Source organism: Hansschlegelia plantiphila, from assembly GCF_027922265.1.
Lineage (GTDB): Bacteria > Pseudomonadota > Alphaproteobacteria > Rhizobiales > Methylopilaceae > Methylopila > Methylopila plantiphila.
Genome location: NZ_BSFI01000001.1, coordinates 57672 through 112742, shown reverse-complemented (window position 1 = coordinate 112742; position 55071 = coordinate 57672). Strand labels below are relative to the sequence as shown.

Below are 55071 nucleotides of genomic sequence, written 5' to 3'. Positions count from 1 at the left end.
CGGCCAAGGCGAATCCCAAGCTCGCCGGGATGGCCCTCGTCGGCAATTCGCGGCTCTCCGTCCAGCCCGTGACGGACGTGGAATGGGCCGAGGTCTGCCGCATGGCGGGCGTGACGGCGTGACGTTCAGCGCCCGAACGGGATGAGCCCCGATCCCGTAGCGTTCATCCGCGCCAACACGCAGGCGAAGCCGGTTCCCCACGCGCCGGAGATCGTGCTCCACGTCGCTGACGAGGCGGTGCCGCTCTGGTCGAAGACCGAAGAGGAGCTGGAGCGCGACGGCCTGCCGCCGCCGTTCTGGGCGTTCGCCTGGGTCGGCGGACAGGCGTTGGCGCGCTATCTGCTCGACCATCCGGAAACCGTGGCCGGCAGGCGGGTCCTCGATGTCGGCGCCGGCTCGGGCCTTGTTGCGATCGCGGCGATGAAGGCCGGCGCCGCGTCGGTCGTCGCGGCCGACCTCGATCCGTTCGCGCTCGCGGCGATCGGGCTCAACGCCGCGGCGAACGGAGTCTCGGTCGAGGTCTGCGGCGAGGACCGCATCGGCTCGGCGCTCGAAGCGATCGACGTCGTGCTGGTCGGCGACCTGTTCTACGAGCGCGACATCGCCGCCCGGCTGATCGCGTGGCTCGAGACGGCGGCGGCTTCAGGCGCCGAGGTGCTGATCGGCGACCCCGGCCGCAGCTATCTGCCCCGCGAGCGCCTCGCCGCGCTCGCCGAATACGCCGTGCCGGTGACGCGGGAGCTCGAGGATTCCGAGATCAAGCGGACCACGGTGTGGCGGCTCGCGCCGCCAGCCACGCTCTGAGGAGGGCGAGCGCCGCCTCGCCCACGACGCCACCGCCTATGCGCGCAAAGTTCAAAGCGGCGGCGCTTGAGGCGGCTCGGCGCGAGGGCATAGACTGCGTCAGCGGAAACCCGCCGCCGCACGAGCGGGAGACGCGATTACGCCCGGGAGCGCACGATGTCCGAGAAGCTGCACCCAGTCCCCGAGGAGTGGGCCAAGCGCGCCCATGTCGACGCCGCGAAATACAAGGCGGACTACGCCCGCTCGATCGCCGACCCCGACGGCTACTGGGGCGACATCGGCAAGCGTCTCGACTGGATCAAGCCGTATTCGAAGGTGAAGAACGTCTCGTTCGCGCCGAACGCTGTCTCGATCAAATGGTACGAGGACGGCACGCTCAACGTCTCGGCGAACTGCGTCGACCGGCATCTCGCCACGCGCGGCGACCAGACGGCGATCCTGTGGGAAGGCGACGACCCCAAGGACTCCAAGGCGATCAGCTACCGCGAACTCCATGAGCATGTCTGCCGCTTCGCGAACGCCATGAAGGACCGTGGCGTCCGGAAGGGCGACCGCGTCACCATCTACCTGCCGATGATCCCGGAGGCGGCCTACGCGATGCTCGCCTGCGCGCGGATCGGGGCGGTGCATTCGATCGTGTTCGGCGGATTTTCGCCGGACAGCCTCGCCGGCCGGATCGAAGGCTGTGAATCCAAATGCGTGATCACCGCCGACGAGGGCCTGCGCGGCGGCCGCAAGGTTCCGCTGAAAGCGAACGCGGACGCGGCGATCGACAAGGTTGGCGGCGTCGAGACCGTCTTCGTGGTGACCCGCACCGGCGCGAACGTGCCGATGAAGGAGGGCCGCGACGTCCGCTACGAAGAGGCCGTCGCCGCCGCTTCCGCGGACTGCGAGCCGGAGGAGATGAACGCCGAGGATCCGCTGTTCATCCTCTACACCTCAGGTTCGACGGGCAAGCCGAAGGGCGTGCTGCACACCACCGGCGGCTATCTGGTCTACGCGTCCTTCACCCACGAGATGATCTTCGACTACCACGAGGGCGACGTGTACTGGTGCACCGCCGACGTCGGCTGGGTGACCGGGCACTCGTACATTGTCTATGGCCCGCTCGCGAACGGCGCGATCACGCTGATGTTCGAGGGCGTGCCGAACTACCCGTCGTCCTCCCGCTTCTGGGAGGTGGTCGACAAGCACCAGGTCAACACGTTCTACACCGCCCCGACCGCGATCCGCGCCCTGATGGGCGGCGGCGAGGAGGCGGTGAAGAAGACCTCCCGCAACTCCCTTCGGCTGCTCGGATCGGTCGGCGAGCCGATCAACCCGGAGGCGTGGGAGTGGTACTACCGGGTCGTGGGCGACAGCCGTTGCCCGATCGTCGACACCTGGTGGCAGACGGAGACCGGCGGCATCCTCATCACCCCGCTGCCGGGCGCGACCGACCTCAAGGCGGGGTCGGCGACGACGCCGTTCTTCGGGATCAAGCCGGAGCTGGTCGACGCCGAAGGCAGGGTCGTCGAGGGCGCGGCCGAGGGCAATCTCGTGATCGCCCAGAGCTGGCCGGGCCAGATGCGAACCGTCTATGGCGACCACAAGCGCTTCGAGGAGACCTACTTCTCGACCTACCCGAACAAATACTTCACCGGCGACGGCTGCCGGCGCGACGAGGACGGCTATTACTGGATCACCGGCCGCGTCGACGACGTCATCAACGTCTCCGGCCACCGCATGGGCACGGCCGAGGTCGAGAGCTCGCTGGTCGCGCATGAGAAGGTGTCGGAGGCCGCCGTCGTCGGCTACCCGCACGACATCAAGGGACAGGGCATCTACGCCTACGTCACGCTGATGGCGGGCGTCGAAGGCACCGACGAACTCCGCAAGGAGCTGGTCGCCTGGGTGCGCAAGGACATCGGGCCGATCGCGGCGCCCGACCTCATCCAGTTCTCTCCGGGCCTGCCCAAGACCCGCTCCGGCAAGATCATGCGCCGCATCCTGCGCAAGATCGCCGAGGACGAGTTCGGCGCCCTTGGCGACACCTCGACGCTCGCCGACCCCGGCGTCGTCGACGACCTGATCGAGCACAGGCAGAACAAGGCGAAGGAGAAGGCGGCGTAGGGCGCGGCCTTCTCGCATTCCTTCCCGCGCTGAGGCGCGTGAAGGGGGTTTCAAAAGCCCGCTTCAGCACCAGCCGTCGCGTCGTCCGCCCGAGTAGCGGCGTCCGTGCCCGCCTGCGACGAGCGCGTCGGCGAGGTCGCCGGCGTCCGCCGTCGCGACGCGGGCGACGACGCGGCCGAAATACTTGTCGCCGCGCACCTCCGTCAGCGTCAGCCTGCGGCCCTCGACGAGCGCGCCCAGCGCGAGGGTCGCGGCTTCCGCAGCCGCCTTCTCGGCCGCGCAGCGTCCCCGCCGCTCCGGCGCGTCGACGCCGGCGAGGCGGATGCGGGTGACGATCTCCTGGCCGGGGAAGACCGAGACCCGGGCCTCGAACGTGTCGCCGTCGATCACTGAAAGCGCCGAAGCCGACAGTCCGCGTGCGGACAAGGCCGGGCGTTCGGCGACGATCGGTGAAGGACTCCGCCCTCCGGCCGTAGCGTGCGTGGCGAGAGCGCGGAGACAAAGCCCGACCGCCGCATCGCCAAATCGCCGCGCCCAACCCAGCCTGAAAGGTTCCGATCGGATCATGATCCCATGAATCCGCGCGATCAGGTGTTTGTAAAGGATTATTTTCCGATAAATCCGTCTTCAGTCCATTTCACCGTGATGTCCGTGGCGCCGGCAACCAAGCATTCATCGATCCCGTGCTTTTCATGAGCAGAGCATCCGGTCGGCGCTGTGTAGCGCTCGACGGTTCAAGTCGAGGGTGGTGATGATGACTGGCGGAGCAGGTTTCGGCGGCTGGGCCGCGGCTGTTCTCGGCTTGGCGCTGTCCGCCTCGCCGGCGGCGGCGCGGGAGGTCGTGAAGTTTGACGGCGACGCCTATCGGCCGGGCACGATCCTGATCCGGAACGGCGAACGGGCGCTCTACCTCGTGCGCGGCGACGGCGAGGCCTATCGCTACCGCGTCGCCGTCGGAAAGCCGGGCAAGCAGTGGCTTGGCGCGGCGTACATCAAGGGCAAGTATGTCGAGCCTGCATGGTCGCCGCCGGCCGAGGTGAAACGCGACAAGCCCTCGCTCCCCGACGTCATCCCCGGCGGCTCGCCGCGGAATCCGATGGGCCCTCGGGCGCTGCTGCTCGACCGCGACCAGTACGCGATCCACGGCACCAATCGCCCGAAGTCGATCGGGGCCTTCGCCTCCTATGGGTGCATCCGGATGAGGAACGCCGACATCATCGATCTCTACGAGCGCGTGAAGGTCGGCGACAAGATCATCGTCGTGCCGTGACCTGATCCTTTGCCGTCAGGAGACTTTCGATACCCCCAAACGCCCTACCAGCGAGCTGTTCCTGAACGCGACGACAGCATTGATCGCGTCAGGAACACTTTCCGCAGATGGGGCTAAGCGGGCGATCCTTGCGCGAAGGTCGCCGCGAGGCTATGTGAGCCGCGTCGGAAAAGGCAGACTTGGTTTGGTAAGCCCAAGTCCTTTCGGTGACGAAAGCTCTGGTCTTTGGCCTCGCGCACGAGATCCCCACGACGAACGGCGGGCGCCGTCCAAGCGCTCAATCGTTCGTCCGTGAGGTTTTCGGCTTGAGAAACGCTCCGGTCGAACATCGACAACGGAGCAGTTTATGCCGACCCCCGATACTGCCCTTCATGATGTCATCGTCGTAGGCGCCGGCCCCGTCGGCCTGTTCCTGGCTTGTGAGCTGCGGCTCGCGGGCTGTTCGGTGCTGGTGCTGGAAAAGGCGCAAGATCCGCGATCGCCGCTCAAGAGCCTGCCGTTTGGGCTGCGTGGCCTTTCTGCGCCCACCATCGAGAGCTTCGATCGTCGCGGCTTGCTGGACGATCTCCAGGCCCGCGCGCCCGACCGCGAGACGCCGGCGGCCGCGCACTGGATGCAGCCTGGTCGTCGCCCGGGCGGTCACTTCGCGGGCGTCCAGTTCTTCCACGACCAAATCGACAGCGCGCAGTGGCGATACCGCCTGCCCGGCCCGATCGGCGGCGTCGCGTCCGACATGGCGAGCATTGAGGCCGTCCTCGCGAACCGGCTGGAGGCGCTGGGAGTCGAGATCCAGCGCGGATACTCCGTCGAGACGCTCCAGGCGTCGGGGGATGGCGTCACCGTTCAAGCTGGGGACGAGACGGCGCGGTGTCGTTGGCTCGTCGGCTGCGACGGCGGACGCAGCGCCGTTCGAAAGGCGGCGGGCATCGGCTTCGCCGGCACCGATCCGGAGTTCACCGGCTATTCTGTTCAGGCGGAGCTCGCCGATCCGGCTGCGCTCAGGCCCGGTCGCCACCACACGGCCGCCGGCATGTACACCTTTGCGGCGCCCGGCACGATCGCGATGGTCGACTTCGACGGCGGCGCCTTCCACCGCACCGAGCCGACGCGCGACCATATCGAGTCGGTGTTGCGTAAGGTCTCGGGCGTCGACGTGTCGGTGACACGTCTTGTGGCCGCCGCCACATGGACCGACCGTGCTTATCAGGCGACTGACTATCGCAAGGGCCGCGTGCTGCTGGCGGGAGACGCGGCCCACGTCCATTCGCCGCTCGGCGGTCAAGGTCTGAATCTCGGCCTCGGTGACGCGATGAACCTTGGCTGGAAGCTCGCGGCCACGATCCGCGGCGACGCGCCGGCCGGCCTGCTCGACAGCTATATGAACGAACGGCGTCCGTTGGGCGCGCAGATCCTTGACTGGTCCCGCGCGCAGGTCGCGTTGATGCGCCCCAGCGCCAGTTCGCGCGCGCTGGCGGCCATCATCCGCGATCTCATCGAAACGCGCGACGGAGCGACCTATTTCGCCAAGCGCGTGTGGGGCGTCGATATTCGTTATGACCTGGGCGAAAGCCATCCGCTGGTCGGTCGCAGCGCGCCGAATTTCGAATTGAGCGACGGCGGGAGGGTCAACCAGCATCTGCGACGAGGCGCCGGCCTCCTGATCGATTCCGGCGCGGACCCGGCGCTCCGGGCGTTCGCGGCCCGCTGGGGCGACCGGATCAGCTATGTCGCGGCCGCCAAAACCGAGCCGCTTGGGGTGAAAGCCGCGCTGGTTCGACCTGACGGCGTGACCGCCTGGGCGTGCGACGAGGTGGATGATCTCACAGGCCTGGCGCAGATCGCGATGCGGTGGTTCGGACAGCCGAAGGATTTCGCGCAATCGCCTACGGCGCACTGACCCAGCTCTCCGCGGGCGGCGCCGCACGCCTCGCGGATTCGCGCCGAGAGCCGCGGTCTCATCGGCACGTCTCGAACGGCCCGAGGTCGAGATGGAGATGGTCGCGGTGGGCCGCGTTCCAGTCCGGCGACAGAACGCCCGCGAACAGCCCGCAGGCTCCGTCACGCGCCTAGCGAAGGAAGCGGCCGGCCGGGCCGGGATTGTTCCAGTCGCGACGGAGCGTCACCACGCGCCCGTCCGACAGCGTGAAGCCGGAGACGTCGATCGCGTTCGCCGTCGCGTGCTGCGAGCGCCTCCCGGCGCGGCCTGCGATGTCGCGGCAGGAATAGACCCCGAGATGACGCACGCTCTCGAGGTCCGAGCCCAGGTGACGGCGCGCGGCGGGAGCGACGACCTGGAGCTCCCAGGCTGCATAGGCGGCCGCGAGCGCGCAGCGCATGACCGGCGGCGATTGGAGATCGAGCGAGGACGCCGCCGGCGCCACCCCGTCCCGATAGCCGCAGCCGTTGACGATCGGCCGCTGAGGGGCGCGGATCAGCGAGACGTCCGAGCGCTCCAGCGTTCGGAAGCAGGCCTGCGTGTCGTTCGCGAGCAGGCGGATGCGCCATTGCGTCAGCACGCCGGGCGGCTCGCGCAGGTCGAGCGGGAAATAGCGGTCGATGTCGGAAAGGACGATTGCGGCTGACGCGCCGACGACGAGCGCGAGGCCGAGGAAGCCGCGCGCGATCAGTCTCGGCCAGACGGAGCGCCCGCACGTGCTCGGCGGTCCGGGCGCCTCAGAAATCGCTGGTCAGTCCCTTGCGCTCCCAGTCGCCGTAGCGGACCGGGTCCTTGCCCTTGCGGCCGTCGATCTCACGCGCGGCCGACAGTTCGGCCTCGGCGCGCTCGTAATCGGCGCGGCGGCGTTCGGCCTCGGCCAGCGCGCGCTTGGCGGCTTCGCTGATCGGCTTCTTCGGCTGATCGGCCATCGGAACGTCGTCTGGCATCGTGACCCGCAGCTGATGGAATCGTTACAGCGGCCGCCCGTGGCGGCGCAGGGCTCACGATCACATATAGGAGGTGCGCCGCTTCGGCGCAGCATCAACAAGGAGACACCGCTTCCATGAACTACGTCCGCACGGCCATCCTGCTCGCGGGGCTGACCGCGTTGTTCATGGGCGTCGGCTTTCTGATCGGCGGCAAGGGGGGAATGGCGATCGCCCTGGCTGTCGCCGTCGCGACGAACCTCTTCAGCTACTGGAACTCCGACAAGCTCGTGCTGAGGATGCACGGCGCCGAGCCCGTCGACGAGCGTTCGGCGCCGGAGTTCTACGCCATGGTGCGCGAACTCTCGCAGCGCGCGGGCCTTCCGATGCCGAAGCTCTATCTGATGCACGAGGACCAGCCGAACGCCTTCGCCACCGGCCGCAACCCGCAGAACGCGGCCGTCGCCGCCACCACCGGCCTGCTCAACACGCTCAGCCGCGACGAAGTGGCGGGCGTGATGGCTCACGAACTCGCGCATGTGAAGAATCACGATACGCTGACGATGACGATCACCGCCACGATCGCCGGCGCCATCTCGATGCTCGCCAATTTCGGGTTCTTCTTTTCGGGCAACCGTGACAACAACTCGCCCTTCGGAGCGGTCGGGACGATCGCTATGATGGTGCTCGCTCCGATCGCCGCCATGGTGGTCCAGATGGCGATCAGCCGTTCGCGCGAATACGAGGCGGACCGGTTGGGCGCTGAGATCAGCGGTCGGCCGGACCAACTTGCGTCGGCTCTGGCGAAGATCGCCGGCGGGGCTGCGCATATTCCCAATCAGGCTGCGGAACGAAGCCCCGCGACCGCGCATATGTTCATCATCAACCCGCTGTCTGGCGAGCGCATGGATAATCTCTTCTCGACCCACCCCGCGACTGAGAACCGGATCGCCGCTTTGATGCGGCTCGCCGGCGAGATGGGCGTCAATACGCGAGGGCCTGCGCCGGCGGCGTCCCGGCGGTCGGGACCGTGGGGCCGCTCGACCGGCGTCAGCGGGGGGCCGTGGGGCTGAGCCGGGCTCCGGGCGGACGCCCCTTCGCGACCCGTCGCCCGCAAGGGGGGATGTCGCGCGCGCTTCCGGAGCCGGCGGGTCTCGCGCCCCGGCGGGTGGCGGTGCGCATCGTCGATGGCGTGCTGTCGCGCACCCGCTCGCTCGACGCCTCGCTCGAGGCTGAGCATGACCCTTCGGGTTTCCGCGCGCTGCCGGAGCGCGACCGCGCGCTGGCGCGGGCGATCGCTGGCGTGACGCTGCGCCGCTTCGGGACGCTGAGAACCCTGATCGCGGCCCGGCTCGAAACCGGTCTGCCGAAAAAGGCGGGGCCGCTCGAGGCGATCCTCGCGACCGCCGTCGCGCAGGCGCTGTTCATGCAGATTCCGGCGCACACCGCGGTCGACCTTGCAGTCTCGGGCGCCCGCGCCGACCCTGACGCGCGACACTTCGCGGGCCTCGCCAACGCCACGCTCCGCGCGATCGTTTCGGCGGGCGCCCCCGATCCGACGCCCGGGGTCGACCTGCCGCCGTGGCTTTATGAGCGCTGGACCCGCGCCTACGGCTCCGAGGGAGCGGCGCGGATCGCCGAGAGCCTCGGCGCCGAAGCCGCGCTCGACCTCACGGTGAAGTCAGACCCTTCGGGCTGGGCGGAGCGTCTCGGCGGGATTGCGCTGCCGACGGGCGGGGTGCGCCTCGCCTCGCACGGGCTGGTGCCCGCCCTCGACGGCTTCTCCGAGGGCGAATGGTGGGTGCAGGACGCCGCGGCCGGCATTCCCGCCCGGCTGTTCGGCGATCTCGAAGGCAAGACGGCGATCGACCTCTGCGCGGCCCCGGGCGGCAAGACCGCGCAACTCGCCGCGGCGGGCGCCGAGGTCGTCGCGGTCGATAAGTCGGCCGAACGGCTGAGCCGCCTGTCGCAGAATCTGTCCCGGCTTCGGCTGTCGGCCGCGCCGCGGGTCGGCGACGCGGCGAGCCTCGCGATCGAGCCCGCAGACGCGGTTCTGCTCGACGCGCCCTGCAGCGCGACGGGCACGATCCGGCGCCACCCCGACGTCGCCTGGATGAAGCGCGAGAGCGACGTCACGAGCCTGTCGAGGCTGCAGGCGCAGCTGCTCGACGTCGCCGTGAGACTGGTGAAGCCGGGCGGGCGGCTGGTCTATTGCGTCTGCTCGCTCGAGCCGGAGGAGGGCGAGCGCCAGATCGCGAACCTGCTGGCGCGCAATCCGCGCGTCCGGATCGAGCCTGCGACGGCGGCGGAACTGCCAGGTCTCGAGGAGGCGATCAATCCCGAGGGCTGCGTCCGCACGCTGCCGTTCCATCTGCCGAACGAGGATCCGCGCCTGGCCGGCCTCGACGGCTTCTTCGCGGCCCGGCTCAGCGTGGCCTGAGGCGAATCGCGACAGTCGCGTCGGCATATGCGAGACTCCGGAGGTAGCCGCGGCGACGCGGTCTGAAGGGGCGGAGGGTTGATCGGGCTTGGCGTCGCTCGGCGAAAAGGCGGAGCTCGTCGGGCTCGTCCTGGCGCTCGGCGCGCGCGCCGCCGCGCGTCGCGTCTATGCGCTGGTCCGCGCGCCGTTCGACTTCGCCCACCGCTCGCCCGAAAAACTGCTGATCGCGCCGCATGATCTGAGGACGTCCGATCCCACGCGGGCGGGCGAGATCTATGCCGGGACCTTCGCCTTCGCCAACCGGGCGGCGGATGTCGACGGCGGCTCGCCCTTCCTTGTCGCGGCGCCGTCCGCCGACTGGGCGGAGGCGCTGCACGGCTTTGGCTGGCTGCGCCATCTGCGCGCGGCCGACACCACGCTCGCCCGCGCCAACGGCCGGGCGCTGATCGACGAATGGATCACGCTTCATGGCGGGACCGACCGCACGGCGTGGCGGCCGGAGGTCGTCGCCAGGCGGCTGATCTCCTGGTTCTGTCATGCGCCGCTGATCCTCGACGGCGCCGACAAGGCGTTCTACCGGCGATTCCTGCGCAGCATCAGCCGGCAGACGCATCGGCTTGACCGGCTCATCGCCGCGACGCCGGACGGCATGCCGCGCCTGACCGCGGCGATTGCGCTTTGCTACGCCGGGCTCTGCCTCTCGGGAGAATCGCGGCTGCTACGCTCGGCCGCCAAGGCGCTCGCCACCGAGCTCGACCGCCAGATCCTCGCCGACGGCGGCCACGCCAGCCGCAACCCCGCGGCGCTGGTCTACGCGCTGGTCGATTTGCTGCCGCTGCGCCAAGCCTTCACCGCCCGCGACCTCGCCCCGCCGCAGGCGCTCAACGGCGCGATCGACCGGATGATGCCGATGTTGCGCTTCTTCCGGCATCCCGACGGCGAGTTCGCGCAGTTCAACGGCGCCGGCCCGACGCCGGCCGATCTCGTCGCGACGGTGCTCGCCTATGACGACGCGCGCGGCGCCCCGGTCGAGGACGCCACCCATTCCGGATACCAGCGGCTGATCGCAGGCGACGCGGTCGCGATCGTCGACGTCGGACGGCCGCCGCCGGCGGCCCTGTCGGACGAGGCGCATGCGGGCTGCCTGTCCTTCGAATTCTCCGCCGATGGCGATCGGGTCGTGGTCAACTGCGGCGCGCCGCGGTTCGGCCGGGCCGACTGGGCGGCGGCGGCGCGGGCCACCGCGGCGCACTCGACGGTGGTGGTGGGCGACTCCTCGTCCTGCGCCTTCGCGCCGGCGGGGCTCAAACGCTTCATCGGGACGCCGGTCGTCTCGGGTCCCGTAGAGGTCGCAGCGCGGCGCGAGCTGAGCGATCGGGGCGCACGTATCGTCGCGTCCCATGACGGCTATCTCAGGCGTTTCGGCGTCGTCCACGAACGCTCGCTCCAGCTGTCGCCGGATGGGCGGCGGCTGACGGGCGAGGACCTGTTCCGCGCGTCCGGCCGTCCGCGCCGGCGCGACGGCGACGTCAAGATCGCGGCGCGTTTTCATCTCCATCCCGCGGTCCGGGCCAGCGCGCGGCAGGACGGGCAGGGGGTGTTGCTGGCGCTGCCGGGCGGCGCCGCGTGGAGCTTCTCGGCTCCCGGCTTCGCCGTTGAGCTTGCGGAGAGCGTGTCGCTGTCGGGCTCGCAGGGTCCGCGACGGGCCGAGCAGATCTTGATCGAGACCAGTCTTGGCGGCGCCCCCAAGATCGCCTGGAGCTTCGAGGCGGTCGACGAGGCCCGTCCCCGCAGCCGTCGCCTGCCGCAGGCCCCGACGCTGTTCGGCGCGCCGTCCTCGATCGACTGAGCGATCCGCGCAGCCGGGACTTCTTCCGCCGGCGCGGAGATGGTACCGGCAGGGCCTCGAACCATCCGCCGGAACGCATCCACCATGACCGAACGCCCGATCGCCCGCGCGCTGCTGTCGGTGTCCGACAAGACCGGACTGCTCGATTTCGCGCGCTCCCTCAGCGAACGCGGCGTCGCGCTGGTCTCGACCGGCGGCACCGCCAGGGCTTTGGCCGAGGCTGGCCTGCCCGTCACGGACGTCTCCGCGCTCACGGGCTTTCCCGAGATGATGGACGGCCGCGTGAAGACGCTGCACCCCAAGGTGCATGGCGGCCTGCTCGCGATCCGGGGCGACGCCGGCCACGAGGCCTCCATGGCCGACCACGCGATCGAGGCCATCGACCTGCTGGTGGTGAATCTCTATCCGTTCGAGGCGGCTCTCGCGCGCAACGCCGCCTTCGACGACATGGTGGAGAACATCGACGTCGGCGGCCCCGCCATGATCCGGGGCGCGGCCAAGAACCACGCCCATGTCGTCGTTGTCGTCGAGCCGGCCGATTACGCGGCCGTGCTCGCCGACATGGACGCGAACGCCGGCGGCACGACCGCCGCTCTCCGAAAGCGTCTGGCCGCCAAGGCGTTCTCGCGCACCGCGGCCTATGACGCCGCGATCGGAACGTGGCTGTCGGGCGAGGCCGGCGAGGCGACCCCCGCCTTCCGCGCGCTCGGCGGGGCGCTCGCACAGGGCCTGCGCTACGGCGAGAACCCGCACCAGAGCGCGGCCTTCTACCGGAGCGCCGCCACGCGGCCGGGCGTCGCGACCGCGACCCAGCTCCAGGGCAAGGAGCTGTCCTATAACAATCTCAACGACACCGACGCCGCCTACGAGCTGGCGGCGGAGTTCGACCCGGCGCGCGTCGCGGCCTGCGTGATCGTCAAGCACGCCAACCCCTGCGGAGTCGCGGAGGGCGCGACCCTCGCCGAGGCCTACGAGCGCGCGCTCGCCTGCGACCCGGTCTCGGCCTTCGGCGGCATCGTCGCCCTCAACAGGACGCTCGACGCGGACGCCGCCCGCGAGATCGTCAAGATCTTCACCGAGGTGATCGTCGCGCCGGCGGCCGACGAGGACGCGGTCGCGATCGTCGCGGCGAAGAAGAACCTGCGGCTGCTGGTGACCGGCGGCCTCCCTGATCCGCGCGGCGCCGGTCTTGCGATCCGCACCGTCGCCGGCGGCTTCCTGGTCCAGACCCGCGACAACGCCGTGGTCGACGACCTCGAGCTGAAGGTGGTCACCCGCCGCGCGCCGACCGAAGCGGAACTCGCCGACCTCCGCTTCGCGTTCCGGGTCGCCAAGCACGTGAAATCGAACGCGATCGTCTACGCGCGCGGCGGCGCGACGGTCGGAGTCGGGGCAGGGCAGATGAGCCGCGTCGACAGCGCCCGGATCGCAGCGAGCAAGGCCGCCGACGCGGCCGCCGCCGCCGGGCTGGCGGAGCCGCTGACCCGCGGTTCGGTGGTGGCCTCCGACGCGTTCTTCCCCTTCGCGGACGGGCTCGACGCGGCGATCGCGGCCGGCGCGACGGCGGTGATCCAGCCCGGAGGCTCGATGCGCGACGCCGAGGTGATCGCCCGCGCCGACGAGGCGGGGCTCGCCATGGTGTTCACCGGCGTGCGGCATTTCCGCCACTGAGGGCGGCTCCCGGACCGCAGGTTCACGGCAAGTTCATCATCCGGGTTTGTCCTCGGATGACGGCGGCGTTTGCGTCATGCTATGAGCCGCTTGCAGTGAGGGAAGTATTTAAGCACCCTCCACATCGGGTCCTCGTCCTTCAAGGCTTGATCGCATGGCGTCGCTCGCTTCCCTGCTCCGCGTTGGCGTTCTTCTCGGCTGCGCCGGGTTCTGCGTTTCCGGCTCCTCCGCCGAGCCTCTGAAGGCCCCTTGCAGCGTCGCGGACCAATATCTGGCGCTCAACGGCAAGCTCGACCGGGCGGCGGCCCATCTCAAGGACAAGGACGCGTTCCGCATTCTGGTGATCGGCTCGTCCTCGACCGCGGGCGTCGGCGCCACCTCGCCGGACAGGGCCTACACGGTGCGGCTGCAGGACGAGCTCGAGCGGCGGTTGCCGGGCGTGGACGTCGTGGTGATCGCGCGCGGCGTCGGCGGAGAGTCCGCAGCGGGCGCCGAGGGACGATTGGCGAAGGAGATCGCGACGGTCCAGCCAGACCTGGTGGTCTGGCAGATCGGCACGAACGACGCGGCGCGGAAGGTCGATCTCGAGACCTTCCGGAAGCAGGCGGCGCAAGGACTGGCGGCGATCGCGAAATTCGGCGTCGACGTCGCGATGCTCGACCCGCAGTTCGTGCCGAAGGACGAGGCCGCCTACGACCCCTATGTCGGCGCGATCGACGCGCTGTCGGCGACGACAGGGGTGCCGGTCGCGCACCGGTTCGCCGCCATGCGCGCGATCGCCAAGGCCGGCGGCGGCGCGATGATCACCCGGGACAACCTTCATATGAACGACGCCGGCCACGCCTGCGTCGGCGCATTCCTGGCGGAGGCTCTCGACCGCAAGCTCGCGCCGACGCCGCCGGCTGTCGCCGAGTCGCACCGCCAGTCCTGACGGCTTACTTCGGGCGGCGCGCCGCGCTATCTCCGACGCGTCCCGTCGCCTGAGGAGGAAGCCGTCATGCTCGTCACCACCACGCCGACCGTCGAAGGCCGGCGGATCGTCGAGTATCACGGCCTAGTCACCGGCGAGGCGATCCTCGGCGCCAACATCTTCCGCGACATGTTCGCGGCGGTGCGCGACATCGTCGGAGGCCGCGCCGGGGCCTACGAGCGCGAGCTGAAGCGGGCGCGCGACATCGCGGTCGAGGACATGGTTTCGGAAGCGGCGTCGCGCGGCGGGAACGCCGTGATCGGGGTCGACCTCGACTACGAAACGGTCGGCAAGGACGGCGCGATGCTGATGGTGACGGCGTCCGGCACCGCGGTGACCCTGGGGTGACAGGGGCGCCGCCTACGCCATCTCGCGCGCGAGGTCTCCCAGCAGGCTTGCGGCGACCGATATGCGCGCGAGCGTGAGCCCGGAGCCGGCGATCTCGGTCGTGGCGCGACGCACGCGCGCGACGTCGGGCGCGCTTTCGGTCCAGATCGAGACCGCTTCGGGGCCGCTTGCGTCGGGCGAGGCCGCGAGCGCTGCGATCGCCATGGCGCGGGCCGCGACGCCGATCTGGTCGAGCGCGCGGTCGATCGCGAGCCGCTCGAAATAATCGGCGGCCGTGATCGCCTGCGACGAGCGCACGAGCTGGGCGATCCTGAACCTGTCGGCGATCGCAAACAGCGCGGCCGCAGCGTCTTCGATCGACCGGCCGGTCTTTTCCGCGATCAGGACCGCGTCGGTGGCGCCTTCGAGCGCGAGCAACGCCGAGAAGCGCACAGCGAGGCGGCCGGGCAGGCCGGCCCTCACCAGATCGGTCGCGCGCGCGGAGCGGCGCTCGGCGGCGTCCGGCCCGAGCGCGGCGTCGAGCGACGCCGACACCGCATCGACGCCGGCGCGGAACCGCGCGACCGCCTGCTCGAGGCCGGATCCGAGGTCGACGTTCCTCAGGAACCAGACCATGCGATGAAGCAGCAGCTCCTGCATGCCGGCGTAGAGCGTGAGCTGGAGCTCGCCGGGGATTTTCGTGTCGAGCGCGTCGATCTCGGCATGCACCTCGTCCATCCGGAAGGCGTCGCGGGCGACGGCGAAGGCGGCCGCGATCCGAGCGGGGTCGGCGCCGGTCTGATCCGCGAGGCGCACGACCAGCGCCGGCCCGCCGCGGTTGACCATGGCGTTGGCGATCGCGGTCGCGACGATCTCGCGCTTCAGCCGGTGGCTCGCGATCGCCTCGGCGAACGGCTCGCGCATCCGGGTCGGGAAATAGCGGACGAGCTCCTGAGAGAGATATGGGTCGTCCGGTACTCCGGAGGCGAGCAGATCGTCGTAGAGCGCGATCTTCGCCCAGGCGAGCAGCACCGCGATCTCGGGCCGGCTCAAGCCCTCGCCCGCGCGGGCGCGCTCGGCGAGCGCGGCGTCGTCCGGCAGCGTCTCGACCGTGCGGTCGAGCAGGCCGCGGCCCTCGAGCGTCTGCATCAGGCGCGAGTGGAAACCCGCCTCCGGCGCCGCGACGCGCTCCACAAGCGAGAGCGCGAGCGTCTGGTCGTAATTGTTGCGCAGCACGAGGCTGGCGACCTCGTCCGTCATTTCGGCCAGGATCGCGTCGCGGTCGGGCAGGCGGAGCACGCCGTCGCGGACCAGCGCCGCAAAGGCGATCTTGATGTTCACCTCGACGTCGGAGGTGTTGACGCCCGCCGAATTGTCGATCGCGTCCGAGTTGATCCGGACGCCTTTGCGCGCCGCCTCGATGCGCGCCTTCTGGGTCACCCCGAGATTGGCGCCTTCGCCGACGACCTTCGCCCGCAGCTCGGCCGCGGCGATCCTCACCCCGTCATTGGCGCGGTCGCCGGCCTGCTCGTCGGTCTCGGTGGTCGCGCGGACATAGGCGCCGATGCCGCCGAACCAGAGCAGGTCTGCGGGCGCCTTCAGGATCGCGCTGATCACCTCGGCCGGCGTGGCGGTCGCGCGGTCGAATCCGAGCGCCTCCCGCGCCTCCTTCGAAAGCGGGATCGCCTTCAGCGCGCGGGAGAACACGCCGCCGCCGGCGGAGATCTTAGCCTTGTCGTAATCGGCCCAGCTTGAGCGGGGGAGCGCGAACAGCCGCTTGCGCTCCTCGAACGAGACGGCGGGGTCCGGCGACGGGTCGATGAAGATGTCGCGATGGTCGAAGGCCGCCACCAGCTTGATGGCGGGGGACAGCAGCATGCCGTTTCCGAACACGTCGCCCGACATGTCGCCGACGCCGACGACCGTGAAAGGCGTCGTCTGGATGTCGAAGTCCATCTCGCGGAAGTGGCGCTTCACCGCCTCCCAGGCGCCACGGGCGGTGATGCCCATCGCCTTGTGGTCGTAGCCGACAGAGCCGCCAGAGGCGAAGGCGTCGCCGAGCCAGAAGCCTCGGCTCTCCGCGATGGCGTTCGCGGCGTCAGAGAAGGTCGCGGTGCCCTTGTCGGCGGCGACCACGAGATAGGGGTCGTCGCCGTCGTGGCGGACGACGGAGGGCGGCGGGATCAGCGCGTCGCGGTCGAGGTCGTCGGTCACGTCGAGCAACGCGTTGATGAAGATCTTGTAGGCCTCCGTCCCCTCCGCGAACCAGGCCTCCCGGGGGCCGGCCGGCAGCTTCTTCGGCACGAAGCCGCCCTTGGCGCCGACCGGCACGATGACGGCGTTCTTGACCTGCTGGGCCTTCACGAGCCCAAGCACCTCCGTGCGGAAGTCCTGCGGCCGGTCGGACCAGCGCAGGCCGCCGCGCGCCACCTTGCCGAAGCGCAGATGCACGCCCTCCACGCGGGGCGAGTACACCGAGATCTCATACAAGGGCCGCGGCGCCGGCAGGTCCTCGATCTTCCGGCTTTCCAGCTTGAAGGCGAAGGTGGTCTTGGCGCGGCCGTCCTTCTCCGTCTGGAAAAAACTGGTCCGGACCATCGCACGCGCGAGGTTGAGGAAGCGGCGGAGAATGCGGTCCTCGTCGAGGCTCTCGACGCCCGCGAGAGCCTCCTCGATCTCGCCCGCCAGCGTCGCCTCGCGGCTCTCGCGGCGCTCTTCGGCGCGCGGGTCGAAGCGGGCGTAGAACAGCGCGACGAGGTTCGCAGCCGTCGCCGCGTGCTTCACCATCGTCGCGGCGAGATAATCCTGATCATAGGGGACGCGCGCCTGCCGGAGATAGCGCGACAGCGCGCGCAGCAGCGCGACGTCGCGCCAGCCGAGACCGCCTTCGAGCGCGAGCGCGTTGTACCCGTCGCTTTCGGCCTCGCCGCGCAGCGCCGCGATCAGCAGCGCCTCCAGCCGGTCGTCGAGCTCCCGGGTCAGGTCGATCGCGCCGCCGGCCGCGCGTTCCAGCGTCATGTCGTGCAGCCAGACCCGGGCCGCGCCCTCGGCCGCCGGGTCGACGAAGAAGGTGCGCTCGTTGATGACGCGGAAGCCCATATTCTCCAGCAGCGGCACGCGCGCCGACAGCGCGATCGGCTCGGCGCGCGAAAACACCTTGAGGTTGACGCGGGTCTCCGGCTCGTCGTCGCGGCAGTAGAAATCGACGGCGACGGCGCGCGCGTCGGTCAGCCGTTCGATATGGCCGATGTCGATGACCGCCTCTTCCGCCGCGACCCTCGCCTCGTAGGCCGGCCCGAAGGCCGCGCCATATCTGTGCGCGAGCGCGCGGGCGGCCTGGCCCGAGCGCGTGCGTCCGAGCGCGATGCGCAGCGTGTCCGCCCAGGTCCGCGCGAGCGCCGAAAGCTCCGCGTCGAGCGTCGCGGGATCGACCGGCTCGACGGCCGCTCCATCAAGTCCGACGATGAAGTGGACGCGCGCGAGCGGTCCTTCGGGGAAGCTCGGATAATAGGCCATGACATGGCCGCCGAAGCGGGACGCCAGATGCGCGCCGAGCCTCGCGCGGACATCGGAATCGTAGCGTTCGCGCGGCACATAAACGAGCGCGGAGACGAAGCGCCCGAACTTGTCGCCGCGCACCAGCGCCTTGGTCCGCGGGCGCTCGTAGAGCGCGAGAATCTGCATGGCGGCGTCGAACAGCGTGTCGGCGTCCGCCTGAAAGAGCTCGTCGCGCGGATGGCTCTCCAGCACGGCGGCCAGCGCCGCGCCCGAATGGCTGTCGGGGTCGAAGCCTGCGCGCCGCTTCACCTGCTCGGCCTTGGCGCCGATCAACGGCGTCTCGCGCACGGGCTGCATGAAGGCCGAGGCGGTGAAGAGGCCGACGATGCGCAGCTCGCCGCTCAGCCTTCCCGTGGCGTCGAAGCGCTTCACCCCGACGTAGTCCATGTAGAGGCGGCGGAAGACCTTGGACTTCACGCTCGCCTTGGTCACGATCAGCGGCCGCTTCTCGTGCAGGAAGGCGCGGATCTCCGGCGTGAGCAGCACCAGCTCGGTCCCGCGGCGAAGCACGCGGGCGGCGGGATCGCGCAGCGCGCCGAGGCCGCTGTCCGAAATCTGTTCGAGCCAGTCGTCGTCGCCTCCGCCCACGAGCGCGTATTCGCGCGCGCCGAGGAAGATGAAGTCCCCGTCCGCCAGCCATTCGAGGAAGCGCACGGCCTCGGCGATCTCCTCGGCCAGAAGCGGCGCGTCCTTCAGCGAGGCTGCGGCCTCGCGCGTGACGGCCACCATCCCGAGGTGGTCTTCGGTCGCCCGGCGCACCTCGGTGAGCACGACGTCGAGAGCCGCGATCAGCGCCTCCCGCTCCGCGGCGTCGTCGACGCGGTCGATATGAAGGTGGATCAGGCTCTCGCGCGGCGCGTTCTCGAACGCCGCGCGGTCGGCGTCGCCCTCGAAGGTCACGAGCTCGCCCTCCGCGTCGCGCGTCAGCGCGAAGATCGGATGAGCGACGAAACGCACCTGCACGCCCCGCTCGGTCAGCTCCGCCTGCACGCTGTCGAGCAGGAACGCCATGTCGTCATTGACGATCTCGAGCACGGTGATCTCGCCTGCGCCGCCGAAGTCGTGGTCGGACAGGCGGATGTCATGCCGCCCCGCGGCCCGGCGCCCGAGATGCCGCCAGGCGCCCTGCGCAAGCGCCGCGAGCGCCGTCGCGGAGAACGGCGCGAGGTCTTCGGCGGAGGTGCGCGCGAACAGCGCCTCGACGAAAGCAGCCGGCGGCCCGTCGACGATCGCGCCGGCGAGGGACGCGGCCTCCCGGATCAGGGTCGCGCGCGTCGCGCCGCCATCGGCCATGGGTCTCCTCCTTCGCCTCTTGCGGGCGTGCGGCCCCAAGCCTGACACGGCGCGCGCGCTTGCGGAACCAAAGCAGGCGGGCGCGAAGATTTTGAGGCTAGGTCGCGAGAAACGGCTCGATCGCCCGCATGACGTCCTGGCGGGTCCAGCCCGCTTCACGGAGCGAGCGCAGCGACGGAGACCCGCGGGTCTTGGCGAGCTTCTGGCCGTCCGCTCCGGAGATCAGCCGGTGATGGCGGTAGCGTGGTTCGGGCAGCCCGAGCAGGCGCTGCAGCAGGCGGTGGATGGAGGTTGCGTAAAACAGGTCCTGCCCGCGCACGACATGGGTCACGCCCTGGATCGCGTCGTCGACCACGACGGCGAGGTGGTAGCTCGTCGGCGTGTCCTTGCGGGCCAGCACGACGTCGCCCCAGTCATCCGGCCGCGCCGTGACGCGTCCGGTCTCGCCGGCGGGGCCTGCGCCCTGTTCGGTCCAGCCGAGAGGCTCGCGGCCGATCGCGCCCAGCGCACGGTTCATATCGAGACGGTGGGCGGGAGGACCGTCGGGGTCGCTCTCGACCGCCCGGTCGAGCGGCAGCCGCGGCGCGCCGTCCGGATCGCGCGGGACGACGCGGCCGTGAGCCTGCGCGCCCGCGACCGCAGCCGCGATGTCGGCGCGGGACAGGCGGCAGGGATAGATCAGGCCTCGCGCCTTCAGCCGGTCGATAGCGCCGGCGTGGTCGGCGAAATGGTCGGACTGCCGGCGGACGGGACCTTTCCAGCCGAAGCCGAGCCAGGCCAGATCCTCCTCGATCGCCGCCGCGAACTCCGGCTTCGCCCGCACCGGGTCGATGTCCTCGATCCGCAGCAGCACCCGCCCGCCCGCCGTCTCCGCCGCGCGCCAGACTGCGGCCGCCGACAGCGCATGGCCGAGATGGAGCAGACCGGTCGGGGAGGGGGCGAAGCGGAAAACGGGGGGCATGGAGGCTCTAGGAGATCGCCGCCGAACGTCGCGGCGTTCGCAGATATACCCTGTCATGGTCCGGCTTGACCGGACCATCCATTCCCGGGCGCCGAACAGGGGACCTCTGGTCAAGCCGGAGAACGATGACGGCCGAGTCATAGGCGGCGCGTTGCCCAGGTCTCGGCAAGCCGCTAGCGTCCGCCCCGTGACTCACCTGCGCATCCTTACGAAGCAGCAGCTCGACCAGGCGCTCGACGCGCTGTGCGCGCTCGATCCGCGGATGGCGGAGCTCCGCGCGGAAGCCGCCGAGCCGCCGCTGCGGACGCTGTCGCCTGACCTCGCTGGGCTCGTCTGGCTGGTCAATTCCCAGCTGATCTCGGTGACGGCCGCGCGCGCGATCCACGGCCGCGTCGAGGCCGCGCTCGGGCGTATCGACCACGAGACGCTCTCCGCCGCGCCGGACGAGGTCTTCCGCGCCGCCGGCGTCTCGCGCGGTAAACTGAGGACGGTGCGCGCGCTCTGCGCCGCGGTCGACGCCGGGCTCGACATCGCGGGCCTCGCGCAGCTCGAGGAGGACGACGCGCGCGCGGCGTTGACCGCGATCCCCGGGATCGGGCCGTGGACGGCCGACGTCTTCCTGCTGTTCGGTCATGGCCGTGCAGACGCGTTTCCAGGCGGCGACGTCGCCGTGCAGGCGGCGCTGAAGGAGGCGTTCGGCCTGTCCGAGCGGCCGGGCCGCGCGGAGGCCGAGCGCATGGCGGAGGCGTGGAGGCCGCTCCGCGGAGTGGCGGCGCAGCTGCTCTGGGCCTATTACCTCGCACGACGCGGCGGACGGGATTCCGCCCCTGCGCAAACGCCGAACGAGCCCGCGACGGCCGAGGAGACCCTATGAGCCAGGCGATCGACGGACCGCGCCTTCCGGCGGCCACGGGCAAGCCCAAGGCGCTCGTCGTGTTCCTGCACGGCTACGGCGCGGACGGGAACGACCTGATCGCGATCGGCCGCGAATGGCGCAAGCTGATGCCGGACGCGGCCTTCGTGGCCCCGCACGCGTCGGAGCGTTGCATGGCCTCGCCGCAGGGCAGGCAGTGGTTTCCGCTGACCTTCCGCGACCCGACCGAGCGCGCCCACGGCGTGGTCGCCGCGGCGCCCGGCCTAGACGCCTTCCTCGACGCCGAACTCGCGCGCAACGGCCTGACGCCCGACCGGCTGGCGCTGGTCGGCTTCAGCCAGGGCACGATGATGGCGCTGCATGTCGGCTTGAGACGCAAGGTCCCGCCGGCCGCGATCCTTGGCTATTCCGGCATGCTGGTGTCGCCCGAGGCGCTGGCTGAGGCGACCGGCAAGCCGCCGATCCTGCTGGTTCACGGCGACCGTGACGAGGTCATCCCCGTCGAGGCGCTGTTCGCGGCGACCGACGGGCTCGGCGCCGCCGGGATCCCCGTCGAGTGGCATCTGTCGGCCGGTCTCGGCCACGGCATCGACGGCGAGGGCCTGCGCCAGGGGGCGGCGTTCCTGGGGAGTATGCTGAAACCGCGCAGAACAATCCATCGTGCGGCTTCACAAGCCTGACGCACGACATATAGACTGTCTGAGAGAGCGCGGGCTGAAGCGCCTGCGCAGCCCTTTTCGGGAGTGCGTGGTGACGGTCGCGGTATCGCCTGATGCGTGCCCAACCCTGGTCCTCAACGCGGATTACCGTCCGCTCAGCTACTATCCGCTGTCGCTCTGGGCATGGCAGGACGCCATCAAGGCGATCTTCCTCGACCGCGTGAACGTGCTGTCGCATTACGACCGTCTCGTCCGCAGTCCGACCTTCGAGATGAAGCTGCCGTCGGTCGTCTGCCTGAAGACCTACGTCAAGCCGTCGCGAAACCCCGCTTTCACGCGGTTCAACGTCTTCCTGCGCGACCGCTTCTCCTGCCAGTATTGCGGAGCGCGTGACGAGCTCACCTTCGACCATGTCACGCCGCGCTCGCTTGGCGGCCAGACGACATGGGAGAACGTCGTCGCCGCCTGCTCGCCCTGCAATCTGCAGAAGGGCGGCCAGATGCCGGCCGATTGCGGCATGTATCCGGCGCAGCCGCCGTTCCAGCCCTCGGTGCACGACCTGCACCGCAACGGCCGCGCCTTCCCGCCGAACTACCTGCACGACAGCTGGCTCGACTATCTCTACTGGGACAGCGAGCTCGAGCCGTAAGCGGCGTTTTCAGGACCGGCGCCGCGCGCCGATGAAGGCGACCGCCGCCAGCGCCGCCGCGATCAGGGCGTTGTAGCCGGCGAGCGAAATCCCGAGGAGCGTCCACGCGGCGCTGTCGCAGGGCACGATCTTCGTGGCGCGCATGCTCTCCAGCAGCCCGCCCGCCGAGGTCGGCGCGGCGTCGGCGCCGGCGCAGCTCGCGGGGCCGGGCCAAAAACCCCATTCGACCCCGGCGTGGTAGGCGCCAAGCCCCGCGCCGCCGACGAACAGCAGCCCCACGACCACAAGGACGAGCCGCGCGGCGCCCGGATTCCCACGCGCCGCGAGCAGGGCCGCGAGCAGCGCGAGCGGAGCGCCGAGATAATACGGCCAGCGCTCCCAGAGGCAGAGCATGCAGGGCACGTAGCCGAAGCCGTGCTGGAACACGAGCGCGCCGGAGACGGTGAGGGCCGCGGCGATCGCGACGAGCAGCGCGGCGAAGCGGGGCGTCAAGACCGGATTCATCGGCGCGGTATGCCCGATCCGGAGCGTCGCGTCGCTAATTGTCGAATTTTTTTTTGCTGGATCGTCCGGCGCCTCCGAGACCGGCGCGGGCGATGGAAGCCTGCGGACAGGCCTGTGTCCGGGTCACGCCCTGAGGCGCTTCCGTCTCGCCGAGGTTGTAAGGAATATAAAAAACATCTGTTGGTTTACAGTGGCAGGGACGCCGTCGCCGCGGTCATATGGTTACCGCAATCGCGAAAAGTCATCGCATAACCAAATTCCCGAAGATTTTAAACGTTCGCTCCTTGTTATACTTACGTACGTAGAAATTTTCTCTGAGAGATGAGGTCCATCAATATAACCGGACTCGATATCACTCATAATTCACTTTTTAGAAACGAATTGCTCAAAGGGTGTCCTGGTGCGGCTCTAGGTCGCTCGGCATTTTCATGGGTTTTTACTGCAAGGGAGCTTGAAATGGCGTTGTTGGATTTGGATCTGGGCGGTTTGCTCGACGATCTGGAAGATACGATTAATGGCGTTCTCGGGGGCGACCTCGGCGCTGTGGTGACGGAGATTGCGCCCGGAAACCTCATCAACGATCTCGGCGACACGCTCTCTAACGCCCTGGGCGGCGAACCCACCGGCCTTCTCAGCGGGCTGCTCGACGCCAACCTGATCGACGTCGGCCAGCTCCAGTCCCTTCTCGATGGCGGTCCGGGAGGCACGCTGGATCTCGGCGCGCTCGGCGACCTGGTGAGCGGCGACACCGGCCTTCTCGGCGGCGTGCTGGACCTCGTCTTCGACACCGACCTCCTCGGCCATACGGTGATCGACCAGGCCGCGCTTCAGGACCTCAGCGCTGCGGACCTCGCGGATGTCGTCACCTATGTGACGAATGTCGTGGGGGCGGTCCTCAGCACGCCAAGCGAGGGGCTCGACGTCGACAACGTTCTCACCACCGTGCTCACCGGCGATGACGACGTCACCGGGACCGAACGGGACAACACTCTCCGTGGCGGCGCCGGTAACGACGAAATCCATGGGATGGGGGGCGACGATGCGATGTCAGGCGGCGCCGGCCAGGACACCCTGGACGGCGGCGCTGGCGCCGACACCATGTCCGGCGGCTCCGGCGACGACATCTATTACGTCGACAATGCGGGCGACCAGGTGAGGGAAGCCAACGAACAGGGCGTCGACACCGTCAACAGCTCCGTCGCCTTTTCGCTCGCCGGACAGTATATCGAGAACCTCACGCTCACGGGCTCTGCGAACATCGCCGGGACGGGGAACTCGCTCGACAACGTCATCACCGGCAACGCTGGAAACAACGTTCTCGACGGCGCCACGGGCGCTGACACGATGGCGGGCGGCGCCGGAAACGACACCTATTACGCTGACAACGCCGGCGATCGGGTGATCGAAGCCGGCGACGCCGGAACCGACAAGGTCATCAGCTCGGTGAGCTTCTCGCTCACCGGACAATACGTCGAGAACCTGAACCTCACGGGCTCTGCGGACATCAACGGGACGGGGAACTCGCTGGACAACGTCATCACCGGCAACGCCGGCGACAACGTCCTCGACGGCTTCACCGGCGCCGACCAGATGAGCGGCGGCGCTGGAGACGACACCTATTATGTCGACAACGCCGGCGACAGAGCGTTCGAAGCCAAGAACGGCGGCTTCGATCAGGTCATCAGCTCGGTCAGCTACGCCCTCTCGGCGCAGTACGTCGAGAACCTGAGCCTCACCGGCTCCGGCGACATCGACGGTCTCGGCAACTCGCTCGACAACGTCATCAGCGGCACGACCGGCGACAACGTCATCAACGGCTGGACCGGCGCGGACACCATGACCGGTCTCGCCGGCAACGACACCTACTATGTCGACAACGCCAGCGACGTCGTCATCGAGGCGAACCGGGGCGGAACCGACACCGTCAACAGTTCGGTCAGCTTCTCGCTCGCCGGGCAGTATGTCGAGAACCTGAACCTCACCGGTTCGGACGACATCGACGGCGCCGGCAACTCGCTGGACAACGTCATCACCGGCAACGCCGGCGACAATGCGATCGACGGCGGCTTCGGCGCCGACACCATGTCCGGCGGCGCGGGCGACGACACCTATTACGTCCAGAACACCGGCGACACGGCGGTCGAGGGCCGGGGCGGCGGCGTCGACACCGTCAACAGCACGGTGAGCTACGCGCTCACCGGGCAGTATGTTGAGAACCTGAACCTGACGGGGTCGGGCAACACGAACGCGCTCGGCAACAGCCTCGACAACACGATCGTCGGAAACTCCGGGAAAAACGTGATCGACGGCTCGTCCGGCTCGGACGTCCTGACCGGCGGCGCCGGGCGGGACACCTTCGTGTTCGACACCAAACTCGGCGCCAGCAATGTCGACCACATCACCGACTTCAGCGTGGCCGACGACACGATCCGCCTGGACCACACCGTCTTCGCGGGGCTGACCACCGGCGGCCTTTCGGCTGACGCGTTCACAGCCGGCGCCGCAGCGCACGACGCTTCGGACCGGATCATCTACAACAGCTCGACCGGCGCCCTGCTGTTCGACCGCGACGGAACCGGCTCGGCCTCGGCCGTGCAGTTCGCGACGCTCGGCGACCACCTGGCGCTGACCAACGCCGACTTCACCGTCGTCTGACGAGGGAAGCCTCAAAGCAAAGCCGCCGCGCCGGGAGTTCCGGCGCGGCGGCTTCCTTATGTCCCAGGCCGTCGGTCCTCAGACCACGTATTTCACCAGCACGAAGCCGCCGACCACGAACACGAGCATCAGGATCGCCGCGATTTCCAGGCGCTTCTCGATGAACTCGCGCACCGGCTCGCCATAGCGCTTCAGCAGCCAGGCGACCGCCAGGAAGCGCAATGTCCGCGAAATGGCGGTGAGCACGAAGAACAGGAAGACGTTGTATCCCGCAAAGCCCGACACGATGCTGACCAGCTTGTAGGGGATCGGCGTCAGCCCCTTCAGCAGGATGATCCACAGGCCGTAGTCGTTATAGGCGTGGCGGAAGGAATCCATCTTGTCGGCGTAGCCGTAGACCTGGATGATCCAGAGCCCCAGGCTGTCGTAGAGCAGCGCGCCGATCGCGTAGCCGAGCAGGCCGCCGAGCGTCGAGGAGATCCCGCACAGGATCGCGAGTCGATAGGCGCGCTCGGGGCGCGCCAGGATCATCGGCACAAGCAGGATGTCGGGCGGCAGCGGGAAGAACGACGCCTCGGCGAAGGAGACGCCGGCAAGCGCGGCTTCCGCCCTCGGACCCGCCGCGAGCGACAGCGTCCATGCGTACAGGCGTCTCAGCATTGCGGATCTTTCGAGGGAGCGTTCGGAATGGAAGGTCGGGCGAACTCACGGCCACCATACATGGGCGGCGAGGAGATGAAGGCTCGTTAAACCCCCGCGCGCGCGAGCCATAAGTTTTACGTGTCCCGGATGCAACGCGGCGGACGGCGCCCGTCCGCGGGGGGCGGCTTCGCGGGCGCCGCGAATTGACAGGCGGAGACGCTACCGACATCGTGCCGCCCGCTTCGAGGGCGAGCTGCGGCGGGCGTGGCGGAACTGGTAGACGCGCCGGACTCAAAATCCGGTTCTGGTGACAGAGTGCCGGTTCGACCCCGGCCGCCCGCACCAACGCTCGGACCCTCGACGTTGATCAGTAGAACGCCTGCAGGCCGGTCTGCGCGCGCCCCAGGATCAACGCGTGGACGTCGTGCGTGCCCTCGTAGGTGTTCACCGCCTCGAGGTTCTGCGCGACCCGCATCACATCGTATTCGTCCGAGATTCCGTTTCCGCCGAGCATGTCGCGGGCGGTGCGCGCGATGTCGAGCGCCTTGCCGCAATTGTTGCGCTTGATCAGCGAGACCGTCTCCGGCGCAAGTCTGCCTTCGTCGAACAGCCGTCCCGCCCGCAAGGCCGCCTGCAGGCCGAGCGCGATCTCGGTCTGCATGTCGGCGAGCTTCTTCTGCACAAGCTGCGTCTGCGCCAGCGGGCGGCCGAACTGCTTGCGCGCCAGCGTGTAGTCGAGCGCGGCGTGCCAGCAGGCTTCGGCTGCTCCCATCACGCCCCAGGCGATGCCGTAGCGGGCGCGGTTGAGGCAGCCGAACGGGCCCTTCAGCCCCGAGACGTTCGGAAGCAGCGCGTCCTCTGCGACCTCGACCCCGTCCATCACGATCTCGCCGGTGAGCGAGGCGCGCAGCGCCAGCTTGCCTTCGATCTTCGGCGTCGACAGGCCCTTCATCCCCCGTTCCAGGATGAAGCCGCGGATTGCGCCGTCATGCGCCGCCGACTTCGCCCAGACGACCGCGACGTCGGCGACCGGGGCGTTGGTGATCCAGGTCTTGGCGCCGGTCAGCCGGTAGCCGCCGTCGATCCGCTCGGCGCGGGCGCGCAGGCCGGCGGGGTCGGAGCCGGCCTCGGGCTCGGTCAGGCCGAAGCAGCCGATCCATTCGCCGCTCGCGAGCTTCGGCAGGAACCTGCGCCTCTGCGCCTCGTCGCCATAGGCGAAGATCGGGTGCATCACGAGCGAGGACTGCACGCTCATCGCCGAGCGGTAGCCGGAATCCACCCGCTCGATCTCGCGGGCCGCGAGCCCGTAGGCGACATAGCCGAGCTCGGCTCCGCCATAGGCCTCGGGCAGCGTCGAGCCCAGCAGGCCGAGCGCGCCCATCTCGCTCATGATCTCGCGCTCGAAGGTCTCGTTGCGGTAGGCGTCCCGGACCCGCGGCGCCAGCCTGTCCTGCGCATAAGCGCGCGCGACGTCTCGGACGAGGCGCTCCTCCTCCAGAAGTTCGCTCTCGATGTCGAAAGGGTCCCGCCAGTCGAACCCGCCGCGCTCCGGCGCGGCGTCGTCTGTTCTCGGAGCGGCCTTTGTCATCGCCTGATCTTCTCCCGCTCGACGTCGCCGTCGCATGCGCGACGTTGCGATCATATCGAGCGCCGGTCCGCCCTCAAAGCCGCGGCTTTGCGTTCCGCGGGCCGAAGCGGCGTGCTAGATGCGGGCGACGTCCTCAACCCCGCCCGAGGCGCATGGCCCGCACCATCCTCGACGTCACCAGGCTGATCACGCGCGCCGCGCACCCGGTCGCGACCGGGGTCGACCGCGTGGAGCTCGCCTATGCGCTTCGGGCGCTAAGTGCGGCCCCGGAACGCGCGGGATTTGCGGCTGTCGTCGGCAACCGCGCCGTCCCGTTGCCGCGGGAGAGCGTCGGGCCGTTCGTCGCCGCCCTCGACGCCAAGTGGCGCATGGGCGGAGCGGACGACGCGGCCGCGCGTCGCCTTGCTGCGCGGCTTGGCGCGCCGGCGCCGGCCGTCGCGCCGCAGCGGTCGGCGCCGGACGACGCCGCGCGGCGCGCTCTTAAGCTTCGCGGCGCGGCGCTGCTCGCCATCCGTCGCCCGGCGGCGGAGCGGGGCGACGTCTACGTCCACGTCTCGCACATCCGCCTCGACCGCCCGGAGCCGTTCGCCGGCATACGGCGCGCCGGCGCCGCGCTCACCGTGCTGGTGCATGACCTGATTCCGATCCGGTTTCCCGAATATGGCCGCGAGGGCGAGGATGCGCGCCACAGGCTGCGGATGACGACCGCGCTCGACCATGGGACGGCCCTGATCGCGAACTCCGGGGAGACGGCGCGCGATCTCGCGGCGTTCGCGTCCGAGATCGGCCGCGCCGCGCCGCCGATCGTCACCGCGCCGCTCGGGATCGAGCGCGGGTTCTCGAGCGACGCGCCCGCGCTCGACGCCGCCAAGCCGTATTTCGTCGCGCTCGGCACGATCGAGCCGCGCAAGAACCACCTCCTGCTGCTCCATGTCTGGCGCAGGCTCGCCGAGCGCCTCGGGGAGGCGACGCCGACCCTCGTTCTGGTCGGCCGACGGGGCTGGGAGAACGAGATGGTGATCGATCTGCTCGAACGGGCGCCCGCCATCCGCGCCCATGTCGTGGAGATCAACGACCTGCCGGACACGGCGCTGGCCGCGCTCGTCAAGGGCGCGCGGGCCTTGCTGTTCCCGAGCTTCGCGGAGGGATTCGGCCTGCCGCTCGCTGAGGCGCTAGCGCTCGGCGCGCCGGTTGTGGCGTCCGATCTCGCCGCGTTCCGCGAGATCGCGGGCGACCGCGTCGAGCGGCTCGATCCGCTCGACGGCCCGGCCTGGGAGCAGGCGGCGCTGGATTACGCGGACGCCGCCTCGCCGCGCAGGGCGGCCGCGGTCGCGCGCGCGAAGGCCTTCGCCCCGGCCGGATGGGACGAGCATTTCCGGCTGGCGGCGACGGCGACCGGCGGCCTCTGACGAAGCCGCGCGGGGAACCCCGGGCGCCTCAGGCGCTGTGGTCGCGGATGCCGTAGAAGATCAGCGCGCCGATCGCCCACGCGATGGACGAGCAGACCAGCACCAGCAGGATCATCTTCAGCCGGGCCGGATAGAGCGAGTCTTCCGGCAGATAGGGGTCCACGAAGGTCGTGAGATAGCGCGACTGGCGCTCCGCCGAGATCCGCGCCGCATCAACCGCCTGGCTCGCGGACTCGTAGCCCTTTTCGGCGAATGTGCGCTCGGTTTCGAGGTTCTCGTACTCCGCCATCGAGGCGGAGATGGGGGACGAACCCCCGGCCTTCTGGCCGATCGAACCTATCTTGGCGCGCTCCGCCTCGATGCGCGACCGCAGGGCGTCGGCCTGGTTCCGCATCACCCGGACCGTCGGCGCGTCCTTGGAGAGGAAGGACGAACTCGCCCCGAGCTCGGTTTCCTGCTTGGCGAGCTGGGCCTCGAGGTCGGCGACGATCTTATACTGCGAGTCCACCACGCTCTTGGCGTCAGGGGCGCCGCGCCGGTCGCGATAATCCTGGATCGCCTTGCGCGCGAATTTGAGCCGAAGCTCCGCGCGCGACTGTTCCTGTTTGGCCATCCGCAGCGAATCCTCGCGCGCGCGCTCGGACAGCTTGTTGACGAGGTTTTCGCTCTCGCGGACGGTCTCGCGCGCGATCTTGAGCGCGTCGTCGGGCGTGAAGGCGCGCACCGTGAACGTGATGATGCCGGTGACGGGCTCGTAATAGACCCACGACACCGTGTTCCAGTAACGCGTGAGATGCTCGACCGTGTCCTCGAAGTCGTAAGGCCGGTACTTCGCGACGAAATCGGCCTTGTCGTTCGTGTAGATCGACCGCAGATCGAGCGCGCGCTGCATGTTCGCGACGATCTGGCCGCTCTCGATGTACTGCGCGACGATGAAGCTGTCCGACCCCGTCGAGGTCATGGCGCTGCCCATGCCGGTGATCGCGCTCATCAAATCGCCGCCCCGGCTGCTCGCCTCCGCTGGGGCGCGAACGGCGAACCGGGCTTCGGCCACGTATTGCGGCGCCGCTATGAGGCCGTAATAGACGGTCGCGAGCGCCGTCGGCAGCGCGATCGACAGCAGCGCCGACAGCTTGGCGACATTGCGCCGGCGCTTGGCGCCCGCCGGGCGCGCGGGCGGGATGATGACTGCGGGTTCCGACTGAACCTGGGCGCCCCGACGCTTCGGCAGCACGCGCTGCGGCAGGGGAACGACCGTATTCGCCGGCGCCGCTCCCGCCTGCTGCTCCGCGGGTGCGCTTCCAGCGGCCATCTTCTGGCGCGCGGCCCGCTTCGCGAGACGCGCGGCCCTGGCGTCGGGCTGGGAAGAAACCAGTGAAGGAAACCTGGACTGGTCCGGGGTCGCGCCCTCGGAGACCGGCTGCTCGCCGCCGGACGGCTTCGTCCGCGACGCGCCGGATGCGGACAGCATGCTCAGGATGGAGCGCGCTCGGGCGCCGAGCTGGCTGTCCCCGCGGGAGCGTTTTGCAAGGTTGTCGCTCATGTGCGCTTGCCAGCCCTCGTCTCAACTAAGCTTCGATACACCTCGGACGCCTCAGTGATCGTATCATAGAACGTCAGGCCGCCGTGGTCGAGAACCAATCCCGCATCGCAATATCCGGCGACCTTCTCAGGGTCGGTGGTCGCCCAGACAACGCCGCCGCGGCTGATACGATCCGCGATCACGCCGTCGATCGTCGCCACGCGGGCCGCCGGAACCCTCGGAAGCTGTTCGTTGATGAAGTACCAGTCGAACTGCAGCGCGAGGGTGAGGCCCAGCGCCAACTGCCGGCGCTCCGCCACCGGATATCGCCGAAGCGCCAAGCCCTTGCGCAGCTTTATGCCGCTCAGGTCGATGGCGATCTTGGCGATGTCGGTGGCGTCGACGCCATAGATGCGTCCGAGGAAGCTAGCGTTCTGGCGGAAGGTCGAAGCGTTGTCCAAGAAGTCCTTGCTGCCGAACGGCCAGCAGGCCAGCCCGACGCGCCGTACGGAGCCCTTGTCCGGAGGTTGGATCCCCGAAAGAATGCTGAGAACCGAGGCGTTGTTCACGGCGTTCATGCCGAGCAGCGCGACGCGGCGCCGCGGCGGCAGGACGACGCTCGCCCCGGCGAGTTGCCATTCTCGTTTGCCTCGGACTTTTACGCCCTTCCAGACGTCGCGGAGCTCCAGCATTCGCCTGCGGCTATCTCGTCTGCGGCGTGCGGTTCTGCAGAGCGGGCTCGCCTGCGAAACCTGCGGCTGGGAAGAACAGGGCCACCGTAAACAAGCGGCTCCGATCGAGGTGCGCGGCGGCATGGCCGGCGCGGAACGCCTGCAGGCGCAACGTCACGCAGTCAAACGCAGGCTTTAGCGAGAAGACTTTGCGCGCCATCGGCGGTGAGCGGTCGATAATCGTATGAAAGCTGGAGATCAACTGACGGCTTATCCTGCGGTGGTTCAAGTGATCACGCGGGTGATGAGCGCGTGGATTTCGGCCGGATGATGACGCAAAGCGGCGACGCGGGCAAAGCGACGGCGAGACGGCTCCTTCGAGGCGCCGCCGTCACGCCGTCATCCGGGCCGCGCCGGCGCCGAGCGCGTCGGCGACCGCCGCGCGGATCTGGTCGAGCGAGAACGGCTTCGTCACGACATCGTGGATCAGCGCGTCGAGTCCCGCCGCCCGCTCGCGCTGGTCGGCGTAGCCGGTCATCAGCAGGATGGTGAGGCTGGGATAATCGCGGGCGGCGGCGAGCGCGAGCGCGATTCCGTCCATCATCGGCATGCGGATGTCGGTCAGCAGCAGGTCGAAGCCGCCGTCCGCCTCCACCAGCTTGTCGAGCGCGTCCGCGCCGTCGAAGGCAGGAGTGACGTCGTGCCCGTCCATCTCCAGGGCGCGGCGGACGAAACCGCGCACGGCCTCCTCGTCGTCGGTCAGCAGGATCCTGGCCATGGGGATCAACTCCTCCGGTTCGTTTCAGTCTTCGACCACCCCGACGAAGGGAAGCTGGCGGTAGGCGTGCGCGGCGTCCATGCCGTAGCCGACGACGAACCGGTCCGGGCATTCGAAACCGACGAGATCGGCGTCGATCTCGACCGCCCGCTTGCCGCCCTTGTTCAACAGCACACAGGTGATCACCCGTCGCGCGCCGCGGCTCTCCATCAGCTTGCGGGCGAATGCGAGCGTGCGGCCGGATTCGAGAATGTCGTCGACCAGCACGACGTCGCGCCCGACCACCTCGCTCTCGACGTCATGCACGATGCGCACCTGGCCGCTCGACTTGCGGCCCTCGCCGTAGCTCGACAGCGTGATGAACTCGACTTCCGGCTCGAGACCTGCGCCGTGCAGGGCGCGGATCAGGTCGGCCGCGAACACGAAACTGCCCTTGAGCACCGCGATCACGAGCAGCCGTTCAGGCGTGAGGGCCGCGATCTCCGCCGCCAGCTCCGCATTGCGGACGGCGATCGCCTCGGGTCCGTAGAGCACGCTCATGCGCCGGGTCATTCCGTCTCCTTGAGGCCGGATCAACGGCCGGCGTTCGTCGTCATGATATCTCGCCGCCCGAGAAAGCGCACGGCGACCGCCTCGCCTTCGGCGGGCGGCGAGGCGAGCCGCGCCCTGAACTGGGCTGATCCGCCCGGCGCGAGCTTCAATCGGTTGGCGATCGTGGTCCACGCGTAGAGTTCGCGATCGTCGCCGGACTTCACGGCGAGCCGAAGGCGGGGGACGTCGACCTGGCCCTGGGTCAGATTAGCGATCGAGCCGGTCACGAGCAGCAGCGGCACGCCTTCTTCGACCTGTTCGGACGACCTGACGTCGCGGATGTCGAGCCCTCTGACGTTCACGTCCAGCCCGACCGCGGCGTAGAGCGAGGCAAGCGACGGCGTCGCCCTCACGATCGTGTCGCGCTCGAACACAAGCAAAGCGAGAGCCGCGAGGCCGGCGATCGCGAAGGCCGCCGCGGGGCGGACGCGCGACGTCTTGCGAGGCGTCCTCACGGTCGGCCTTGCGGGGACCGGTTCGTTTCGTGCGGCGAAGCTGAAGACGGCGCGGCGGGCGCTCTTCGTGACGACGCTCGGCGTGACGTCGACGATACGGGGCGTCTCGACCACATCGAGCGGCGCGACGTCGTCGAGCGCCATGACCGGCGTCGCCGTCGCCGCGGCGAACCATTCCGTCGCGCAGCGGGCGCACCGCACCGTGCGGCCTTCGCTGATCGCCCTGTCGTCGAGGCGATAGCTTGAGCGGCATGACGGGCAGGTGACGAGCATGACGTCCGTTCGCTTGGGTGCGCGGGGCCTCGCGAACGCGCGAGGCGCGGCCGATCGACCCTCGCGGCTGCGGGCGCATGGCAAGCTCGCGCTCTTATCGTTAATGGCTCGTTAAAATGTGCCGGTCCACAACCGTGGATGCGGCCTGGAGGCCTCCGTCCGGGAAGGATCCGCTTATGCTTCGTTTCGAGAACGTCGGACTGCGCTACGGCCTTGGGCCGGAGGTTCTGCGCGACCTGACTTTCGCGATCGAGCCGAATTCTTTCCAGTTCCTCACCGGCCCCTCCGGCGCAGGCAAGACGTCGCTGCTCAGGCTGATGTTCCTCGCCTTGAAGCCGACGCGGGGCCTCGTGCGTGTGTTCGGGCGAGACATCCTCACGCTGCCGCAGCGGGAGCTGCCGGGCCTGCGCAGGCGGATCGGCGTGGTGTTCCAGGATTTCCGGCTGCTCGACCACATGACGACCTACGAGAACGTGGCGCTGCCCCTGCGCGTCGCCGGCCGCGACGAGTCGAGCTACCGGGCGGAGGTCGTCGAACTGCTTGGCTGGGTGGGCCTGGGCGAACGTCTCGACGCGCTGCCGCTGGTGCTCTCGGGCGGCGAGAAGCAGCGCGCCGCGATCGCCCGCGCGCTGGTCGCGCAACCCGAAATGCTGCTCGCCGACGAGCCCACCGGAAACGTCGATCCGCAACTCGCCAGGCGCATCCTCCGGTTGTTCGTGGAGCTGCACAAATCAGGCACCTCCGTCGTCATCGCCACCCATGACATCGCCTTGATGGACCTCTATGACGCCAAGCGTCTGGTGCTCCACGAAGGCAGACTGCACGTTTACGAATGAGCGCGAAGCACGGCGCGGCGCCCGCCGAACGGCGCGACGGGCGCGAGGGAGCGGCTCGGAAGCCCGCCATCCCGAAGGCGGCGGGATCGAAGTCCAAGGCCGCGGCGTCCGGGCCGACGCGCAGGATGGGGCCGATCGTTCCCGCCTCGTCGGTCTCCGGCAACACGCTCATCATGGTCATCGCCATCATGACCTATCTCGCCGCGCTGACGGTGGGGGCCGCCGACCTCGTGCGCCGGACGGCGGACGACTGGGCGCGCGACGTCGTGCGCGAGACCACGATCCAGATCCGCCCGGCCGAGGGCCGGGACATGGACGCGTCGGTCGCCCGGGCCGCCGAGATCGGACGCTCCGCCGCCGGCGTCGTCGATGTCCGGCCCTATTCCAAGCAGGAGACCGCGCGCCTGCTCGAGCCGTGGCTCGGAACCGGCCTGTCCTTCGACGACCTTCCGATCCCGCGTCTTGTGGTTCTCAGGCTGTCGGGCGAGACGCCGTTCGACGCGGTCGCCTTGAAGGAAAAGCTCGAGCGCGAGGTGCCGGGCGCGACGCTCGACGACCATCGCCGCTTCCTGGACCGTCTCGTTGCGATGGCGCGGACGATCGTCTGGCTCGGCGTCGGCGTGCTCGCCTTGATGCTGACCGCGACCGTGCTGTCGGTGGTGTTCGCGACCCGCGGCGCGATGGCGGGCAACCGCGACATCGTGCAGGTGCTGCATTTCGTCGGGGCCCGCGACGGGTATATCGCCGGCCAGTTCCAGCGGCGGTTCCTGCGGCTCGGTCTCAAGGGCGGGCTCGCCGGAGGGATCGCGGCGTTCCTGACATTCATGGTCGCGGGCTTCACGGCCGAACAGGGGGTGGGCAGCGCCGCGGTCGACCAGATGGACGCGCTGTTCGGCCGCTTCCAGGTCGGCGCCTCGGCCTATGCCGGCGTCGTCGCGATCGTTTTGCTGATCGCGGCGCTGACCTCGATCACCTCGCGCGTCACTGTGTACCGGACGCTGAGGGCGATGAATTGAGCGCCGCCCGATCGCTCGCCGAGGCACGGTCGCCTGTCGCCGATCTTGCGGCGGCCGGCGACGAGGCGCAGTCTCGGGGCTTCAGACGGCGTCGCTGACATGGGCATGCAAGCGAATCTGGTCCAACGCGAAGCGGCCCAACGTCGGCCCCCATCGCCGCGGACAGGAGGGCTGCGGCCGCTGCTGCTGCTCTGCTTGGCGGCGGCGCTCATTGCGCTCGCTGGCTTCGTCGGCTTCGTGCGGATGGTGCCCGACGGCGAACAGGCGCCGCCGCCCCGAGGTGATGGAATCGTCGCGCTGACGGGCGGCGCCGAGCGCCTGTCAGACGCTCTGAGGCTGCTCGCCTCCGGGCGCGGTCGGCGTCTGCTGATCTCCGGCGTCCACCCCGAGACCACCGAGAGCGAACTCGCGCGCGCCCAGCCCGATTACGCCGCCTTCGCGCGGTGTTGCGTCGATCTCGGGCGGCGCGCGCTGAACACCGCGGGCAACGCCGTCGAAACCCGTCGCTGGGCTGACGGGCACGGGTTTCACTCGCTCATCGTCGTGACTTCGGGCTATCACATGCCGCGCACGCTGATGGAGCTCGCCCGTGAAATGCCGAACGTCGAGTTGATTCCCTACGCCGTCGTGACCGAACGGCTGCGCGACGTGCCGTGGTGGCGCGATTGGCCGACGGCGCGGCTGATGGTCGGGGAATACGTCAAATACGTCGCCGCGCTCGTACGCGTCCGGCTCGCGCCGCGTCTTGCGAAGCCGGAAGCGACGGCCGAGAGGCGGGCGGCGTCGCCCAGCTGCTGCTCCTGAGCGCTCAGGCCGAGAGCCGGTCGGCCTTGGAGGCCGAGACGGCGCCGCGGCGCGCCGGCCGCGTGGTGCTGTGGCGCTCGATGGCGTTCACGGTCGCGATGGCGCTCCATATCTGTCTGACGGCGGTCGTCAGCGGACCGGCGGTCCTGCTGATGTCACGCCGCCGGGCTCTCCGCATCGGCAAGTGGTGGGCCCGTTCCACTCTCGCTTTGCTCGGCTGGATGGTCGGGACCCGGCTCGAGATCCGTGGCCGTCACAACATCCCGCAGGGCGCTGCGATCGTCGCGGTCAAGCACCAGTCCGCGCTCGAGACCTTCGCGCTGACGCCGGAGCTGCCCGACCCCGCCTTCGTGCTGAAACGCGAGCTCACCTGGATTCCGTTCTTCGGCTGGTTCCTCAAGCGCCTGGACATGATCGCGCTGAACCGCGCCGCGGGCGGGGAGGCGCTGCTCCAGCTCATCGAGCAGGCGAATCGCGCGGTCCAGGCAGGCCGCCAGATCGTGATCTTTCCGGAAGGCACGCGGCGGCCCGTCGGCGCGCCGGCGCAGTACAAGTCCGGCGTCGTCCATCTCTATGACCGGTTGAACATCCCCTGCGTGCCGGTCGCGATCAACACCGGCGTGTTCTGGCCGCGCCGGGCGGCGCGCCTCCGTCAGGGGGTTGCGGTCATCGAGTTTCTGGAGCCGATCGCGCCCGGACTCGGGCGCGCGGCCTTCGAGCGCGCCATGCGGGAGCGGATCGAGACCGCGAGCGACGCGCTCGCCGCTGAGGCTCTAGGCCTGGCGCCGCCCGCTCCATCCCAGCGGACCGCCGCGGCGCAGGCGCGGTAACTTGACAGGGGAGTATGTGAAAACCCCTAGTGACGTTGATCGCGATGCGGAGTGATTCGCTGATGCCGACGCTTGAGCTGAACGATGTCGAGGCGCTGATCGAGAGCGTCGCCTCGGCCTCTCCGCCCCTCGCAGGCGCCGAGGACGACGGGCTGGCCGCGGTCGCTCGTGAAGCTGGCTTCGGCGACCGCTACCGGCTTTGGCGCGGCCGGTCCGGCCGCCGCTACCTCGTGACGGTGATGCCGCTCGGCGAGGCGATGCGCGTCGAGAACGGCGTCGTGATGCTGGTGGCGATCGCCGCCGACGGAAGCCGGGAGATCATGTGGGCCGGCGAAAGCGGCTCCGCGCTGCCGGGCCTTGCGCTCGCTCCGGGCGTGCGGATCGAGGCGCATGTGCATCTGCTCGCGGTCAGCGACGAATCCCGCGCCGAAGCGCTGTCCGACCTCGTGAACGACACTCAGACCTATTCGTCGGTGCTCACCGTCAGGGCGGCGGCGAGCCACGAGAGCGTCGGATCGGCCACGCCGAGCCGTTCGAGCTCGCGGGCGGTGTTCACGACGTAATCGGGATTCGGGCCGGCGAGGCCGACCCGGCCGACGATACGGGACAGCGTCTCCTCCGGCGACAGCAGGCCGACATACTGCCTGTGCGTGCGGTCGACCACGTAGGCCACGGCCGGCACCACGCGCCCGTCGGGAAGCGCCGTCGGCAGCATCTTTTCGACATAGACGTGGGTGACAAGCTCGCGCTCACGCAGATAGGCGAGCGTGTCGGCGACGCGCGGCGCCTCCACCCGGTAGGCGACGCCCCGGCAGGAGCCGCCTTCGTCAAGCCCCAGCACGAGCCCGGGCAGTTCAGGAGTGCCGCGATGGCGGTGCGATTCGATGCAGAGCGCCCGGTGGTAGCCGTCGACGTCCGCGGGCGTCGATTCGACGGCCTCGAAGCCCGGCCGCCACATCAGCGATCCGTATGCGAATACCCAGAGGTCGACGTCTGTCGGGATCATAGGCGGGGCTCGGGCGGTGCGCTTGACGGCGCAGGGCGCTCATGCGTCGGGTATCAGCCCCGCCGCCGGGCGGCAAGAGTCGGCGCCGCGCCGCAAGAAGAATACGGGAATGCGCGATGAGTGAGCCTGCAGTTTCCGCGCCGACCGCGTCCCGTCGGACCCGCTGGCTCGTGCTCGCGCCGACCCTGCTGCTGCTTGCGCTCGCCGGCGGCTGGTCGGCCTTCTGGTTTTACGCCGCCCACAGGGCGGACGCCGCGATCGACGTCTGGCTCGCCCGCGAGGCGTCGCACGGCCGCGTCTACGCCTGCGACAAGCGCACGCTGCGCGGGTTCCCGTTCCGCGCCGAACTGGTCTGCGACGGCGTGACGGCTAAGGCGCCGGCCGATGGCGGACCTGTCGTGATGACCGCCCCCCGCTTCACCGCGGTGGCGCAGGTCTATGATCCCAACCGGGTGATCGGCGAGCTCGACGGTCCCGTCGCCATCACCATGGCCGACGGCCGCAGGGCCGACCTCAGCTTCGCGCTGGCGCAGGCGAGCATGGCGATCTCTTCGGGCAAGCGTTTCGAGCGCGCCTCGATCGAGATCGACGCGCCGCGACTTGTCTCAGGAGCCGACGAGATCGCTGCGGCGAAGGCGCTCCAGCTCCATATGCGCCGGACGCCGGACGCTCCCGAGGGCTCCTACGACTTCGCGCTCAAGCTCGACGACGGGGGTTCCCCCATGCTCGATCTGCTGCCGGTCGGCTCGGGTCCGGTTTCCGTCGAACTGCAGGCCCGGGCGAGCGGCCTCGAAGACCTCAGGCCGCAGCCGACGTCGGAGCGCCTGCGCGCCTTCGCGGAAGCCGGAGGCCGGGTCCATGTGGCGCTGGCGCGGGTCTCGCGCGGCGAGGTCGCGGCGGAGGCGAGGGGCGACCTCGGCCTCGACCCGCAGGGCCGCGTGGATGGCGGCGGCGACGTGGTGGCGCGCGGCGTCGACGGGCTGGTGCAGGGCTTCATCGCGGGCGGCAAGAAGACCGCGCTCGCCTCGCTGCTCGGGGTCGGCGCCCAGCTCCTCGGCGCCCAGACCCAGCTCGACGGCCAGCCGGCGACGAGCTACCGGGTCTCCATCGAGCGCGGCAAGGTCGCGATCGGCCCGATCAAGGTCTACAAGCTGCCGTCGGCGTTCTGAGGGCTGAGACGACGAAAGGCCCGCCTCACGCCTCCGGCAGACCGCGGACCTTGGCGGCGCTGTCGATGAACCCCTTCGTCGTGGCGATCAGCTCCGGCACGTCGAGCAGGAAGGCGTCGTGGCCCTTGTCGGTCGCGATCTCGACGAAGCTGACGTTCGCGGCCGCCGCGTTCAGGGCGTGCACGATCTGGCGAGACCCCTCCGTCGGGAACAGCCAGTCGGAGGTGAAGGACACCACGCAGAACCGGGTCTTCGTGTCGCGGAAGGCGTTGGCGAGCGACCCGCCATGGTTCGCCGCGAGATCGAAATAGTCCATCGCCCGGGTGACGTAGAGATAGCTGTTGGCGTCGAACCGTTCGACGAAGCTCGCGCCCTGATGGCGCAGATAGCTCTCGATCTGGAAGTCGGCGTCGAATCCGAAGGAGCGCGCGTCGCGGTCCTGCAGATTGCGGCCGAACTTTCGCTGCAACGCCGGCTCGGACAGATAGGTGATGTGCGCCGCCATGCGCGCCACCGCGAGACCCTTGCGGGGGATCGCGCCCTCGAGCAGATAGCGCCCGCCGCGCCAGTCTGGGTCGGCGGTGATCGCCTGCCGACCGACTTCGTCGAATGCGATGTTCTGCGCCGAATGCTTGGCCGCGGTCGCGATCGGCAGCGCCGAGAACACCCGTCCCGGATGGCTCGACGCCCATTGCAGCACCTGCATGCCGCCCATCGAGCCGCCGGCCACGCAGAACAGGTCGGGAATGCCGAGATGATCGATCAACGCCGCCTGAGCGTCCACCATGTCGCCGATCGTGACCATCGGCAGATTGAGGCCGTAGGGCTCGCCGGTGGCGGGATCGGTCGAGGCCGGGCCCGTCGTGCCCATGCAGCCGCCGACGACGTTCGAGCAGATGACGAAGAAGCGGTTGGTGTCGATGGGCAGTCCCGGACCGATCATGGTCGACCACCAGCCGGGCTTGCCCGTCAGCGGATGAATGTTCGCGGCGTGCTGATCGGCGGTCAGGGCGTGGCAGACCAGCACCGCGTTCGAGCGGTCGGCGTTCAGCACGCCGTAGGTCTGGTAGGCGATCCGGAGCGGCGCGAGGATCGAGCCGGATTCAAGCGTCAGCGGCTTGGCGATGGCGGCCACCGCCGAGCGCGGATGGTCCGCCTCGCGGCGCGCCGCCGCGTTCACGGAAAGCTCGATCATCGCCTCGTTCATGGGTCGAAGGGTGAAGCCCGTGGGCGCTGCGCTGTCAACGGTTTCGGACGTCACGCTGGCGCCTCCTGCGTCGCCCGCCGCCCGCCTTCGCCCTCGAGCATGGGCTTGGCGGCCGTCAGCTCCGTGGCCATGACGTCGAGGAAGGCCCGCACCCGCGGCGACTGCCGGAGGTCGGGATGCGTCAGCAGCCAGAGATCCGAGGCGAAGGAGGGGACCGGCGGACCAAGCCGCACGAGCGCCGGCCGGACGTCGCCGATGAAGCAGGGCAGGTGGCCGATCCCGAGACCTGCCTCCACCGCCTCCGCAAGGCCGAGCACGGTGTTCGCGCGGTAGCGTATGTTCGCCTCCGGCGCATTGGCGCGCACGAACTTCACCACCTTCATGGCCGCGAGCTCGTCGCCGAGCGAAACCCATGTCCGGCCGCGCAGCTCCTCGATGCCGGGGGGCGAGGCGGCGTCGGGAAAATCTTCGGCGCGGCCATAGAGCGCCCAGGCGATGCGGGCGACGCGCCGTCCGACCAGATTTTCCGGCGGGTTGTCGGTCGCGCGGATCGCGACGTCCGCGTCGCGCTTGGAGAGGTTGAGCGACCCGTTGCCGATGACGACGTCGAGACGGATGTCCGGGCATGAGTGCTGGAAGCGCGCGAACAGCGGGGTGAGCAGATGGACGAGCAGGCTGTCGTTGGTCGCGACCCGCAGGTCGCCGGCGGGCGATATCGCCCGGCCCTCGACGCGCCGCGCGAAGGCGGTGATCTTCTCGTCGATCTCGGCCGCGACCCGGGTCATCTCCTCGCCGGCGGGGGTGAGCGCGTAGCCCGTCCGCCGCCGCTCGAACAGCGTCGCGCCGATGGCGCCCTCGATCTGGCCGAGCCTGCGGAACACCGTCGAATGGTTGAGCCCGAGCGCCGCGGCGGCGCCTGGCATGCCGCGGGCCTCCGCGATCGCTTTCACAAGCCGGAGGTCGTCCCAGGCCAGCGATTTCAGAAGATCACCCAAGGCGACGCCTCGTTTTCGAACGACGAGCGTTACGATAGGCGGATACGGCCGGCGGGCGAGGGGAAACTGGCTGCGTCCGGGCAAGGAATTCCGGCGTCGGCGCAGGCCGCGCGTCCGCGGCGGACAGGCGACGTTCGCTACGGCGCGCCGGCTGGCTTCGCGGCCGCCCGCGCCTTCAGCCACTCCGCCGACACGGGCGACGCCTCGCTGAGCGGCAGCGAGGTCTGGTGGACCGAGCCGTTCCAGCCCTCCAGCGTCAGCCAGAGCTCGGCGTCGGGCGCGGTCCCGTCGGGAACGGGCAGGTCCGCCGCCATCCGGTAGGGCGATCCGGTGAAGATCACGCCGGGAGCCGATTCCGGCGGCCGGCCGATCGCGATATAAGCGGCGCGCACCTCGGTCACGGCGGGGCCCGTCAGCGCGAGTTCGAAGGTCTTCACGGTCTGCGGCGTCTCGTGCGGTCCCGGCGGCGTCAGCTCGTGCTCGGCGAGCCGCACCGTCCATGGGCCGGCCGTCCGCTCGCCGATCTCGCGGGAGCCGAGCCCGCTCTCCCCGGAATGAAGCGCGACGCTCGCGAGATAGTTCGGCAGGCAGGCGAGCGGCACGACGACCATCAGCGCGCCGAGGTGGAAGCGCCATTTCAGCCACCAGTGGGAGACCGGGGCCCGCCTCGTGGTCGCGCTCATTCGGCCGGCTCCGGGAAGGCGGAGGTCGAGCGAACCGCCCGGACGAGCTTCGCGGTCGCCTGCGCGGTGCGCTTCGTCCAGATCATCATGCCGGAGAACACCATCGCGGTGAGCGTCAGCCCGAAGGCGAAATAGGCGAGCTTCAGCCAGAGGCCGCCGAAATCGCCGACATGAAGCGGCCGCATGCTTTCGGTCACGAGCTCCAGCCCCGTGAGGTCGGAAATCTTCCGCGCGCCCGCCAGCTCGTAGGTGTAGGGGTTCACGCTCGCCTTCTCGTCGAGCAGCGGAAACGCGCCGCGCCCCTGCATCGTCATCGTGGCGTAGGCGTCGCCCGGCGTCCGGATGTAACGCGGTTCGAAGCCCGGCAGGCTGCGCCGCGCCGCCTCGATGGCGCGGTCGACGCTCAGCCGGTCCGGCCGCGGCCCGGTCGGGACATGCTCGCGCGCGACGACGGCCGGCGCGCCCTCCGTCGAGATCGATACGCCGGAATCCCACAGCGCCGCCTCGATCAGGAACCAGAGCGCTGACAGCGAGATGATGGCGATGAACGGGATCGACCACACGCCGGCGAGGCGATGCAGGTCGCCCCAGAAGATGCGGGCGCCGTTCGCGGTCCGGAGCCGCGGATTGAGATAGCCGCGCCAGAACTTCTTGTAGACCACGAGCCCGGTGATCAGAGAGCCGAGCAGCGGCAGCGAGAGCATTGCGACCAGATACCAGCCGATCGCGAAGCCGCCGCCGCTCCACGGCGTCAGCAGCCAGCCGTGCAGCGCCCGGATGAACTGGGGAAAGTCGAAGCCGCTGCGCTCGCCCTGGATCGCGCCTGTGTAGGGGTCGACGTGGAGATGGACCGAGACGCCCTCCGGGGTCGTCGCGTCGAAGGTCGTGGCGAAGCCCGACGCGGTCGGCGGCGTGATGTCTTCGACGGCGACGCCTGGGCGCTGGCGCTCGATGGCGTCGAGCAGGGCGTCGTAGCCGAGCGGCTTCGCGTCGTCCGACGGCGCCAGGGCGCGCATGCCGGGGTCGACCAGCCACATGATCTCATGGCTGACGGTCGCGATCGTCCCGGTCAGGCAGACGAAGAACAAAAACGCCCAGATCGGCAGCGCGAGCCAGGAATGGACGAGCAACCAGACGCGCGACGAGGAGCCCTTCTTCGCCATGCCTGAGAAGCCGCCTCCCGCCGATGCGCCAGCGGCACCGTCGCGAAGCAATAGGCAAAGTCAAAGAGCCAAGCAACGCCAGTTGTTTGGAGTTATTCCAGGGTTCGGTCACGGTTGCGCTACGCGCCCAGCGTGAGCGCCGCCCGGTCAGCCGGAGACGTCGTCTGACGACGACGTCGCCGCTTACTCCGCCGCGATCGCCTCGTAACGGCGGGGCAGGTCGAGCTCGCTCCAGACCGCGTCGAGCGCGCGGGCGAGGCCGCGGATCAGCGCGTCGTCATGAGCCGGCGAGGGCGAGATCCGCAGCCGCTCGGTGCCGCGCGGCACCGTCGGATAGTTGATCGGCTGAATGTAGATCCCGTGGTCCGACAGCAGCAGGTCGGTCGCGGCCTTGGCCTTTTCCGGGCAGCCGACGAGCACCGGAACGATGTGCGTCTCCGACGGCATCACCGGCAGGCCGCGGGCCGCGAGCGCGATCTTGGTCTTCAGCGTCTGGCTCTGGTGCCGATCGCGCTCGACTTGGCTGGTCTTGAGATGGGCGACCGAGGCGCACGCGGCGGCGGCGATCGCCGGCGGGATCGCGGTGGTGAAGATGAAGCCCGGCGCGTAGGAGCGGATCGCGTCGATGATCGGCTTCGACGCCGCGACATAGCCGCCGATCACGCCGAATCCCTTGGCGAGCGTGCCCTCGATCACGTCGACGCGGTGCATCACCCCGTCGCGCTCGGCGATGCCGCCGCCGCGGGGGCCGTACATGCCGACCGCGTGGACCTCGTCGAGATAGGTCATCGCGCCGTATTTCTCGGCGAGGTCGCAGATCGCGCCGATCGGCGAGACGTCGCCGTCCATCGAATAGACGCTCTCGAAGGCGATGATCTTGGCGCGGTCGGGGCCGGCCTCCTCGAGCAGGCGCTCGAGGTCGTCGAGGTCGTTGTGCTGGAACACCTTGCGGGCGCAGCCCGAGCCGCGCATGCCGGCGATCATCGAGGCGTGGTTCAGCGCGTCCGACAGGATCAGGCAGTTCGGCAGCAGCCGGGCGATCGTCGAGATCGAGGCCTCGTTCGAGACGTAGCCGGAGGTGAAGACGAGGCCCGCCTCCTTGCCGTGGAGGTCGGCGAGCTCGTTCTCGAGCATCACGAGCGGGTGGTTGGTGCCGGCGATGTTGCGGGTGCCGCCGGCGCCCGCGCCGACGCGATTCGCGGTCTCGGTCAGCGCCGCCAGCACCTTCGGGTGCTCGCCCATGCCGAGATAATCGTTGGAGCACCAGACCACGACGTCGCGCGGACCGTCCGGCGCATGCCATGTGGCGTGCGGGAATTCCCCCGCACGGCGCTCGAGATCAGCGAAGACACGGTAGCGCTTCTCGGTATGAAGCTGTTCGACCGCGCTGCGGAAAACATCGTCATAGATCATTGTGGCGTCTCTTCCCGCGCACTTGATAATCATTCTAGCCCTAAATGTCCCGCCAAGAAGCCCGCCGAGCGACAGAAGGCCGCAAGAAATTCCGCATGGCTGACCTGCTCGACAGCGAACTCCGCCGACCGGGCCTTGCGTCTCAAGGAGATGCGGCCCCGACAGCCTCCGCAGGCATCGGCGTCAGACCTTCGACGGGGGCCTCGCGCCGGACAGGTCCGAAGCTTCGGCGAACCCCGCAGCGTCGCGACGAGACCAGCGTCGCGACGAGACCGAGGGCCGGCGTCGCCCCGCGGAGGTCGCCGAACTGCGCATGCGACCCTCAAGGCGGGCGAAGGCGCTTCGCAACGCGCGCCGCGTCCTGATATGACCGCCGCGACACGTCACGATACGACCGGAGCCGGCAATGTCATCGATGCGCCTGATCGTCGCCGGAGCCGCCGGCCGGATGGGCCGTTCCCTCGTCCGCGCGATCTCCGAGACGGACGGCGTCGAACTCTCGGGCGCGTTCGAGCGGCCGGGCAGTCCGGCGCTCGGCAAGGACGCCGGCGAACTCGCAGGCGTCGGCCCGCTCGGCGTGGCGATTTCGGACGATCCGCTTTCGCTCGTCGTCGAGGCTGACGGCGTCCTCGACTTCACCACGCCCGACGCGACTGTCGCCCTGTCGGAATTCGCGGCGCAGGGGCGAATTGTCCACGTCATCGGCACGACCGGGCTCGACGAGCCCCATCTCGCCCGGCTCGACGCCGCCGCCCGTCACGCCGTCGTCGTGCGGTCCGGCAATATGAGCCTCGGCGTCAACCTGCTCGCCGCGCTGGTGCGCCAGGCCGCGGCCGCGCTCGGGCCGGATTGGGACATCGAGGTGCTCGAGATGCACCACCGCGCCAAGGTCGACGCGCCGTCCGGCACGGCGCTGCTGCTCGGCGAGGCCGCCGCCGAGGGCCGCGGAATATCGCTCGCCCAGAACGCGGTGCGCTCGCGCGACGGCCACACCGGCGCACGGGTGGAAGGCACGATCGGCTTCGCCAGCCTGCGCGGCGGCTCCGTGGTCGGCGAACACACCGTCATCCTCGCCGGCGCCGGCGAACGGGTGGAGCTCGGCCACCGCGCCGAGGACCGCATGATCTTCGCGCGCGGCGCGGTGAAGGCGGCGATCTGGGGTTTCCGGCGCAAGCCGGGGCATTACTCGATGGCCGACGTTCTCGGTCTCACAGGGGTCTGAGCAAAAGCTGCGGTGCAATCCGCCCGCGGCTGCGCTAAGGGATCGCACATCCCGGCGTCCCCGGGCCGTCCTCCAGGAGCTGAACAGCATGAAGCGTCGCCTCGTCCTCGTCCGTCATGGCCAGAGCGAGTGGAACCTCAAGAACCTGTTCACCGGCTGGAAAGACCCGGATCTGACCGAGCGGGGCGTCGAGGAGGCGAAGGAGGCCGGCCGAAGGCTGAAGGCCGAGGGGCTCAGCTTCGACATCGCCTTCACGTCGAAGCTGATCCGCGCCCAGCGCACCAACCAGCTGATCCTTGCGGAGCTCGGGCAGCGCGGCCTCAGGACGATCGAGGATCAGGCGCTCAACGAGCGCGACTACGGCGAACTCACCGGCCTCAACAAGGACGACGCGCGCAAGACCTGGGGCGACAGCCGCGTGCTGCTGTGGCGCCGCTCCTATGACGTGCCCCCGCCCGGCGGCGAGAGCCTCAAGGACACCGTCGCCCGCACGCTGCCCTATTTCGTCCGCGAGATCCTGCCGCACGTGCTGAACGGCCGGACCACGCTGGTCACCGCCCACGGCAACTCGCTGCGGGCGCTGATCATGACGCTGGAGCGGCTGACCCCCGAGGAGCTTGTGCAGCGTGAGCTCTTCACCGGCGCGCCGATCGTCTACGAGATCAACGCCGACTCGACCGTGGCGTCGATGAAGGATCTCGCCGGCCCCTCGACCGACGAAATTCAGTAGGCCGGCCGGCGAGACCAAATCGCGCGATAGAAAATATCTGATTGGCGGACCGCCGGACGCAGCGCATCATCCTTTCAAATGGTGCATCTGGCGAATGCAGGCTGGCGCAGGCCGCTCAGGACCGTGGTCATCGCGGCGGCGCTGGCGCTTTTCTCCGGCGCCGGCTCAGCCTCCGCCGGAGACGCTCCCCAGCCGGGCGGGTCGCCAGCGGCGACCAGCGGCGACGCGCGCGCCGATCCGAAGCCGACCGACCCCGCGCAAAATGCGGCGCCGGACAGGGCGGCCCTCTGCGGCGGCGTCGATCTGGTCCGCGCGCTGAAGCTGAGCGACCCCGCCGGTTTTGACCGGTTCGAAAGCGCGGCCCGTTCGGTCGCCAACGGGCAGGGTCTGCTGTGGCGGATCGAGGGCCAGGGCTCCAAGGTCTCGTATCTCTTCGGCACGATGCATTCGAGCGAGCCGGTGGCGCGCAGCTTCGACGACCTCGTGCTGCGCGCGCTCGGCCGCGCCCGCGTCGTCGCGACCGAGCTGCCCGGCGCGAGCTCTCGCCGGGTCGCCGCGGAGCTCCGCCGCCTCGTCGGCAACCGCTCGTTCCGCCCGGAGGGCAATTCGCTCGGCGCGCTGCCGGACGACGTCCGCCCGCAGGTCGAGGCGCGCCTCGGTCAGGCCGGCATTCCGCCGGCTGTCGCCGAGCAGCTCCAGCCCTGGTATCTCGCGCTGTCGCTGTCGCGCTCGAACTGCGTGCCGGCGAGCGCTGGGGTCGACGTCGAGACCGCGGACGGGCGGATCGAGCGCCTCGCGGTCGAGCAGGGCGCGCAGCTGGTGGGCCTCGAGACGCCGGTGGAGCAGGTCGAGGCCCTGGCCTCGGTGCCCGACGACGTCGCGCTTCGCATGCTGCGCGACGCCACCGTCAAGCGGCTGCGGCCGGAAGACGTCGAGAGCACGATCACCGGGCTCTATTCGACGCGCCGTATCGGCTATCTGCTCGCGATGCGCGGCCCGGCCTGGTCGGGCGTGTTCGACGTCGACGGCTACGCCGATTTCATCTCCGCCTTCATCACACGGCGCAACCACACCATGCTGCAGCGCGCGCTGCCGATCCTGGCCACGGGAAACGCCTTCATCGCGGTCGGCGCGCTCCATCTGCCGGGCGAGAACGGACTGGTCGAGCTGATCCGCCGCGCTGGGTTCTCGGTGACGCGGATCTGGTGAAGGGGCGCCCCTCCGGCGTCATGCCCGCGTCTTCGCGGGTATCCACGACTTGGATACGCTGAAGGAAGTCGTGGATACCCGGCTGCGCCGGGCATGACGGGAGCGTAAAGGTCCGCCTCTCAGTTCGCCGGCGCCGCGGCCTGCGCGGTCTGAGCGCCGAAGCTCTTCGGCGGCGGGTTGACCATGCGCGGTCCGCCCGGCTGGATCTCGTAGACCGCCAGCCCGCGTTCGTTGCCGCCGTCCGAGCGGAACCGGAACGTGCCGTCGACGCCGGAGAAGCCCGACGGGTTGGAGAAGGTCTGGTCGTTCAGGGCCGCCGCGCCCTGCGCCTTGACGATCGCGGCCACCATCGACGTCGCGTCATAGGCGAGCGAGGCCGTGCGTACGGGATCGGCGCCGTATTTCGCGCGGTATCGGGCGGCGAAGGCGCGGTAGCCCGAATTGTCGGGCGCGGCGTACCAGGCGCCGGCGAGGCTGGCGTCGCCGACGAGCCGCGGGTCGTCCCACAGGCCGGTTCCCAGGAGCTGAAGGCGCTTCAGGTTCACGCCGTTGGTGGCGAGCATGCCGATGGCCGCCTGCACATTGTCCGCGGAATCGGGGATGAACAGGGCGTCGGCCTGCGGCAGAGTCGCGGCGAGCCGGGCGACGGGCTCGGCCATCTTCGACCGGTCGCCGTAGTGCTCCAGGCCCACCACGCGTCCGCCCGCCTTGGCGACCGCCTGCTGGAAGGCCGCCTCCACGACGGAGCCGTAGCCGGTCTCGGGCAGAAGCGCCGCGAAGGAGCGTTTCCCCTGCGCGACGGCGTAGGACACGATCCGCTGCACGTCGGATTCCGGCATGAAGCTCAGCAGGAACACGCCGGGGGCGGCAACGTTGGCGTCGGTCGAGAAGGCGAGGATCGGCACGCCCTTCTGCCGGGCGACCTGGGCGGCGCTGGCGACGGAATGCGCGAACAGCGGGCCGATCACGAGCTTGGCGCCCTCGTCGGTCGCGGCCGTCACTGCGGCGGATGCGCCCTGCGCTGTGCCCGCGTCGTCCTTCACGACGAGCTGGACGTCGGGCGTGTTGAACTCGGCGAGCGCCATTTCGGCCGCGTTGCGCATCGATTGCGCGGCGGCGCCGGCGGCGCCGGAGGCCGAGGTCGGCAGCACCAGCGCCACCTTGACGGAGCCCTCGCCCACGACGTCGTTCTGACCTGTTACGGCGCCGAGCGGCTCGCTCTCGACCTTCGGGGTCGGCACGCCCTGCATCGGGTCGAGCTTCGGCTCGTCCGGCCCGCCGTCCGACCCGCAGGCCGAAAGCGAAAGGGCCGTCGCCGCGATCATCAAGGTCCTGAGGACCGACCGCCGCTCGAAGATCATCGTCAAACCACCGCAATCCGGCCTTGCGTCCCGCACGCAAAGGCTGCTGATCGCCCCGATAGTCGCCGTGCGCCGCATTTGCGACGACGCGGCGGCCCTATAGACTGTTCCTCCAGTAGACGACGAGCGCTTTCATGCCAAGGCCCGCGCGCCTGACGCCATCTCACGACGCCCCGCAGGACGAGCCGCCCGCCGACGGGCGGGGTTACGTCCTCGCGGGCCAGCGCCTCGTGGCCTCGGCCCTCCAGCCGGGGCTCCACGTCGTCGCGACACCGATCGGCGCCCTCGCCGACATCACGCTGCGGGCGCTGGAGACGTTGGCCGGCGCGGAGCTCGTGCTGTGCGAGGACACCCGCGTCACCCGCAAGCTCGTTTCGCATTATGGAATCTCGACGCCGCTCAGCGCCTATCACGAGCACAACGCCGCCGAGATGCGTCCCAAGGTGCTCGCCCGCCTCAGCCAGGGGGGACGCATCGCCCTGGTGAGCGACGCCGGGACGCCGCTGGTCTCCGACCCCGGCTTCAAGCTGGTGCGCGACGCGGTCGCGGCGGGCGCCTTCGTCACCACGGCGCCGGGCGCTTCGGCCGTGATGGCGGCGCTGGTGGTGTCCGGCCTGCCGACCGACCGCTTCTTCTTCGAAGGCTTCCTGCCGCCTAAGAGCCACGCCCGGCAGGGGCGGGTGGCCGAGCTGTCGCGCATCCCCGCGACGCTCGTGCTATTCGAGAGCGGGCCGCGCCTCGCCGAGTCGCTTGCCGATCTCGCCGCCGGCCTCGGGCCGCGGCCGGCCGCGATCGCGCGCGAGATGACCAAGCGCTTCGAGCAGGTGCGCCGCGGATCCCTCGCCGAGCTGGCGGCGGCGCTGGCCGGGGAGCCCGCGCCGAAGGGCGAGATCGCGCTCGTCATCGCGCCGCCTTCGGCCGAAGCGCCGACCGCCGCCGAGGACGTCGACGCGCTGCTGACCGCAGCCCTCGCCCGCGTTTCGGTCAAGGATGCGGTGTCGGAGGTGTCGTCGGCGTCCGGCGTCGCGCGCCGCGAGGTCTATGCGCGGGCGCTGGAGCTGACCAAGGCGCGCCGCTGATGGGCGGCGCCGAGGCCCGCGTCCGCGCGTTCCGCCTCGGCCTGCGCGCCGAAACCCGCGCGGTCTGGCTGCTCAGGCTGAAAGGCTGGTCGATTCTCGCCCGGCGATTCGCGGACGGCCCCGGCGAGGTCGACGTGATCGCGGCGCGCGGTCGCACCCTGGCCTTCGTCGAGGTCAAGGCGCGCGGCGATTTCGCAAGCGCCGCCGAGGCCGTGACGCTGCGCCAGCAGGCGCGCATCGGCCGCGCCGCGGAAGCCTTCCTTGCGCGCCGCCCCGCTTATGCGGGATATGTCGTGACGTTCGACGTCGTTCTGGTCGCGCCGGGCCGTCTGCCCCGGCACATCCGCAACGCCTTCGGCCTCTGAACCCTAGCGGGACAGCCGTACATGCCGCTTCGCGTCGCCGTGCAGATGGATCCCATCGAGCGGATCAATATCGCCGGCGATTCGACGTTCGCGCTGATGCTGGAGGCTCAACGACGCGGCCACGAACTCGTGGTGTACACGCCCGACCGCCTGTCGCAGGTCGGCGGCGAGGTGTTTGCGACCGTCCGTCAGGCGCAGGTGCGCGACGTCGCCGGGGACCACGTCACGCTGGGCGAGGAGGTCAGGATCTCGCTGGGCGACGAGACCGACGTGGTGCTGCTCAGGCAGGATCCGCCCTTCGACATGGCCTATGTCACCACCACCCACATGCTGGAGCGGGTCCATCCGAAGACGCTGGTCGTGAACGATCCGGGGCACGTGCGGAACGCGCCCGAAAAGATCTTCGTCCTCGACTTCCCCCATCTGATGCCGCCGACGCTGGTGACGCGCGACAGGGCGGAGATCGACGCCTTCCGCAAGGAGCATCAGGACATCGTCGTGAAGCCGCTCTACGGCAATGGCGGCGCCGCGGTGTTCCGGCTGACGGCCGACGACCTGAACTATGGCTCGCTGATCGACTTCTTCTCCACCAGCTTCCGCGAGCCGTGGATGGTGCAGAAGTTCCTCCCCGAAGTGGCGAAGGGCGACAAGCGCATCCTGCTGGTCGACGGCAAGTTCGCCGGCGCCGTCAACCGCGTGCCGGCGCCGGGCGACCTGCGCTCCAACATGGTGCGCGGCGGGGCCGCCCAGACCACCGAGATCAGCGCCCGCGAGCAGGAGATCTGCGACACGATCGGACCGGAGCTCTCGAGGCGCGGGCTGATCTTTGTCGGCATCGACGTGATCGACGGCTGGCTGACCGAGATCAACGTGACCTCGCCGACCGGCATCCGCGCCATCAAGCGCCTCGGCGGCCCGGACGTCGCCGTGATGACCTGGGACGCGATCGAGGCCCGGAAATGATGACGCCGATGCGCCTGTCCCTCGCCGCAGCAGCGTTCCTGATGCTCGTGGCGGGGAGCGCGAGCGCTCAGGACGTCACGCCGCCGGGCTTTCGCCTCCCGCCGATCGCGGGTGGGCCGATGACGCCCGCGAAGGAGCTGTTCGGCCGCGTCGCCCATCCGAGCGAGGGGCCGGAACGCTCGATCGGTTTCTATTCGAACGGCTGCATCTCGGGCGCGGCGACGCTGCCGCTGACCGGGCCGACCTGGCAGGTGATGCGGCCCTCGCGCAACCGCTTCTACGGCCGCACCAAGCTGATCGACTTCATCGAGCGGTTCTCCCGCAGGGTGACGACCAACACGTCCTGGGCCGGAATCCTGATCGGCGACATGTCCCAGCCGCGCGGCGGCCCGATGCTGCGGGGCCACGCCTCGCACCAGATCGGGCTCGACGTCGACGTCTGGCTCCGGCAGATGCCGCCGCAGGTGATCCCGATGCCGCAGCGCGAGACCATCATGTCGACCATGGTGGTTTCGGAGGATCGCCGCGGCGTGAACCGCTACTGGACGCCCGACACCATGCAGGTGGTCAAGGACGCCGCCACCGACCCGCAGGTCGAGCGCGTGCTGGTCAACCCGGCGATCAAGAAGGCGATCTGCCAGCAGGCGCGCGGCGACCGCTCCTGGCTCGAGAAGGTGCGGCCGAACTGGGGCCACGACTATCACATGCACGTCCGGCTCGGCTGTCCGGCGGGCGAGCGGTCCTGCCGCCCGCAGCGCGACGTCGTGCCGGGGGAGGGCTGCGGCAGCGTGCTCGACTACTGGTTCACCGACGCCGTGCTTCACCCCCAGCCCGGTCCGAGCCCCAGGAAGCCGCCGCCGCCCTTCACGGTCGCGAAGATGCCGGGCGAATGCGCCGCGGTGCTGAGCGCGCCCTGACGCCAGCCCGGCGCGGCGGCGGTCTCCCGCTCGCCTGAGGTAAGGCCGCACCCCGATCGGGATCGGCGCCGCGCGGGATCATGCGGCGCCGACGACCCGGTCGAGGCGCCTCAGGCCGCCTTGTCGCGGCGGCGATAGTCGGGATCGTCGAGGCCGGCGATCGGGAAGAAGTTTGGGAGCTGGCGGATGCGGCCGATCCAGGCCCGGATCGCTGGATAGGGCTCCAGCGAGATGTCGCCCATGGGGGCCAGCGCGACGTAGGGGAACACGGCGATGTCGGCGATCGTCGGACGGCCGAGCGCCAGCCACTCGTTGTCCTTCAGCGCGGTCTCGAGGATCTCAAGCGACTTCACGCCGCGGATCGTCGCCTCCCGGAGCGTCGTTTCGTTGCTCTCGGTGCCAAGGCCGTTATACGGGCCCTTGAACGACAGGATCGCGCGGGCGGTGAACACGCCGTACTGAACCCAGCTGGAGGCGAAGGCCAGCCAGTCGATGATCGCGGCCTGCTCGCTGACGTCGTCCGACCACCACGAAGACTTCGAGTGCGTTCCAGCCAGATAGGTGAGGATCGACGCCGAATCTCGGAAGGTCCTGTCGCCGTCGACAAGCACGGGAACCTCGCCGCGCGGGTTAATCTTCAGGAATTCAGGCCCGTGTTGCTCGTCGCCGATAAAGTCGATCTCGATATGTTCGACCTCGACCTGGAGGAAGGACAGCAGAAGCCGTACCTTGTAGCTGTTTCCGGACTGTTCGTAGGTGTAAAGCTTGGCGGTCATGTGCTTCTCGCTCCGTGTGAGGCGGGTCAACACATTTAAGTTAATCGATCGATTTAGTCGGGTAAAGAGCGAGCGATTGATACGGCTCGCCTCTTCGCTGGAAGGCCCGACGCCGGAGCCTCGGGGCCCCGCCGGTCCGTCGGATGATTTCGACCGTCGCCTCGAAGGCGTCCGCTGCTCTTTCGGGGTCGCGCGGATCGGGGGCGACGAGTTCGCGGTTGCTGCGCGTCCATCCCGATCCTGATGAGATCGAGCGTTTTTGCGGAGCGCATCGTCGAGGCGCTCCGGACGCCGGTCGAGCATGCCGGCATCTGGTGGCTGAGCGCATCCGCCGTCGCAGGCCGCTGATCGCCGGCGACCGCCTCCTTCGCGGTTCGGGGCCTCGCCCTCGGACGGATCGGGCCCTACACTCCTGCTGGTCCGTCATCGGCGACGGCTTCCACCAAGCGGCCGCTGCTCCCAAAAGGAAGCCTCGCCCCGACGCCGAACCTGCCAAGACGAACCTGTCGCCCCACGCGGACCGGCCCTGTCGCGCCGGTCTCCGAACAGATCAAGAGGTAATCATGCTCTGGGCCATCGCCGCGATCCTCGTCGTGCTCTGGGTGCTCGGCTTCGTTGTCTATCACGTCGCCGGCGCGCTCATCCATCTGCTGCTGATCATCGCCGCAGCCATCGTGATCTACCGGCTCGTGACGGGGCGTCGCGCGGTTTAGCCGGGCGCCATGCCCGAAGGGACCGGCGACGGGCCGCGCGTCCCCGACAACGGCGAAACCCGCGCGATCCGTCGCGCGCGGGTTTCGTAGACGCCGCGTCAGACGGCGCCGCCGCCTCACACGTCGAGGTTGGCGACCGTCAGGGCGTTGTCCTGGATGAACTCGCGGCGCGGCTCGACGACGTCGCCCATCAGCTTGGTGAAGATGTCGTCGGCCTCGTCGACCTCCTTCACCTTGACCTGCAGCAGCGTGCGGGCGTTGACGTCGAGCGTGGTCTCCCAGAGCTGGTCGGGGTTCATCTCGCCGAGGCCCTTGTAGCGCTGCAACTGGCTGACGCCCTTGCGGCCCGCGGTCAGAACGCCGTCGACCAGCGCGCTCGGGCCGTGGACGGGGGAGGAGTCGTCCTTGCGCAGCAGATGCGGCGTAAGGCCGTAGATCTCCTGCAGGTGGGCCGCCCGCTCGTCGAGCTTGCGGGCGTCGGCGCTCGCGAGGAACGCCGCGTCGATGAAGGCGGCCTCCCGCACGCCGCGCACGGTGCGGGTGAAGGTGAAGCCCTCCTCGCTCGCGAGGCCCTCCCAGCCGCGCTCGGTCTCCTCCGACAGCAGATCGAGGCGTTTTGCGATGTAGGTCGCGGCGCTCTGCGCCTTCTCCGGATCGCGCAGCACGTCGATCGTCAGCGCGCCGGCGATCGCGGCCTGCTCGACCACCGAGCGGCGATAGCGCGAATGCAGGCCGCCGAGCAGAGCGCGCACGCTGCGTGCGGTCTCGACGACCGAGCGCAGGTCGAGCCCCGAGCGGGCCTCGCCGCTCGCGAGCTTCAGCGTGACGCCCTCAAGGCCCTGGTCGACGAGGTAGTCCTCGAGCGCCCGCTCGTCCTTCAGGTACTGCTCGGACTTGCCGCGCACGACTTTGTAGAGCGGCGGCTGGGCGATGTAGATGTGCCCGCGCTCGAACAGCTCCGGCATCTGGCGGAAGAAGAAGGTCAGCAGCAGCGTGCGGATATGGCTGCCGTCGACGTCGGCGTCCGTCATGATGATGATCTTGTGGTAGCGCAGCTTGTCGGCGTTGAACTCCTCGCGCCCGATGCCGGTGCCGAGCGCGGTGATCAGCGTGCCGATCTCCTGGCTGCCCAGCATGCGGTCGAAGCGCGCGCGCTCGACGTTGAGGATCTTGCCGCGCAGCGGGAGCACCGCCTGGAACTCGCGCGAGCGGCCCTGCTTGGCGGAG

Annotated in this window: 52 protein-coding genes, 1 tRNA gene and 1 pseudogene (2 of these 54 running past the window's edge); 31 read left to right on the top strand and 23 right to left on the bottom strand. The window is 69.6% G+C overall.

Annotation, left to right across the window (positions count from 1 at the left end; all coding sequences use genetic code 11):
• From PKE75_RS00515 to acs, 3 genes are all read left to right on the top strand, one after another.
• On the top strand, positions 1-122 hold the 3' end of the coding sequence (locus tag PKE75_RS00515; protein WP_271166730.1) for an EVE domain-containing protein. 298 nt of this gene lie to the left of the window's left edge; the window shows 122 of its 420 coding nt (coding positions 299-420); its start codon lies off the left edge, out of view; the stop codon is at positions 120-122.
• A gap of 19 nt (positions 123-141) precedes the next feature.
• Positions 142-804: a class I SAM-dependent methyltransferase gene (locus tag PKE75_RS00510; RefSeq protein ID WP_271166729.1), complete on the top strand. Its 663-nt coding sequence runs from the start codon at positions 142-144 to the stop codon at positions 802-804.
• Positions 805-960: 156 nt separating this feature from the next.
• Positions 961-2916 carry an acetate--CoA ligase gene (gene acs / locus PKE75_RS00505; protein ID WP_271166728.1) on the top strand — a complete coding sequence of 652 codons (1956 nt, stop codon included), beginning with the start codon at positions 961-963 and terminating at the stop codon, positions 2914-2916.
• A 63-nt stretch (positions 2917-2979) separates the two neighbouring features.
• On the opposite strand, the gene PKE75_RS00500 is transcribed toward acs, so the two are convergent.
• Positions 2980-3342, bottom strand: coding sequence for a thermonuclease family protein (locus tag PKE75_RS00500; protein WP_271166727.1), 363 nt, complete (start codon positions 3340-3342; stop codon positions 2980-2982).
• A gap of 325 nt (positions 3343-3667) precedes the next feature.
• Between PKE75_RS00500 and PKE75_RS00495 the strand changes: the two genes are divergently transcribed.
• Complete coding sequence (locus PKE75_RS00495; protein ID WP_271166726.1) at positions 3668-4186, top strand: L,D-transpeptidase; 519 nt, start codon at positions 3668-3670, stop codon at positions 4184-4186.
• 346 nt (positions 4187-4532) lie between these two features.
• Positions 4533-6083 (top strand): FAD-dependent monooxygenase, encoded by a 1551-nt coding sequence (locus PKE75_RS00490; RefSeq protein ID WP_271166725.1) that lies wholly within the window; start codon positions 4533-4535, stop codon positions 6081-6083.
• Positions 6084-6141: 58 nt separating this feature from the next.
• Here PKE75_RS00490 and PKE75_RS00485 read toward each other — a convergent pair.
• Positions 6142-6702, bottom strand: a pseudogene (locus PKE75_RS00485) (extensin-like domain-containing protein).
• Positions 6703-6859: 157 nt separating this feature from the next.
• Positions 6860-7051 (bottom strand): DUF1674 domain-containing protein, encoded by a 192-nt coding sequence (locus PKE75_RS00480; RefSeq protein ID WP_271166724.1) that lies wholly within the window; start codon positions 7049-7051, stop codon positions 6860-6862.
• Between the two features lie 134 nt (positions 7052-7185).
• Here PKE75_RS00480 and htpX point away from each other — a divergent pair, with 134 nt between their 5' ends.
• From htpX to PKE75_RS00450, 6 genes are all read left to right on the top strand, one after another.
• Complete coding sequence (gene htpX / locus PKE75_RS00475) at positions 7186-8121, top strand: zinc metalloprotease HtpX (RefSeq protein ID WP_271166723.1); 936 nt, start codon at positions 7186-7188, stop codon at positions 8119-8121.
• 50 nt (positions 8122-8171) lie between these two features.
• A complete protein-coding gene (locus PKE75_RS00470) occupies positions 8172-9488 on the top strand; it encodes an RsmB/NOP family class I SAM-dependent RNA methyltransferase (RefSeq protein ID WP_271166722.1) in 1317 nt (438 codons plus the stop codon).
• An 88-nt stretch (positions 9489-9576) separates the two neighbouring features.
• Positions 9577-11337, top strand: coding sequence for a heparinase II/III family protein (locus PKE75_RS00465; protein WP_271166721.1), 1761 nt, complete (start codon positions 9577-9579; stop codon positions 11335-11337).
• Positions 11338-11421: 84 nt separating this feature from the next.
• Entirely contained in the window at positions 11422-13008 is a 1587-nt protein-coding gene (gene purH / locus PKE75_RS00460) for a bifunctional phosphoribosylaminoimidazolecarboxamide formyltransferase/IMP cyclohydrolase (protein ID WP_271166720.1), read from the top strand.
• Positions 13009-13162: 154 nt separating this feature from the next.
• Positions 13163-13939, top strand: a complete 777-nt coding sequence (locus PKE75_RS00455; protein WP_271166719.1) for an SGNH/GDSL hydrolase family protein — start codon at positions 13163-13165, stop codon at positions 13937-13939.
• Positions 13940-14005: 66 nt separating this feature from the next.
• Entirely contained in the window at positions 14006-14326 is a 321-nt protein-coding gene (locus tag PKE75_RS00450; RefSeq protein WP_271166718.1) for a heavy metal-binding domain-containing protein, read from the top strand.
• Between the two features lie 12 nt (positions 14327-14338).
• Here PKE75_RS00450 and PKE75_RS00445 read toward each other — a convergent pair whose 3' ends face one another.
• Positions 14339-19156 (bottom strand): NAD-glutamate dehydrogenase, encoded by a 4818-nt coding sequence (locus PKE75_RS00445; RefSeq protein WP_271166717.1) that lies wholly within the window; start codon positions 19154-19156, stop codon positions 14339-14341.
• Positions 19157-19253: 97 nt separating this feature from the next.
• Positions 19254-20117, bottom strand: a complete 864-nt coding sequence (gene gluQRS / locus PKE75_RS00440) for a tRNA glutamyl-Q(34) synthetase GluQRS (protein WP_271166716.1) — start codon at positions 20115-20117, stop codon at positions 19254-19256.
• Positions 20118-20304: 187 nt separating this feature from the next.
• On the opposite strand from gluQRS, the gene PKE75_RS00435 reads away from it, so the two are divergent.
• The 3 genes from PKE75_RS00435 to PKE75_RS00425 all read left to right on the top strand — a co-directional run bounded on the left by PKE75_RS00435 (position 20305) and on the right by PKE75_RS00425 (position 22299).
• Entirely contained in the window at positions 20305-20991 is a 687-nt protein-coding gene (locus PKE75_RS00435) for a DNA-3-methyladenine glycosylase family protein (RefSeq protein ID WP_271166715.1), read from the top strand.
• Positions 20988-21671, top strand: coding sequence for an alpha/beta hydrolase (locus PKE75_RS00430; RefSeq protein WP_271166714.1), 684 nt, complete (start codon positions 20988-20990; stop codon positions 21669-21671). The genes PKE75_RS00435 and PKE75_RS00430 overlap by 4 nt, the downstream gene beginning before the upstream one ends.
• A gap of 70 nt (positions 21672-21741) precedes the next feature.
• On the top strand, positions 21742-22299 hold the full coding sequence (locus PKE75_RS00425) for an HNH endonuclease (protein ID WP_271166713.1): 558 nt from the start codon (positions 21742-21744) through the stop codon (positions 22297-22299).
• A 9-nt stretch (positions 22300-22308) separates the two neighbouring features.
• Here the strand turns inward: PKE75_RS00425 and PKE75_RS00420 are convergent, their stop codons facing one another.
• A complete protein-coding gene (locus tag PKE75_RS00420) occupies positions 22309-22803 on the bottom strand; it encodes a disulfide bond formation protein B (RefSeq protein ID WP_271166712.1) in 495 nt (164 codons plus the stop codon).
• 456 nt (positions 22804-23259) lie between these two features.
• On the opposite strand from PKE75_RS00420, the gene PKE75_RS00415 reads away from it, so the two are divergent.
• Positions 23260-25458 carry a beta strand repeat-containing protein gene (locus PKE75_RS00415; RefSeq protein ID WP_271166711.1) on the top strand — a complete coding sequence of 733 codons (2199 nt, stop codon included), beginning with the start codon at positions 23260-23262 and terminating at the stop codon, positions 25456-25458.
• Between the two features lie 78 nt (positions 25459-25536).
• Here the strand turns inward: PKE75_RS00415 and PKE75_RS00410 are convergent, their stop codons facing one another.
• A complete protein-coding gene (locus PKE75_RS00410; RefSeq protein ID WP_271166710.1) occupies positions 25537-26118 on the bottom strand; it encodes a YqaA family protein in 582 nt (193 codons plus the stop codon).
• A 240-nt stretch (positions 26119-26358) separates the two neighbouring features.
• On the opposite strand from PKE75_RS00410, the gene PKE75_RS00405 reads away from it, so the two are divergent.
• Positions 26359-26445 (top strand) — tRNA-Leu (locus PKE75_RS00405).
• Positions 26446-26467: 22 nt separating this feature from the next.
• Here PKE75_RS00405 and PKE75_RS00400 read toward each other — a convergent pair.
• Positions 26468-27688 carry an acyl-CoA dehydrogenase gene (locus PKE75_RS00400; protein ID WP_271166709.1) on the bottom strand — a complete coding sequence of 407 codons (1221 nt, stop codon included), beginning with the start codon at positions 27686-27688 and terminating at the stop codon, positions 26468-26470.
• A gap of 152 nt (positions 27689-27840) precedes the next feature.
• Here PKE75_RS00400 and PKE75_RS00395 point away from each other — a divergent pair, with 152 nt between their 5' ends.
• The gene (locus tag PKE75_RS00395; protein WP_271166708.1) at positions 27841-29097 is read left to right on the top strand and encodes a glycosyltransferase family 4 protein; all 1257 of its coding nucleotides are present in this window, start codon (positions 27841-27843) and stop codon (positions 29095-29097) included.
• 28 nt (positions 29098-29125) lie between these two features.
• On the opposite strand, the gene PKE75_RS00390 is transcribed toward PKE75_RS00395, so the two are convergent.
• From PKE75_RS00390 to PKE75_RS00365, 6 genes are all read right to left on the bottom strand, one after another.
• A complete protein-coding gene (locus PKE75_RS00390) occupies positions 29126-30640 on the bottom strand; it encodes a KpsE/RkpR family capsule polysaccharide export protein (RefSeq protein WP_271166707.1) in 1515 nt (504 codons plus the stop codon).
• Positions 30637-31197: a P-loop NTPase family protein gene (locus PKE75_RS00385; protein ID WP_271166706.1), complete on the bottom strand. Its 561-nt coding sequence runs from the start codon at positions 31195-31197 to the stop codon at positions 30637-30639. Before PKE75_RS00385 ends, PKE75_RS00390 begins: the two co-directional genes overlap by 4 nt.
• 124 nt (positions 31198-31321) lie before the next feature.
• Positions 31322-31552 (bottom strand): hypothetical protein, encoded by a 231-nt coding sequence (locus PKE75_RS00380; RefSeq protein WP_271166705.1) that lies wholly within the window; start codon positions 31550-31552, stop codon positions 31322-31324.
• 129 nt (positions 31553-31681) lie between these two features.
• A complete protein-coding gene (locus tag PKE75_RS00375; RefSeq protein ID WP_271166704.1) occupies positions 31682-32068 on the bottom strand; it encodes a response regulator in 387 nt (128 codons plus the stop codon).
• A gap of 24 nt (positions 32069-32092) precedes the next feature.
• Positions 32093-32620: a hypoxanthine phosphoribosyltransferase gene (hpt, locus tag PKE75_RS00370; RefSeq protein ID WP_271166703.1), complete on the bottom strand. Its 528-nt coding sequence runs from the start codon at positions 32618-32620 to the stop codon at positions 32093-32095.
• A gap of 20 nt (positions 32621-32640) precedes the next feature.
• On the bottom strand, positions 32641-33387 hold the full coding sequence (locus PKE75_RS00365) for a zinc-ribbon domain-containing protein (RefSeq protein WP_271166702.1): 747 nt from the start codon (positions 33385-33387) through the stop codon (positions 32641-32643).
• Between the two features lie 176 nt (positions 33388-33563).
• Here PKE75_RS00365 and ftsE point away from each other — a divergent pair, with 176 nt between their 5' ends.
• From ftsE to PKE75_RS00340, 5 genes are all read left to right on the top strand, one after another.
• A complete protein-coding gene (ftsE, locus tag PKE75_RS00360; protein ID WP_271166701.1) occupies positions 33564-34223 on the top strand; it encodes a cell division ATP-binding protein FtsE in 660 nt (219 codons plus the stop codon).
• Positions 34220-35239, top strand: a complete 1020-nt coding sequence (locus PKE75_RS00355) for a cell division protein FtsX (RefSeq protein ID WP_271166700.1) — start codon at positions 34220-34222, stop codon at positions 35237-35239. The genes ftsE and PKE75_RS00355 overlap by 4 nt, the downstream gene beginning before the upstream one ends.
• 105 nt (positions 35240-35344) lie before the next feature.
• Positions 35345-36043, top strand: a complete 699-nt coding sequence (locus PKE75_RS00350; protein WP_271166699.1) for a YdcF family protein — start codon at positions 35345-35347, stop codon at positions 36041-36043.
• A gap of 26 nt (positions 36044-36069) precedes the next feature.
• Positions 36070-36873 carry a lysophospholipid acyltransferase family protein gene (locus PKE75_RS00345; protein ID WP_271166698.1) on the top strand — a complete coding sequence of 268 codons (804 nt, stop codon included), beginning with the start codon at positions 36070-36072 and terminating at the stop codon, positions 36871-36873.
• Between the two features lie 62 nt (positions 36874-36935).
• Positions 36936-37436 (top strand): hypothetical protein, encoded by a 501-nt coding sequence (locus PKE75_RS00340; RefSeq protein WP_271166697.1) that lies wholly within the window; start codon positions 36936-36938, stop codon positions 37434-37436.
• Here the strand turns inward: PKE75_RS00340 and PKE75_RS00335 are convergent.
• Positions 37337-37879, bottom strand: coding sequence for a gamma-glutamylcyclotransferase (locus PKE75_RS00335; protein ID WP_271166696.1), 543 nt, complete (start codon positions 37877-37879; stop codon positions 37337-37339). The genes PKE75_RS00340 and PKE75_RS00335 overlap by 100 nt on opposite strands.
• A gap of 116 nt (positions 37880-37995) precedes the next feature.
• Between PKE75_RS00335 and PKE75_RS00330 the strand changes: the two genes are divergently transcribed.
• Entirely contained in the window at positions 37996-39048 is a 1053-nt protein-coding gene (locus PKE75_RS00330; RefSeq protein ID WP_271166695.1) for a DUF2125 domain-containing protein, read from the top strand.
• 25 nt (positions 39049-39073) lie between these two features.
• On the opposite strand, the gene metX is transcribed toward PKE75_RS00330, so the two are convergent.
• From metX to hemA, 5 genes are all read right to left on the bottom strand, one after another.
• Positions 39074-40243: a homoserine O-acetyltransferase MetX gene (metX, locus tag PKE75_RS00325; protein ID WP_428979087.1), complete on the bottom strand. Its 1170-nt coding sequence runs from the start codon at positions 40241-40243 to the stop codon at positions 39074-39076.
• Between the two features lie 62 nt (positions 40244-40305).
• Positions 40306-41250 carry a LysR family transcriptional regulator gene (locus tag PKE75_RS00320; RefSeq protein WP_271166694.1) on the bottom strand — a complete coding sequence of 315 codons (945 nt, stop codon included), beginning with the start codon at positions 41248-41250 and terminating at the stop codon, positions 40306-40308.
• 137 nt (positions 41251-41387) lie between these two features.
• A complete protein-coding gene (locus PKE75_RS00315; protein ID WP_271166693.1) occupies positions 41388-41933 on the bottom strand; it encodes a thiamine pyrophosphate-binding protein in 546 nt (181 codons plus the stop codon).
• Positions 41930-43096, bottom strand: a complete 1167-nt coding sequence (locus tag PKE75_RS00310) for a PepSY-associated TM helix domain-containing protein (RefSeq protein WP_271166692.1) — start codon at positions 43094-43096, stop codon at positions 41930-41932. The genes PKE75_RS00315 and PKE75_RS00310 overlap by 4 nt, the downstream gene beginning before the upstream one ends.
• A 183-nt stretch (positions 43097-43279) precedes the next feature.
• Complete coding sequence (gene hemA, locus PKE75_RS00305) at positions 43280-44509, bottom strand: 5-aminolevulinate synthase (RefSeq protein ID WP_271166691.1); 1230 nt, start codon at positions 44507-44509, stop codon at positions 43280-43282.
• A 406-nt stretch (positions 44510-44915) separates the two neighbouring features.
• On the opposite strand from hemA, the gene dapB reads away from it, so the two are divergent.
• The 3 genes from dapB to PKE75_RS00290 all read left to right on the top strand — a co-directional run bounded on the left by dapB (position 44916) and on the right by PKE75_RS00290 (position 47670).
• Complete coding sequence (dapB, locus tag PKE75_RS00300; RefSeq protein ID WP_271166690.1) at positions 44916-45731, top strand: 4-hydroxy-tetrahydrodipicolinate reductase; 816 nt, start codon at positions 44916-44918, stop codon at positions 45729-45731.
• Positions 45732-45819: 88 nt separating this feature from the next.
• Positions 45820-46461 carry a 2,3-bisphosphoglycerate-dependent phosphoglycerate mutase gene (locus tag PKE75_RS00295; RefSeq protein ID WP_271166689.1) on the top strand — a complete coding sequence of 214 codons (642 nt, stop codon included), beginning with the start codon at positions 45820-45822 and terminating at the stop codon, positions 46459-46461.
• Between the two features lie 78 nt (positions 46462-46539).
• Positions 46540-47670, top strand: coding sequence for a TraB/GumN family protein (locus PKE75_RS00290; protein WP_271166688.1), 1131 nt, complete (start codon positions 46540-46542; stop codon positions 47668-47670).
• Between the two features lie 119 nt (positions 47671-47789).
• On the opposite strand, the gene PKE75_RS00285 is transcribed toward PKE75_RS00290, so the two are convergent.
• Positions 47790-49031 carry a penicillin-binding protein activator gene (locus PKE75_RS00285; protein ID WP_271166902.1) on the bottom strand — a complete coding sequence of 414 codons (1242 nt, stop codon included), beginning with the start codon at positions 49029-49031 and terminating at the stop codon, positions 47790-47792.
• A gap of 134 nt (positions 49032-49165) precedes the next feature.
• Here PKE75_RS00285 and rsmI point away from each other — a divergent pair, with 134 nt between their 5' ends.
• From rsmI to mepA, 4 genes are read left to right on the top strand one after another with little or no spacing between them, the layout of a single operon-like run.
• Positions 49166-50110, top strand: a complete 945-nt coding sequence (gene rsmI, locus PKE75_RS00280; RefSeq protein ID WP_271166687.1) for a 16S rRNA (cytidine(1402)-2'-O)-methyltransferase — start codon at positions 49166-49168, stop codon at positions 50108-50110.
• Positions 50110-50475 carry a YraN family protein gene (locus PKE75_RS00275; RefSeq protein WP_271166686.1) on the top strand — a complete coding sequence of 122 codons (366 nt, stop codon included), beginning with the start codon at positions 50110-50112 and terminating at the stop codon, positions 50473-50475. The genes rsmI and PKE75_RS00275 overlap by 1 nt, the downstream gene beginning before the upstream one ends.
• A 21-nt stretch (positions 50476-50496) precedes the next feature.
• Positions 50497-51438: a glutathione synthase gene (gene gshB / locus PKE75_RS00270; protein ID WP_271166685.1), complete on the top strand. Its 942-nt coding sequence runs from the start codon at positions 50497-50499 to the stop codon at positions 51436-51438.
• Positions 51439-51446: 8 nt separating this feature from the next.
• Positions 51447-52355: a penicillin-insensitive murein endopeptidase gene (gene mepA, locus PKE75_RS00265; protein ID WP_271166684.1), complete on the top strand. Its 909-nt coding sequence runs from the start codon at positions 51447-51449 to the stop codon at positions 52353-52355.
• 110 nt (positions 52356-52465) lie between these two features.
• Here the strand turns inward: mepA and PKE75_RS00260 are convergent, their stop codons facing one another.
• On the bottom strand, positions 52466-53131 hold the full coding sequence (locus PKE75_RS00260) for a glutathione S-transferase family protein (RefSeq protein ID WP_271166683.1): 666 nt from the start codon (positions 53129-53131) through the stop codon (positions 52466-52468).
• Between the two features lie 563 nt (positions 53132-53694).
• Between PKE75_RS00260 and PKE75_RS00255 the strand changes: the two genes are divergently transcribed.
• Positions 53695-53844, top strand: a complete 150-nt coding sequence (locus tag PKE75_RS00255) for a lmo0937 family membrane protein (RefSeq protein ID WP_271166682.1) — start codon at positions 53695-53697, stop codon at positions 53842-53844.
• Between the two features lie 116 nt (positions 53845-53960).
• Here the strand turns inward: PKE75_RS00255 and gyrB are convergent, their stop codons facing one another.
• On the bottom strand, positions 53961-55071 hold the final stretch of the coding sequence (gene gyrB, locus PKE75_RS00250; RefSeq protein ID WP_271166681.1) for a DNA topoisomerase (ATP-hydrolyzing) subunit B. 1322 nt of this gene lie beyond the right edge of the window; only the last 1111 of its 2433 coding nucleotides appear in the window; the start codon falls outside the window, past its right edge; it ends in the stop codon at positions 53961-53963.

Bases quoted from the DNA above. Each gene is read 5' to 3' on its own strand.
- PKE75_RS00495 (WP_271166726.1), top strand. From the start codon at position 3,668: ATGATGACTGGCGGAGCAGGTTTCGGCGGCTGGGCCGCGGCTGTTCTC.
- PKE75_RS00395 (WP_271166708.1), top strand. From the start codon at position 27,841: ATGGCCCGCACCATCCTCGACGTCACCAGGCTGATCACGCGCGCCGCG.
- PKE75_RS00365 (WP_271166702.1), bottom strand. From the start codon at position 33,387: ATGCTCGTCACCTGCCCGTCATGCCGCTCAAGCTATCGCCTCGACGAC.
- PKE75_RS00335 (WP_271166696.1), bottom strand. From the start codon at position 37,879: ATGATCCCGACAGACGTCGACCTCTGGGTATTCGCATACGGATCGCTG.
- dapB (WP_271166690.1), top strand. From the start codon at position 44,916: ATGTCATCGATGCGCCTGATCGTCGCCGGAGCCGCCGGCCGGATGGGC.
- PKE75_RS00330 (WP_271166695.1), top strand. From the start codon at position 37,996: ATGAGTGAGCCTGCAGTTTCCGCGCCGACCGCGTCCCGTCGGACCCGC.
- hemA (WP_271166691.1), bottom strand. From the start codon at position 44,509: ATGATCTATGACGATGTTTTCCGCAGCGCGGTCGAACAGCTTCATACC.
- PKE75_RS00450 (WP_271166718.1), top strand. From the start codon at position 14,006: ATGCTCGTCACCACCACGCCGACCGTCGAAGGCCGGCGGATCGTCGAG.
- PKE75_RS00260 (WP_271166683.1), bottom strand. From the start codon at position 53,131: ATGACCGCCAAGCTTTACACCTACGAACAGTCCGGAAACAGCTACAAG.
- PKE75_RS00430 (WP_271166714.1), top strand. From the start codon at position 20,988: ATGAGCCAGGCGATCGACGGACCGCGCCTTCCGGCGGCCACGGGCAAG.
- PKE75_RS00390 (WP_271166707.1), bottom strand. From the start codon at position 30,640: ATGAGCGACAACCTTGCAAAACGCTCCCGCGGGGACAGCCAGCTCGGC.
- PKE75_RS00285 (WP_271166902.1), bottom strand. From the start codon at position 49,031: ATGATCTTCGAGCGGCGGTCGGTCCTCAGGACCTTGATGATCGCGGCG.
- ftsE (WP_271166701.1), top strand. From the start codon at position 33,564: ATGCTTCGTTTCGAGAACGTCGGACTGCGCTACGGCCTTGGGCCGGAG.
- PKE75_RS00375 (WP_271166704.1), bottom strand. From the start codon at position 32,068: ATGGCCAGGATCCTGCTGACCGACGACGAGGAGGCCGTGCGCGGTTTC.
- PKE75_RS00410 (WP_271166710.1), bottom strand. From the start codon at position 26,118: ATGCTGAGACGCCTGTACGCATGGACGCTGTCGCTCGCGGCGGGTCCG.
- mepA (WP_271166684.1), top strand. From the start codon at position 51,447: ATGCGCCTGTCCCTCGCCGCAGCAGCGTTCCTGATGCTCGTGGCGGGG.
- purH (WP_271166720.1), top strand. From the start codon at position 11,422: ATGACCGAACGCCCGATCGCCCGCGCGCTGCTGTCGGTGTCCGACAAG.
- gluQRS (WP_271166716.1), bottom strand. From the start codon at position 20,117: ATGCCCCCCGTTTTCCGCTTCGCCCCCTCCCCGACCGGTCTGCTCCAT.
- PKE75_RS00385 (WP_271166706.1), bottom strand. From the start codon at position 31,197: ATGAACGCCGTGAACAACGCCTCGGTTCTCAGCATTCTTTCGGGGATC.
- PKE75_RS00400 (WP_271166709.1), bottom strand. From the start codon at position 27,688: ATGACAAAGGCCGCTCCGAGAACAGACGACGCCGCGCCGGAGCGCGGC.
- PKE75_RS00255 (WP_271166682.1), top strand. From the start codon at position 53,695: ATGCTCTGGGCCATCGCCGCGATCCTCGTCGTGCTCTGGGTGCTCGGC.
- PKE75_RS00490 (WP_271166725.1), top strand. From the start codon at position 4,533: ATGCCGACCCCCGATACTGCCCTTCATGATGTCATCGTCGTAGGCGCC.
- PKE75_RS00470 (WP_271166722.1), top strand. From the start codon at position 8,172: ATGTCGCGCGCGCTTCCGGAGCCGGCGGGTCTCGCGCCCCGGCGGGTG.
- acs (WP_271166728.1), top strand. From the start codon at position 961: ATGTCCGAGAAGCTGCACCCAGTCCCCGAGGAGTGGGCCAAGCGCGCC.
- PKE75_RS00510 (WP_271166729.1), top strand. From the start codon at position 142: ATGAGCCCCGATCCCGTAGCGTTCATCCGCGCCAACACGCAGGCGAAG.
- PKE75_RS00315 (WP_271166693.1), bottom strand. From the start codon at position 41,933: ATGAGCGCGACCACGAGGCGGGCCCCGGTCTCCCACTGGTGGCTGAAA.
- PKE75_RS00310 (WP_271166692.1), bottom strand. From the start codon at position 43,096: ATGGCGAAGAAGGGCTCCTCGTCGCGCGTCTGGTTGCTCGTCCATTCC.
- PKE75_RS00340 (WP_271166697.1), top strand. From the start codon at position 36,936: ATGCCGACGCTTGAGCTGAACGATGTCGAGGCGCTGATCGAGAGCGTC.
- PKE75_RS00355 (WP_271166700.1), top strand. From the start codon at position 34,220: ATGAGCGCGAAGCACGGCGCGGCGCCCGCCGAACGGCGCGACGGGCGC.
- htpX (WP_271166723.1), top strand. From the start codon at position 7,186: ATGAACTACGTCCGCACGGCCATCCTGCTCGCGGGGCTGACCGCGTTG.
- gshB (WP_271166685.1), top strand. From the start codon at position 50,497: ATGCCGCTTCGCGTCGCCGTGCAGATGGATCCCATCGAGCGGATCAAT.
- PKE75_RS00290 (WP_271166688.1), top strand. From the start codon at position 46,540: ATGGTGCATCTGGCGAATGCAGGCTGGCGCAGGCCGCTCAGGACCGTG.
- PKE75_RS00415 (WP_271166711.1), top strand. From the start codon at position 23,260: ATGGCGTTGTTGGATTTGGATCTGGGCGGTTTGCTCGACGATCTGGAA.
- PKE75_RS00275 (WP_271166686.1), top strand. From the start codon at position 50,110: ATGGGCGGCGCCGAGGCCCGCGTCCGCGCGTTCCGCCTCGGCCTGCGC.
- metX (WP_428979087.1), bottom strand. From the start codon at position 40,243: ATGATCGAGCTTTCCGTGAACGCGGCGGCGCGCCGCGAGGCGGACCAT.
- PKE75_RS00455 (WP_271166719.1), top strand. From the start codon at position 13,163: ATGGCGTCGCTCGCTTCCCTGCTCCGCGTTGGCGTTCTTCTCGGCTGC.
- hpt (WP_271166703.1), bottom strand. From the start codon at position 32,620: ATGACCCGGCGCATGAGCGTGCTCTACGGACCCGAGGCGATCGCCGTC.
- PKE75_RS00480 (WP_271166724.1), bottom strand. From the start codon at position 7,051: ATGGCCGATCAGCCGAAGAAGCCGATCAGCGAAGCCGCCAAGCGCGCG.
- PKE75_RS00295 (WP_271166689.1), top strand. From the start codon at position 45,820: ATGAAGCGTCGCCTCGTCCTCGTCCGTCATGGCCAGAGCGAGTGGAAC.
- PKE75_RS00445 (WP_271166717.1), bottom strand. From the start codon at position 19,156: ATGGCCGATGGCGGCGCGACGCGCGCGACCCTGATCCGGGAGGCCGCG.
- PKE75_RS00350 (WP_271166699.1), top strand. From the start codon at position 35,345: ATGCAAGCGAATCTGGTCCAACGCGAAGCGGCCCAACGTCGGCCCCCA.
- PKE75_RS00420 (WP_271166712.1), bottom strand. From the start codon at position 22,803: ATGAATCCGGTCTTGACGCCCCGCTTCGCCGCGCTGCTCGTCGCGATC.
- rsmI (WP_271166687.1), top strand. From the start codon at position 49,166: ATGCCAAGGCCCGCGCGCCTGACGCCATCTCACGACGCCCCGCAGGAC.